The organism is Mycobacterium sp., from assembly GCF_036490025.1.
Classification (GTDB): Bacteria; Actinomycetota; Actinomycetes; order Mycobacteriales; family Mycobacteriaceae; genus Mycobacterium.
This window is the reverse complement of record NZ_DASXEP010000069.1, coordinates 1-54,163: the sequence shown is the minus strand read 5'-3', so window position 1 is coordinate 54,163 and position 54,163 is coordinate 1. Positions and strand designations below refer to the sequence as shown.

Below are 54,163 nucleotides of genomic sequence, written 5' to 3'. Positions count from 1 at the left end.
TGGCCACCGCCCGAGCGTTTTTCGCCCCGCTGGGGGCGTTTGCCCATGACGCGATGCAAGATTTACCTGATGAAGACCTCTCGGCGGCCGGCAGGGTTTTCACGGCGCTGATCGAGGCAATGCGCCGATATCAAGATGACCTCGCGTCATGGAAACCACCTGCGCGGCCGACCGGCTGAGGCATCGAAGTGGTGGGAGGTGCTGTGCCAACCGATTCGAACGGGATGACGACGCGCAAACGACGTCACATCGATGTGTGTCTTGACGATCGGGTGACGTACTCCGGTGTCACGACGGGGCTGGAACGCTACCGGCTGCCCTACAACGCGCTCACCCAGACCAGCCTCGCCCACGTCGATCTGTCCACCGACTTCCTCGGTGCGCGGTTGCGAGCTCCGGTATTGATCGGCGCGATGACCGGTGGCGCCGAGCTATCGGGGACGATCAACAGAAATCTGGCGGGAGCCGCGCAACGGCTGGGTATCGGAATGATGCTCGGCTCGCAGCGGATCATGCTCGACAGTGCATTGGGGGAGCAGGCGGCGTCCAGCTTCGCCGTGCGAGACGTTGCGCCGGATGTGTTGTTGTTCGGCAATATTGGGCTTGCGCAGCTTACCGCCGCTGCCGTCGAAGATATTTCGAATGCACTGAAGCGGGTTGGCGCTGATGCCCTTGCGGTGCATACCAATCCGCTGCAGGAAGCTGTCCAGCGAAACGGCGATAGTGACTTTTCGGGGTCGCTCGACAGGCTGCGTGAGGTGGCCGGTGCGCTCGAATACCCGATACTGCTCAAAGAAGTCGGCCACGGAATCGGCACCTCGGCGGTCACAGAACTGACGGGTCAGTCCGGCGAGCTGCCGGTGGCCGCGATCGACGTCGCAGGTGCCGGCGGCACCTCGTGGTCACGCGTGGAGCAACTCGTTCGTTATGGCGAGGTGCGCTACCCCGACCTGGCCGAGTGGGGCATCCCGACGGCGCGGGCCATCGTGGAAGTGCGCGAGGCGCTGCCCGCCGTCCCGCTGGTCGCCTCCGGCGGAATTCGCACCGGCATGGACGCGGCCAAAGCGTTGGCGTTGGGCGCCGACGTGGTGGCGATCGCGCGGCCATTGCTGGCAGCGGCGATCGATTCCACTGAGGCCGTGGTGGATTGGCTAAAGCGCTTCATCGACGAGCTGCGAATATGCCTGCATGGCGCCGGGGCTCCGGATTTACTGGCCCTGCGCCACGTCGGCGTCACGCCGATCCGGTAGTCACGGATGGCCTTGACGCTCGGCGTATCGCCGAAGGTTTGTCAGCTGACGCCGCTGGAGGCGGCTGCCCGGGCGGTCGACGGCTTTGGTTGGTGATTACCGAGTTCGGCTTCGAACGTCGACATCGCCGTGATCAATGCGCTGAACACCCGATGAGCGGCGAGTAAATCCCTATCGGGGACGCCGACGAGCTGGGCGCGCAGGTGTGTGCTGAGCGGCGTGAAGAACGCTTGTACCAGCTCCATGCCGCTTGCTTCATATCGCAAAAGTGCCTTACGCCGATCCGCGGGGTCCGACTCGCGCCGGAGATGGCCGGCATCGATCATGCGGTCGACGAGGTAGGTGATCGCGGCCGGTGAAACGTCCATCCGCTGCCGCAGCTGAGCCATGGTCAGCGGCGTTCCGGCGTTCTCGGCGACCATCACATGCAACAACGCATGGAAGTCGTTGCCGCTTACTTTGTTCTGGCGCGCGAAATGCCGACCTATTCGATCAGACTGTGCTGTCACCGCCCGCATATCGGCCGACATCAGCCGTTCCAGCTCTGGCCTGCTGGGAGGTGATCCGTTGTTTGCGCCCCGCTTAGTCACCCGATCGCATCCTTCTTAGCGAATTCTCAGCACAGCGTATAGGAAACTCACAGGATCAGGGACATAACGCCACCGATTGCCAAAATGTCTGCTGTCCGCGCACCGGCGTCGCTGCCCACCGCGTCGATTCGGGGTAATAGGCCGCGTTCGGTGGCCATCAGGACCGGTGTGTGCGGTCAGCCAGATTCTTGAGTGATCAAGTGGTGCAGTGTGATTAGCGCTCACAGATTCACTTTGAAAGCAAGTGTCGCCGCCAACGACTCGCTGTGCCAGCTGTGCAATGGGCATGTTGGAGTGTTGGGACAGCTGCCTGAGCAATTCAAATGCTTCCGCAGCGTCAATATCGAAGCGCTCCATCAGCCTGCCTTTGGCCTGACCGATGACGTCCCGCGAGACGAGCGCAACGCGGAACTGCTGATCACGCCGCATCATGTTCCAGATCAGCGCGGTGTGGGTAGCGAAAATCAGCCCCAGAGATTGACCGACCCGCCGTCGAACGCGTTGGTCGGCTCGGCGTAGAAATTGAGCGCCGCAGAGGTCCCGCCTCCCTTGCACATCCCGACCGCCAAAATCGATCGAATGCGCGTCTGCTTGAGGGCCTCGTCACGGTAGAGCGGCCACCTATCGTCGTCGACGAGATCATCGATTCGGACCCTGTCTTGGAGCGCGGTGGCAGCCAGGCACGGTCCCTGCTGACAGCGACTCTGGATTTCGTCGAGCATTACCGGGTAGCGATGAGTCACGGCCGCGGTCTCGCTGCGGCGGCGCTTCTGGGTAACTGTGATACCGGCGTATTGAGCGCCGGGAACCGATCTGGTGGCGCCTTCAATGAGCTCGCGCAGCATTGCCGGTGTGTCGAACGACGCGCGGTGCTGAAGGTCGAAGACCAGTTGGGTCGCCTTCAAAACTCCGATTCGCAGCCGTCCACTACGTGCTCTCTCCCCGGTGTACGGGTCAATTTTTCGTAGGATCGTGGCCCCAGTTCATCAGTGAGTACCGCCACGCGGTGTCTTGCACGTCACCGGAGGGCGTTGCGCGAGATGGCGTTTGGCATAGCCGACGACCTTGCGCATGTGCGCATAGTCGCCATCGGTCAGGTCGTTCTTCTGGGCCCCTAGAATGGCGATGATGCGCCGGCCGCTTTCGTGCCCGGTTGATTCCTTACCACCCGACTTCTGACCCACTTGCTTGGATTGGTCGGTCTTGAGCCACTTCTCGAGCTCACTGGCGGTCATGTTGACGGTGTCACTGAATTCTTGCCATGTGGTGTCGTGGTTGGAAGCCATCGTTTTGCTTACTTGTCGGGTCGCAGCGCGTCGGGCTTGTGCACGGCGTCCGCGCCGGTCTTGTCGCTGATCACTCGATACTGCGGATCCTCTTTGGATGCACACACCTTACGACCGGCGGCCTCCTCGTCGTCGGTGATCTTCTTCTCTACCGTTCCTTTGACGTTCTGGCCATGGCTCTCCACTCAACCTTGTCGCCCTGGTGAAACTTACGTTCTGCCATCGCATGACCTCCCGTGCAGATGCACCCGCTTGTTCGGGGGGTGCCCGCTACCCCTCGATCAATAACACGATAAACTTAACTATTCATTTTATGAATGAGCTCCGACATTTCCGTTCGGCTCGGTGTGACTCCGCAACCGGCATTTGGGGTATACCCACGCCCGTACGGTGCAGACGGCCGTCACGAATTTGAGCCATCGGAGGGGTGAGCAATGCGATGCGTCGTCTTCGGCGCCACCGGCTATCTCGGTGCGCGGCTGGTTCCAGAACTACTATCCGCAGGTCACGACGTTCGGCTAGTGGCGCGCACGCCCGCCAAACTCGACGAGGTGCCATGGCGCGGCGACGTCGAGGTGGTTGAGGGCGACGTCACCGACAGCGCCAAGGTGCGCCGGGGAGTCGACGGTCAGCAGGTTCTCTATTACCTGGTGCACTCGATGTTGGGCTCGAACTTCGTCGACGTCGATGCCCGTGGGGCGTCTGTGGTCGCGGATGCGGCCGCCCAAGCGGGGCTGTCGCGCATCGTCTACGTCGGCGGGATCATTCCCGATCAGCAGCAGCTTTCGGATCACCTGGCATCGCGCGCCGAAGTTGGCCGGTTGCTGCATGATTCGGGAGTCCCCACCGTGGAGTTGCGCGCGGCGGCAATCATTGGCGCGGGGTCGGCAAGCTTCGAAATGTTGAGATACCTCACCGAACGCCTGCCGCTGATGGTCACACCGCGCTGGTTGCGCACCCGGGTCCAACCCATTGCGGTGCGTGACGTGCTGTATTACCTGACGAGCGCGGCGAAATTGCCGCCCGACGTGAGTCGCCCGTTCGACATCGGCGGTCCGGACACCTTCACCTACACCGAGATGATCCGCAAATACGCGGCGATCGCCGGCCTGCAGCGGCGAGTCGCCGTCCCGGTGCCGGTGCTCACCCCGTATCTGTCGTCGCAGTGGGTGAACCTGATCACCCCGCTGCCACGCTCACTCGCGTCGTCGTTGATGGAATCGCTGGAAAACGATGTGGTTTGCACCGAACACGACATCGCTGCGCACATTAAGGATCCCGAGAACGGCTTGACTCATTACGAAGACGCCGTCGAGCTCGCGCTGGATCGGACACGCGAGCGCGAGTTGAAGACTCGCTGGTCGCGGGTGGAGTCCGCCAACGCGCCATCGCGGCCGCTGCCAACCGATCCAGACTGGGCCGGTGGATCGCTGCACGAGCAGGTGATCGAACGCCCCGTCGACGCCGATGCAGAAACGCTGTGGCGGGTATTCGAGTCAATCGGCACCAAGCATGGTTGGTCGGCCGCGCCGCCGATGTGGGCTTTGCGTGGTTGGCTCCGCAAGTTCACCAGTGCGGCCAAGATCGGGCGCAGTTCGGCTCAGCCCCATCCGATGCATGCCGGTGAGGCACTGGATTGGTGGCGCGTGGAGCAGATGGATCGCCCCCACGTGTTGCGACTGCGTGCGGACGTGCCGCTGCCCGGTCGGCTATGGCTGGAGCTGTCGGTGCACGAAAACGGTGACGGCGGCTCGCACTACCGTCAGCGTACGCTGTTTCAACCGTATGGCCTTGCCGGAGAGGCTTTTTGGGCGACCTCGACGCTCTTCCGCACCGCGGTCCTCGGTGGTATCGCCCGCGACGTCACCGCAAGTGCCGCAGAGCTCGCCGGCCGCGCAGTTTCCGGTTAGGCCGGAGCGGGAACCCCGCACGCGTGAATGTCTCAGACCTGTTGACTGTGCCGTTTCGTTGGGGATCAGCCTTCCGGCATCGCCGAGTGTTCCACCCCACCGGTGTGTTCGCCGAAGGCGCGATCGAACGAGTGGCGCCGGCCGACGCGGGCTTACCGGTGCCGCCGTCGGCCAGGGTCGTCGCACGACTGTCGAAAGCCCTGGGAACGCCCGGCGCACTTCCCGACATCGTCGGCTTGGCGCTGCGAATCGTGCCGCAGCAAGATTCAGAGAACCAGTGGGACGTCCTGTTGGCGTCTGCGGGATCGAGTCCGGTCGGCCGGGCCGTAGGCCTGCGACCAGTTACTTCCTGGACCGGCAAATCGCTGACAAGCCTTGCACCACTGCGCTATCGGGACGTCAACTGGTGGCTCCGGGCGCGCATCAGAACCCGCGTCGACGGCTCTGGCCTTTCCCTGGAGGGCGTCCACAGGCAGCTCGAAAGCGGAGTACTGGAAGTCGAATTGGACCAAGCTGGGACCACGTCGTCCTTTGAACCGTTGGCCCGCGTCACGTTGACCAAACTCCTCACCGCGCCGGCGGACCGCGAAGTGTCTTTCGATCCTGTGCTGCACACCGCTCGTGGAGTCACGCTCTACCCGGGATGGCTGGCCAGGCTGCGAGCCCATGCCTACGATCAGAGCCGCGAAGGCAGGAACGCGAGGTAAGCCATCTGGGCGTCTACGCTTGCACGCGAACATAATCCAGGAGACGGTGGCGGCGGAACGCATCAAGGTTTATCGGCGCGCAGCTGGTAGCGGCGTTCGGCGTAGGCCAGGTCGTCTTTCCACAGCCGGGACGCGGCGACGCGCATGGTCGCGGTGATCAGCGGGGCGGCGTGACGCGCCCGCTTGAATCCGGTCCGGTCGGAGTGGGCGATGGTCGCTTCGATCACCGCCGTGCGCGGCCGATTGTCCGGGCCCAAACCTAATGGTGTGGCGTGAGTTTCCACCACGCTGCCAGTTCCCTCGCCGTCGACGATGCGCATCACGATGGTGCGTGCCTCGGGACTGGTGAATTCTGCGACCGTCGGCACGCCCACACGGCCGATGCGGAATGTCACCGCGACCAGGAATCGATCCACCTCTTCCGTCGGAGTGGTGAGCACCTCGAGCCGGGTGAACGAATAGGGGTGATACCAGGCACCGTGCCACGGATCGAGGCGATTGGCAATGATGTCGGACGGCTCGCACGTGCCGACCATTCTCGCCACGGCGTCCAGTGTGACGCCCGCTGGTCTGACCGGAATCACCGGCTGATCGAGCGGCTCCTCGCCGCCGGTACCGTCCAGGCGGACCCAGGCAAGCACGCCGTCGTCGTGGCTGGGCAGCGGTCGCCACCCGAATTCGTCGGTGGTGGCGTCGAGGCAGAGGCCGTGCCATCGGCAGATCAGGGCACCTCGATGCACAGAGGCGGTTGCCAGGTCAGCCCCCAGATGAGGGCAGCTGCGCGGACCGACGTGCAGCCGGGATTGCTGGTCACGCCACGCGACCAGCCCGACGCCCGCCACCCGGGTGCCCAGCGGTCGACCGCTGCGCACATCGCGGCTCGCGGCGAACGTGTACCAATTGCCGGTCGGCCGGCGCCGCGACCGCTCCAGCGCGGCGTCGATGATGGCCGGGGAGGCCTCGCGGTAGGTCGGACGCTGGTCGGCCCAGCGCACCGGTGGGATTGCCTGCAGCGGCCAATCTTTGGGCCAGCGGCGCCGCACGTTGTCGCCGAGGTTCATCGTCGCGAAAGCCTTTCTCGGCCGCCGAGATAGCGCAGCAGCGCCGAACGGCCTTGGGTAGGAACCGTACACAGGGCGTGACCGGCAATTCCCCACCGGTTCAGTAAATGGTTGGCGGCTGTCCACCCGGTGGTGGCCGCACGCTCCATCAGCGCCACCGGCAAGTCGATGCGCACCCCGTCGCCGGCCAGCAGCAACCCCGGCAACGGTGTCACGACGCCGGGTCGATGCGCGTGGGTACCCGGAGCGAACAGCGGACAATCGCGGTGATGCAGCATTTGTTCGTAAACCACTCGCGCCCCGCGGGTTTCCGGGTACAGCTTGTGCAGCTGACTCAGCATGCCATCGCGTGGCCGCGCGGATTCCAATGCGTACGAATGCAATTCGATAACAGAACCACCGTTGCACCGTGCCCAGTCGGCTGCTTGGCGCTCGTACCGATCCAAAACGCTGATGTTGTCCAGCGGCTCGTGGCCCGACGTCCCCAGAAACGCAGCCCGATCAGCGGCGAGGGGGCGGTCAAGCCACAGGCGCTGCACGACGAACGGCGGGGCGGTACGCAGCTTGTTGATCCGCGCCCGCCAGATGTCGTCGCCAAGCCCCGCCGACGCGGCCACAATCCGCTGCAGGCCGGCCACATCGGTGGCCAGCACGACGGCATCGGCTTCCAACTGGTCGTTGGCATCGGTGTGGATGTGGAATGTCTGGGTATGCCCGATGCTCGTCACCGCGCTGCCGTGATGGAACCGCACCCCGAGGTCGGTCAGATATTGCTGCAGCGGTCGCCACAGCGCGGTGTCGTAGTTGGAGTTGGCGACGTCGAAGATCAGACCCTCGCTGGAGCCGAGGAAGTAGATGTGGAACATCGTGGCCAGTTCCGCGGCTGACAGATCGGTGGGACTGGCGAAGAAGCTGCGGGAGAACACCTCGAAGGCCAGATGACGCGCGGCTTCGGGGAAATTGATGCTCTTCAGGAAGGTCTCGGCGTCGATGTGGTCGATGCGGTGATAGATGTCGGGCAGTGACACCGCGGCAAGCGGCGCGGCGGCACGCGCGTCGATGCGGGCGAGGTCGATGAGTCGAAAAGTCGGGCTGCGCAAGGCAAATGCCAATGCGTTCCACGGCGGGTTGCGAGGCAAGCCACGGAAGGTGTCACGTCGTCCGGCGCCGTCGACCAGCGGGTAATCGTCGACTGGGGTGAGCATGGACAACGTGGCGTCAACGCGGCTCAACAGCGCCCGCAAGTTGTAGTACTGCCGGAAGAAGGCATGGAAGCCGCGGTTCATCGCGAGCTCGACGCCGTCGGATTGCTCGGTCCAGGCGCCGACCCGCCCGCCCAGGTAGTTCTCGCGTTCGATGACGTCGACACTGACGCCGCGTTCGGCCAGACCCGTCGCGGCGGCCAGGCCCGCGATTCCTGCGCCGACGACCACCGCGCGCGGTTGCGATGGCATCGCCTCGGCGCTGTGCAGGCCATGCGGTGCCGGGAATGTGCGGCGACGGCGATCGGTCGTCACGGTGCACTCCCGAGGAAGGTGTGCGCGATGTTGGTCTCCCAGCCCGGCATGGTTTCGCTGTGCACGCCGGTGAATCCCGCGTCGCGGAGCCGTTGGCGGAATTGCTGTGCGCCGTCGAACGTCAACACGCTGCGCCACAAATGCCGGTACAGGGTCGTGTCGCGGGTTTGCCGCCAGCCGGAGGGAATGATGATGCCCCAGCACACCGCGTGCCACACGAAGGTCGCGGGCCGGGAGTCCCGCACCGAGTAGTCGTGCACCGCCAGCGTGGCGCCCGGTGCCAGCAGTCTGCGCAGCGCCCGTAATTGGGTGTCGGGGTCGGACAGGTTGCGGATCAGATACGCGGCCAAAATCCCGTCGAAGGGGCCGACGACGCCGTTTTCGGCGAGTCGCTCCACGGGCGTGTGTACGAACCGGACCGACGGGGGCCACGACTTGTTCTTTGCTTCGTCGAGCATTCCCCGCGAGGCGTCGATCGCCACGATGTCGGCGTGCGGAGCAACACTCAGCAGAGCGGCCGTCGACGCGCCGGTGCCGCAGCCGGCGTCGAGCAACCGTAGTCCGCGGCCCTGGTCGGGCAGCCGCAACCGCTGTGCCGAAAGTCGAAGGTGCGCATGGTATCCGGGGCTGGTGCCGACGAGTCGATCGTAGGCGAATGCGCCGGCGTCGAAAGCAGCCGGCACGTCAGCGCGGGACAAACCGGTATTACGCACGCTCACGTTGTCGTTCCCATAGCAATAACACGGCGGTGACCATGGCGAAGCCGAAGAAGAAGTCCTCGATCGGAATGTCGAACGGAAAGCGGATTCCGCTGGTTTGCCGATTGTCGTACACCACGATCGGGGCTGTCAGCTTGGTCAACCAGCCGTCGACCAGGATCTGGAATCCGATCACGATCACCATGGACAGCCAATAAGCCGGACGCCGAAAAAGCCCGGTCCGCAACGTCAACTCGAGTGCACCGACGGCAAGCGCTGCGAGTAGAGCCGGGACGGTGTAGCCGACGCCGGTCATCGGCGGTTGAACCGCTCGAGTATGGCGTTCACCGCGTTATAGGTCAGCAGAGCGCACAACGGAATCACCAGGAAAAACAGCACCTCCTCGATCGGCATGTGAAACGGAACGTTGACGCCGGAGACGTACGCCCGGTTGTACGTCCACAGGTGTGCGCCGATCGCCACCTCGTCCCAAAGCACGAAAACTGCGGCGACAGGGAGCACGGCGCGCGCGGCCCGCCAGGCTTGACGGTAGACGCCGGGGCGAAAGATCTCCAGAGGCAAGGTAATCGCGAGGCAGGCTGCGAGAATGATCAGGTATTGCCAGTGATCCATTACGCCGCACCGGATCTGCGATCACCTGATGCGTACGGGTGCATCAGCCGGGCTCGCCAGGACCGCACCAGGGCGGCGCCGGCGACGCGCAGTCGTCGGCCGTTGCCTACAGTTGCGCGCTGGCTGAATACCGCAAAGTCGCCGTCTTCGATGCGGTCGAGGATCTCCGAGTACAGCGTCAGCGCAGTGGCCACGCACGGCTGCGACCGCGGCGCCAGCTTGGGCACACCGTCTGCGGCGTAGCGATAGATCTGCCGGGCGACGTCGTGCTGATCGGCCAGCGCGTTGCGTACCCGGCGATCGGTCCGTCGATTGTCGTGACACCACATCAGCAGGTCGCGATCGACGTCGTAGGCGGCCAATTCATCGGCCGGCAGGTAAACACGTTGGCGCATGAGGTCTTCGTCGATGTCGCGCAAGAAATTCGTCAGCTGGAACGCTCTGCCCAACGCCGCCGCGTGCGGAGCGGCGTCGTCTGCCGGCCCGATGGTGCCAAGGATCGGAAGCACTTGCAGGCCAATTGCTTCCGCTGATCCCTTCATGTATAGGTTCAGTGCGGCGCGGTCGGGATAGTCGGTGACCGTCAAGTCCATCCGCATCGACCTCAAGAAGTCGTCGAACAGCTCTTCGCGGATGTTGTAGCGCCACGCGGTGTGCCGCACCGCGGCAAGCACCGGGTTACTCTGGTGGTCGTCGGCGGAAAAGAATTGGTCGGACAGTTGCTGCAGCCGCGCCTCCCGGGTCGCGATGTCCAGGGCCGGATCGAAATCGTCGAGGATGTCGTCGGCATAACGGGCAAAGCCGTAGAGCGCGTGGATCGGCGGACGCTGATCGGGCGCAAGGAGCCTGGTGGCCAAGAAGAAGGTGCGGCCGTGGGCTGCATTGAGTGTGCGGCAGCGTCGGTAGGCGCCACGCAGGCCGGGATCGTCGATACCGGCAGCGGTCAGCTCGGTGCGGATCATGACAGGCCGGCTTTCGTCACGACGGTTCTCTTCGGCCTCTCCACGACGTCGGTAATGCGGTCGGCGGCGAGCCGCCCGGAGATCATCGCGGTGGGCACGCCGACGCCGGGCACGGTCGACGAACCCGCCAATACGGCATTGTCGATGCCGCGCAACATGTTAGCCGGACGGAACGGTCCGGTCTGCGTGAACGTGTGGGCGAGCGCGAACGGCGTTCCGGCGATCATCCCCCGGCGGGCCCAGTCTTCGGGGTTGACGACATGCAGCACCTCGGCGCCGTCGCGAAAGCCCGGAACCAACCGCACGCCAACGGTATCGATGAGCTGTTCGGTGTAGCTGTCACCGAGGCGCGACCAGTCGATGACACCGCGGGCGAGGTTCGGTGCCGGGGCCAGCACATAGAACAGTTCGTGGTCGCGCGGCGCCAGGCTCGGGTCGCTGGCCGTCGGCCTAGTGACGAGCAGGGACGGATCCCGCATCAACCGACCGTCGCGGATGATGTCGGTGAACGTCTTATCCCATTCCGCGCCGAAGACGATGTTGTGGTGAGCCAGTGCACGATTCGCCGACGGCGGCCGGCGGCGGCCGACGTGAACGACAACAGCCGACGGCGCCGCGCGCAGACGACCGAGGCGGCGCGGTTCGCGGCCCAGCAGGGCGTAGGTCGCAGGCAGTTCAGTGGTCAAGACCACGGCGTCGCAGGGGATGCGCTGTTCGGTGTCGGTGTGCACGGCCGCCACCCGGCTGCCGATGCACTCCAGGCCGGTGACCGTCGCGTCGTAGACGAACCGCACCCCGGCATCGGTGGCGGCGGCGGCCAGCGCGTCGGGCAAGGCCCGCATCCCGCCGCGCGGGAAGTACACCCCGGAGATGGTGTCCATGTAGGCGATCACCGCATAGACCGCCAGCGCCTGCTTCGGCGCAACCCCGGCGTACAGCGACTGAAAGGTGAAGACTCGCCGCAGCCGTGGGTCGGAGATGTGGCGGTTTACCATGGTGTCCCACTTGCGGAAGCCACCAAGCGCTGTCAATCGGGCTAGCTGTGGATTCACCAGCGACAGTGGAGAATCGAAGTTCTCGGCGATGAAACCATCGAACTCGGTGCGATACAGCCGGGTCAGCCAGTCGCGCAGCTTCCGATAGCCTTCCGCCTGCTTGGCGCCCGCGAATTCTTTGATCGTGTCCGCCATCAGATCGGCGTCGCTGTGCACATCGAGGCTGCTGCCGTCGGCGAACTGCGCACGATACGCTGGATCCAGCGTCATCAAATCCAGCCGCTCCGAACGGTTTTCACCGACAGCAGCAAAAACCTCATCAATGATGTCGGGCATCGTCAGTACCGTCGGCCCGGTATCGAGCTGATAACCGTCGACGTCAAGGCGTCCGGCACGTCCTCCGGGCCAGCTCTCACGTTCGACCACCGTGACCTCGCGACCGCGACCTGCCAGATGCAATGCCGCGCAAAGGCCCGCCAGACCGGCGCCGACCACGACCACCCGGCTGGTTGGCCCCGCTACGGTCCGCATCAGCGACAAACCTCTCTGTGCGACGTCGTCATTCGATTCGCTCCGTGCATACCGCGGCCATGTTCGCCAGCGCGCTCCGCACCGGCTCGCCAATCCGAAGGTCGTCGAGGTCGTCGAGCGCCGACGCGACCCGGTCGTTGATCATGTCTTCGATCCACTGCACGGCGCCCGTCGCGGCGATCAGCCGACGCCAACGTTCGACGTCGTCGTCGTCGAGGTCGCCGCTGTTCATCAGCTCGGTGAGCTGCCTGCGGGCTGGCGGATCGGCCAGCTGGTGTGCGGCGACGACCACACTGGTGGCTTTGCGCTCGATGAGATCCTGGCCGCTGGGCTTACCGGTCACCGTCTCGGCGCCGAATACGCCCAGCAGATCGTCGCGCAACTGGAACGCTTCGCCTACCGCCTCGCCGTAGCGGCCCAGACCGGAGACCGCGCGATCACTACAGTCGCTCATTGCTGCGCCGATCTCCAACGGCCGGCGCACCGTGTAGTTGCCCGATTTGCGCCGGGCCACCGCCAGGACGACGTCCATCGACGGCAGGTCTCGGACATCGCTTGCCAGATCGGCGAATTGGCCAAGCGCCAGCTCGGTGCGCATGGCGTCGTAGCGCGGCCAGGCCTGCTGCAGACGGCGATACTCGATGCCGCTTTCCCGGAGCATCTGTTCGGCCCAGATCAGACAGAGATCGCCGAGCAGGATCGCCGCCGATTCGCCGAATCGGTCCGCCGGCCCGGACAACCGTCGACTGCGATGCCACTGGCTGAATTGGATGTGTGCGCTGGGATGCCCGCGGCGCGACGATGCAGCGTCCATCACGTCGTCCTGCAAGAGAGCGAAAGCGTGCAGCAGCTCCAAACCGGAAGACGCAAACAGCGCCTTGTCGCTGTCCGGGGCGCCGGCCAGCCAACCCAGATACATGAACGTCGAACGCAGGCATTTACCACCGGCCACGAAGTTCACCAGGATGTCGCCGGCCACTTCCACGCCGGACTCATCCAGCTCAGCAGTGCATCGCCCGGTGACGAACTCGGTGACATGGGTCAAAACCTTGCGGCGTAACCCGATTCGCCAGGCCTCGAACTGCGCGGCATCCGACCGGGATTGACTCAGCCCAGCAGGGTGTGTGGATGGCGCCAACCACAAAGCACGCACCTCGCCCACTGAAGCCCTCCTCGACGGATCGGGTCGCGAAAAATCTGTAACGGCCCAGACTCACGCGCTATACCTCCCAGACGACGAAGACAAACACGTCGGCCCGGCCGTACCGGGGTAACTTCATAAGTTGAAAGTTTAATTTACTGAAATTCTTTCTGCTCGCCAGCGAAATATTCGCCTAGGGTGGGTCCATGACCGCAGCTCAGCGGGAACGACGCGTACTAGTGGGCACCTTGCGTGCGGTCGGTCCGGACGCGCCGACACTCTGCGAAGGTTGGAATACCCGCGACCTGGCTGCACACCTGGTCGTTCGTGAACGGCGCCTCGATGCGACGTTGGGTATCGCCGTGCCGTTTCTTGCCGACTACACCGCGAAGGTGCAGAACAAAATCGCGCAATCGACGGGCTGGGACGACCTGGTGGAGATGGTGGCGGCAGGGCCGCCGATCTATTCACCGTTCAAGCTGCTGGACCCGGTGGCCAACCTTGGCGAGATGTTCATTCATCACGAGGATGTGCGCCGGGCCGTCAACGGCTGGCAGCCCAGAGTGCTCGACGTGTCGATCGCCGCACCGCTGCGCCGTCAGCTAGGGCTGATGAGCCGCATGATGCTGAGCAAGCTGCCCGCGCAGGTGGTTCTGCAGACACCGGCTGGTGAGCAGATTGCCCGGGGGGGTCGTGGCGATGCCGTCACCGTGACCGGCGAACCGCAGGAGCTGTTGTTGTTCGCCGCGGGTCGCGATGCCGTGCGTGTCGAGTTCGACGGCGATGCTCAGCGGGTGGCGGCCGTTCGGTCGGCGCCCCGAGGTCTCTAACTGCGGCCGAGCAGATGCCGCAGCGTCTGTTCGAGGTCGGGGCGGCGGAACCGATGATTGTTTTCGTGCAACCGCGCCGGCAGCACCCGTTGACTGGCGCAGGCGAGTTCGCGCGCACCTTGCTTGCCGAGTAGCAGCCGCGGTCCGAGTGGCGGTACCGGCAACAACGCGGGGCGATGCAGCACCTGGGCCAGCGTTCGGGTGTAGTCGACGTTGCGTGCCGGTTCGGCGGCTACTGCGTTGACGGGTCCGGACAACTCGTTGTCCCAGAGCCCGCGATGGTAGACGTCAACCAGGTCGTCGATTCCGATCCAGGACAGCCACTGTCGGCCGTTGCCGAGTCGGCCGCCGAGCCCGGCGGAGAACAGCGGGCGAAACATCCGGAGTGTACCGCCGGCGGGGGATTGCACGATCCCGGTGCGCACCCGCACCACCCGTGCCCCGGTCTTCTCGACAGGGGCGGTCGCGTTCTCCCAGTCGGCCACCACGTCGGCCAGAAACCCGTCGCCGCGGTTGCTGTCTTCGGTCAGGGTCTCGTCGCCGCGGTCGTAGCCGTAGTAACCGATGGCCGAGGCGCTGATCAACACCTTGGGCCCGTCGGTCGATCGCGCGATCAGCTCGGCCAGGCGGCGCGTCGGCCCGATCCGGCTGTCACGGATCGCGGCGCGGTGTCCGTCGGTGAAGCGGCCCGCGATCGAAGCACCCGCGAGGTGGATCACCGCGTCCACGCCGGCCAACAGACCCGGGTCGGGGTCATCCGGATTCCATTGCCGTTCATCAGATTTGGCGGCCGAACGCCGCACCAGCCGGATCACCCGATGGCCGCCGGTGGACAGGAAAGCGGTCAATTGAGAGCCGACGAGTCCGGACGACCCGGTGATGGCGACCGTGATCGGCGTCAATCCGCGGGCGGCCGCATGCCGGTGTGCGGCGATGTCGTCAGCCAATTGGCGGTGCCGGTAGGCGAACATCGCCCGCAATGCCCTCGTCGGAATCGGCGTGTCGACGCGGTCGACAACCCGCGTCCGCTCGCCGTCGACCTCTTCGAAGTCGTGGGTGTGTCGCCACCGCACAGCCAGTCCGAGCGGCATGGACGCCAGCCCTTCGGTGCCGACCGAATCGACGAAGCGGCGCGGTGGATCGTAGCCGTCCGGTTGGTGGTCCGCCACCCAGCGCAGACCGCCCGGGAAGCCGAGTATGGCGCGCCCGTTTTCTAGCGAATCCGCTTCAGCCACGATGCGTCCTGGCTGCCACGGCGGCGAAAGCCGGGTGAATGCACCAGCTCGGGTGTGCCAGTCGAACACCTCGTAGACGGGTGCGTCGATCACGCTTGAATACACCAGCCCCATGAGGCCGACGGTACCTGGGTATCGGCGCGGCCTGGATATCTTGCCCGGCTCACCCTCGGGTCGGTCGACTACCGATCCGGCAGAGCGTGCTCAACGATCGGCAGCCGCGGCAGCGGCTGCCGTTCGCGCCGCTTGGCCGCCAGGTACACCTGCGCGGTCTCATCGGCCACGGTCTGCCAGTCGAAATCCGACGTCAGGCGCTGCCGCGCGGACTTTGCCCGGCGCTGTGCGCCCGCCGGTTCGTCGAGCACCGCGATAACCGCTTTGGCCAGTCGAGTCACATCGCGCGGCGGACACGACATCCCGGTCTCGCCGTCGATCACTGCCTCGCCCAGACCGCCGATGTTCGACGTCACCAACGGGGTGCCCGCGGCCGCGGCTTCCAGCGCCGCCAGCCCGAACGGTTCGTAGTGGCTGGGCAGCACGGCGGCGTCGGCGCGATGCAGTGCGGCCAACAGGTCGTCGTGATCGAGCCGCCCGACGAAGTGAGTTGCCTTGAGCACCCGATGTTTACGAGCCTGCGCGACAAGCCACTCCTGCTGGGTGCCCTCACCCGCGACGGTGAGGGTGGCGCCGGGATAGGCCCGCCGGATGCGAGGCAACGCGGCAATCGCCTCGTGCACGCCCTTCTCGTATTCCAGCCGGCCCACGTACAACAGCTCCGGTGGGCCGGTGCGGGATTTACGCTGGGCGAACGGCCACCGCGCCGCCTCGATCCCGTTGCGGATCACGGTGGTCTCGGCCAGCCCGGGCCCGAACAGCTCGGTGATCTCCTCGCTCATCGACGCCGAGCAGGCGATCAGCGAGTCGGATTCGCGCACCAGCCACGACTCAACCGAATGCACTTGTCTGCTCAGTGATCCGGCGACCCATCCGGAATGCCGGCCGGCCTCTGTCGCGTGGATCGTGGAAACCATTGGCACATCATAAAACTCGGCCAGCGCGATCGCCGGATGGGCGACCAGCCAATCGTGGGCGTGTACCACGTCGGGCCGCCATGGCTGGTCGCGGCGCCGGTCCTTCAGCGACAATCCCGTCCGGACCATCGCGTGACCCATCGCCAGTGTCCAGGCCATCATGTCGGTGCCGAAAGAGAATTCATGTGGGTCCTGCGCGGCGGCGACGACACGGACGTGTTCGCTGACTTCATCGGACGAAGGGTGGGTGCTCGGGTCGGTGCCCGTTGGCCGCCGCGACAGCACCACGACTTCGTGGCCGGCAGCGGCAAGCGCGGTCGACAGGTGATGGACATGCCGGCCGAGCCCGCCGATCACCACCGGCGGGTACTCCCACGACACCATCAGGATTTTCACCGCGGCAGCCTCCGTGCATCCAGCGCGCCGAACAGGCCGTCGGCCCGGTTCCAGCCGTCGGCCAGGCGCTGCGCGACTTCGCGGCGGCCCGACGCCAAGGTCCCGGCGATCTCGCGGGTGGCGTGGGCGTGCAGATGCGCGCGGTAGCGGGCGTAGTCGGCCGCGGAGTCCTTGCTCACCATGAACGGCCAATCACTGGACACGGTGAGCAGTGTCTCGCGCAGGATCTGATCGGCGATGTGGTCGCGCGGGATCGGCCCGTCCAGCGACGCGGTCTGGGCCAGCGCCTTGTCGACGGTGGACAGTGCGGTCTCGACGACCTCGGAGTTGAGCCGCACTAAATCGGCCACCTTGTCACCGGCCCACACCTGCCAGTCCTTGCCGGAACCCCAAGAGCTGGACGGCAATTCAACGGCATCGCCGACGAGGCCGGCGCTGACGGCGTCGCTCAACGTGCCGACGCGCACACCGGCCTCGGGCAATGCACGCAGCACTCGCTCCAACCAGACCGGGCCCTCGTACCACCAGTGGCCGAACAGTTCGGTGTCGAATGCGGCGACCACGTGCGCAGGCCGGTCGATGCGTTCGGATTCGGCCAGCAGTCGGCTGCGGACCACGTCGACGAAATCTGCGACGTGGCTGTCGATTGCGCGATCGGCACGGCCGGGATCGTAGGGCGCTTTGTTCTCCGACGGCACGTTACGGCCGGTGACCCGGGCCGGCTTCAACCCGGTGCGATGGTCGTAGGTGTGGAAGTCGCGGTAGGCGGCGTGACCGGGATAACCGGATTTCGGCGACCACACCCGGTAGCTGACCTGCAGGTCGCGGCCGAAAGCGACGACGTCGGAATCGCCGACCGGCCGGCCGAGCGCGGTGTCGCCATGCAGTGACGGACCGTCGACCATGAAGTGGCCGACTCCGGCGTCGGCATAGTCGTGTTCCATGCCCGGGGCGTAGGCGCATTCGGGTGCCCAGATCCCAATTGGCTTGTGCGCCAGCCGCTGCCGGGCATCAGCCAGACCTTCGCGCAGCGCGAACTCGCGCAACCGCGGGTTGAGCAGCGGCTGGAACGGATGCGCGAGTGGGCCGCCCAATAACTCGACCGTGCCCGCGTCGATCAGCGTGCGCAACAGCGGGCTGGCACCATGGCGCCAGTAGGTGGTGAAATCGCCGAGCGCCTCTTCGGTCTCAGCGAACTCGCGAATCCCGAACGCGCGTAATGCCTCCGGCGATGAAGCTAAAGCGGTGTCGGACGAGTCGCCGGGGCGCACGCTGGCAGCCTCGGCGGCGCGGAGTTGCCAGTTGGCCAGCCAGTGGTGCATACCGTCGAGGCAGTACGGGTCGTCGAGCTGTGCGGTGACCACCGGAGTGACGCCCAGGGTGATCAGCCGATGCCGGTCCTCGTCGGCCAGTCTGCGCAGCACCCGCAACAGCGGCAGGTAGGACGCCGACCAGGACTGGTAGAGCCATTCCTCGCCGACCGGCCAGCGGCCGTGGTGGGCCAGCCACGGTAGATGGGTGTGCAGCACCAACGTGAACATCCCAGGCACCGGGTCTCGCATGGTGGGCGCCGCTGTCATGTGCGCCACTCCTCGATCCCGGCTGCGCCGGCATCATCGTCGTCGGTGGGGCGCACCGCGATCGCAACCAGATCCAGGCTGTCATCGATGTGACGGGCCCGGTCCGTGGCAGCATCGATGATGTCGAAGTCCGCGGCGGTGACCGCGGCGACGTCGGCCAGCAACTGTTCGGGCCAGGGCGCATCGGCGACGGCACGTGCGATCTGGGCGTCGATGATCGAACCACCGTGCCGGGCATCCATCTCGGCCAGCCGCGGGCCGTGGAAGACCCCGCTCATCACGACCGACGCGAAACCGGCATCGCGCAAAAGCCCGGTCAGCTCGTCGGCATTCAGCTCGCGGGTGTGAAACGGATTGATCGGGGTGTCGCGTCCCGGCGAGAACGTGATCCGGTTGGGGGTGGATACCATCAGCACTCCGGAGGGCCGCAGCACCCTGGCGCACTCGCTGACGAACTGCGGCTGATCCCACAGGTGCTCGATCACTTGGAAGTTGACCACGACGTCGACCGAGTCGTGGGGCAGCGGCAACTCGGCGAGGTTTCCGTGGATGACGTCCACCCGCGGGTAGCAGGCGCGTACATGGGCGACGGTGGCCTCGTCGTAGTCCAGCGCCGTCACCCGACGGGCAACTGCGGCGATCAGATCGGCGCCATAGCCTTCTCCGCAGCCCGCCTCCAGCACGTCGAGATCCGCACAGCGCTGCGCCAACCGCCGGTAGACCACCTCGTGCCGGCGGAACCAGTAATTCTCCACGTCCAGGCCCGGAATGGTGCGTTCACCGGTCAACGGCAAGACCGGGTCGACGGGGGCGTGGGGAAGGTCAGGGATGAAAGCGCTCATTGCTTAGGGAGGCTAGCTCCTGGAGCCGGGTTCGCGAATGGTTCGCCGGGGTATTCACGCTCGCGGGGCAGATGCGCGGACAGAACCTGCAGGACGACCCGCTATGGTGTGAGAGCGAACCGCACAAAGTTACCGGTCAGTAACATGCGGGTGCGGGGCGCACAAGACGTGACCTAAGTCCTGCCGCTCACGGCTGCAGGACTCACTCGAGGAGGACGAGCCACTCTCATGACGAACATCGTGGTCCTGATCAAGCAGGTCCCGGACACCTGGTCAGAGCGCAAACTCAAAGAAGGCGATTGGACGCTGGACCGCGAGGCCGCCGACGCCGTACTGGACGAGATCAACGAGCGCGCTGTCGAAGAGGCGTTGCTGATCCGGGAGAAAGAGGCCGCCGACGGCACCGAGGGCTCGGTGACGGTGCTGACCGCGGGCCCGGAGCGGGCCACCGAGGCGATCCGCAAGGCACTGTCGATGGGTGCCGACAAGGCCGTCCACCTGCTCGACGACGGGCTGCACGGATCCGACGTCGTCCAGACCGGGTGGGCGCTGGCACGCGCGCTGGGCACCATCGAGGGCACCGAGCTGGTCATCGCCGGCAACGAGGCCACCGACGGCACCGGCGGCGCGGTGCCGGCCATCATCGCGGAGTACCTCGGCCTGCCGCAGTTGACCCATCTGCGCAAGCTTTCGCTGAACGGCGACAAGATCACCGGCGAGCGGGAAACCGACGACGGCGTGTTCACCATCGAGGCGTCGCTGCCCGCCGTGGTGAGCGTCAACGAGAAGATCAACGAGCCGCGGTTCCCCTCCTTCAAAGGCATCATGGCCGCCAAGAAGAAGGAAGTCACCAAGCTGACCCTGGCCGAGATCGGTGTCGAGGCCGATGAGGTCGGGCTGGACAACGCCGGCTCGAAGGTCCTGGCATCCACCCCCAAGCCGCCGAAGACCGCCGGTGAGAAGGTCACCGACGAGGGCGAGGGCGGCAGCCAGATTGCCCAGTACCTGGTTTCCCAGAAGATCATCTAAGACGTAGTCCCCAACTGAAAGACATCGAATAACTCATGGCTGAAGTATTGGTGCTCGTCGAGCACGCTGATGGCGCTCTGAAGAAGGTAACCTCCGAATTGATCACCGCGGCACGTGTTTTGGGTGATCCCGCCGCCGTCGTGGTGGGCAAGCCCGGAACGGCGGACCCGCTGGTCGATGGCTTGAAGTCGGCCGGTGCCGGCAAGATCTACGTCGCCGAATCCGACGCGGCGGAAAACTATCTCATCACCCCATCCGTTGACGTGCTTGCCGCCCTGGCCGAATCTGCCAGTCCGGCAGCCGTTCTGCTGGCCTCCGGCGCCGACGGCAAGGAGATCGCCGGCCGGCTCGCTGCCAGGATCGGTTCGGGTCTGCTGGTCGACGTGGTAGGTGTAGAGGCCGGACCCAAGGCCATTCACTCCATCTTCGGTGGCGCGTTCACCGTCGAGGCGCAGACCAACGGCGACACCCCGGTGATCACCGTGCGCGCGGGCGCGGTCGACGCCGAACCGGCTGACGGCGCGGGTGAAAAGGTCACCGTGGAGGTGCCCGAGCCCGCCGAGAACGCCGCCAAGGTGACCTCGCGCCAGCCCGCAGTCGCCGGCGACCGCCCCGAACTCACCGAAGCCACCATCGTGGTCTCCGGTGGACGTGGTGTCGGCAGCGCCGACAACTTCCACGTGGTCGAGGAATTGGCCGACTCGCTGGGTGCGGCGGTCGGCGCGTCCCGCGCCGCGGTGGACTCGGGTTACTACCCCGGCCAGTTTCAGGTGGGCCAGACCGGTAAGACCGTCTCGCCGCAGCTCTACATCGCGCTGGGCATCTCCGGGGCGATCCAGCACCGCGCCGGCATGCAGACCTCGAAGACGATCATCGCCGTCAACAAGGATGAAGAGGCGCCGATCTTCGAGATCGCCGACTACGGTGTGGTCGGCGACCTGTTCAAGGTTGCGCCGCAGCTCACCGAGGCGGTCAAGACCCGCAAGGGCTGATCCGGTTTGTTACTTCGTTCCAGGAAAGGGCCCGATGATGAAGGCAATGGCGCCAGCCGCAATGGCGGTCGCCGCGCTGCTGTTCAGTGGATGTTCGGCGTCGCAGATCATCAACACCGGTGGTGACACCAAGTGCAAGGACTTCACCACGCAGGACGAGAAGAAGCAGAACGAAGAGGTCAGCAAGATGCTCAAGGACAAGAGCGGCGCTGACCCCTCCAATCTCGAGATCTCCGCGACGCGGTTATCGGCGGCGACCTACTGCCAAACGCTCGGCAAGCCGGACACCAAGATCTCCGAGGCGCCGCACGGCTGATCGGAAATCGGTTGCGCTGGCGGACTACTCACCGTCGGCTTGCAGGACCACCATTGTCCGCGCCGCCACCCGAACAGCGCTGGCAGCCGGGATCGGTTGTTGATCTTCGGAATTGGCCGACTCGCCGGCAGTGTCGACGGCGGGTAGCCATGATCGACCGAACTCTGCCGGCGGCATGGTGAACTCGATCGGCTCGTGGTGGGCGTTGAAGCACAGGACAAACGAATCGTCGGTGATCCGCTGCCCACGGGCGTCCAGGCCAGGGATGCCCAAGCCGTTCAGATAGACCGCTACTGATTTGCCGAAGCCGGAATCCCAGTCTTCGTCACTCATTTCGGAGCCGTCGGGCCGAAACCAAGAGATGTCCGGCTGTGCTTCGGCGCCGCGCCGGCGCACCGGCACTCCCTCGAAGAATCGGCGACGCCGGAACACCGGATGCGCTGCGCGCAGAGCGGACACCGACCGGGTGAATTCCAACAGCTCGGTATCCGTTGACTCCCAATGCATCCAGGTGATCTCGTTGTCCAGGCAGAATCCGTTATTGTTGCCGTTTTGAGTGCGCCCGATCTCGTCGCCGTGTGAGATCATCGGAACCCCTTGGGACAGCAGCGTCGTCGCGAGGAAGTTGCGCTGCTGGCGAGCGCGCAGCGCATTGACCTCGGGGTCGTCGGTTGGGCCTTCCGCACCGCAGTTCCAGGATCGATTGTTGCTCTCGCCGTCGTTGTTGCCCTCTTGGTTGGCCTCGTTGTGTTTTTCGTTGTACGACACCAGGTCGCGCAACGTGAAACCATCGTGCGCCGTGACGAAATTGATGGATGCCACCGGGCGCCGGGCGGTGTGCTCGTAGAGGTCGGCCGAGCCGGTCAGCCGGGAGGCGAACTCGCCCAACGTCGCTGGTTCGCCTCGCCAATAATCGCGCACGGTGTCGCGGAACTTGCCGTTCCACTCCGTCCACTGCGGCGGAAAATTACCGACCTGGTAGCCGCCGGGGCCCACATCCCACGGTTCGGCGATCAGCTTGACCTGGCTGACCGTCGGATCCTGTTGCACCAGTTCGAAAAATGCCGACAGTCGGTCCACGTCGTAGAACTCGCGGGCCAGTGTTGCGGCCAGGTCGAAGCGGAAGCCGTCAACGTGCATTTCGGTCACCCAGTACCGCAACGAATCCATGATCAGCTGCAGTGTGTGCGGGTGACCGACATTGAGACTGTTGCCGGTTCCGGTGTAGTCCATGTAATACTGCTGATCATCGTCGACCAGCCGGTAATAGGCGGCGTTGTCAATCCCGCGCATCGACAATGTCGGGCCCAGGTGGTTGCCCTCGGCGGTGTGGTTGTACACCACGTCGAGGATCACTTCGATGCCCTCCTCATGCAGGGCCCGGACCATCGTCTTGAACTCTTGCACCTGACCGCCGGGCGTAGCGCTGGAGGCGTACTTGAAGTCGGGTGCCAGGAAGCCGATTGTGTTGTAGCCCCAGTAGTTTGACAGCCCCTTGTCGACGAGCGTGGAATCGTTGGCGAAGTGGTGCACCGGCATCAGCTCGATCGCGGTGACGTTCAGACTCTTCAGGTGCTCGATGATCACCGGGTGTGCGATGCCGGCGTACGTGCCGCGCAGCCGTTCGGGGATATCGGGATGCAGTTGGGTCAGCCCCTTGACGTGAGCCTCGTAGATCACGGTGTCGGCATACTCATGGTCCGGCGGGCGGTCGTTGCCCCAGTCGAAGTACGGGTTGATTACCACCGATTTCGGCATGCGCGGCGCGGAGTCGTCGTCGTTGCGGCTGTCGGGGTCGCCGAAGTTGTAACTGAACAGCGCCTGATGCCACTCGAAGTTGCCGTCGATCGCCTTCGCGTACGGGTCCAGCAGCAGCTTGGCCGGGTTACATCGCTGCCCCGCGGACGGATCGTATGGCCCGTGTACCCGGTAGCCGTAGCGCTGACCCGGTTCGACAGCCGGCAGAAAGCCGTGCCAGACGAAGCCGTCCACGTCGTTCAACGCCACCCTGGACTCAACGTCGTCGCCGTCGAAGAGACACAGCTCCACCTTTTCGGCCACCTCGCTGAACACCGCAAAGTTAGTGCCCGAGCCGTCGTAGGTGGCGCCCAGCGGGTAGGCCTTGCCCGGCCACTGCTCGATGGATGCCGGCGGCGATGCGACCGAATCGACAACTTCCGACACAGCGCCCTCTTTCGCCAAAGGGCCGCGTGGATACGGCCCGACGCTGGGGATACCCGCCCGGCGGCCGGTCACACATTCTGTGAACCGAGGCACAATGCGGCGGTCAGTCGCCGTTGGCGCGCTACGCCGGGTCGGCTAAACGACAGCGGATGAGCCGGTGTCCACGGCGATTGACCGAACCTCGATCCCCTCGAGCGTCTTCGCGGTCCGCCACCTGTGCAGGATGTCGGCGTATTCGGTTGGGCTGCCGAAGAAGAAGCTGTCCTGGTTCAGCCGTGCGCTCGGCTGGCCTTCGCGGTTGTAGTAGCCGGGAGTGCACGATTCTCGCCGCCCGGCGATGACACTGGAGCGTTGCACGACGGTGTCCACCCAGGCGGCTTCGGCATCCTCGGTGGCCTCCACCTCCGTGGCGCCGTGCTGCAGCGCCCACGCGATCAGCCAAGCGATGTGACGGGACTGGGTGTCGATCAGGTACGGGAAGTTCACGGTGAAGCCGGACTGCGCGATGCTTTCGATGAAGCAGTTCGGAAAGCCGTTGATGTGCAAGCCGTGCAGCGTGCGAACGCCGTCGGCCCACTTGTCGGTGAGCGCCAGCCCGTCGCGGCCGATGATTTCGAAGCCGGTGCGCTGCGAGTAGCTGGTGCCGACTTCAAATCCGGTGGCGAAAATCAAACAGTCCAACGGATATCCGACACCGTCCACGACGACGCCGCCAGCGGTGATCTGCTGGACGCCGAGGCCGTGGGTGTCGACCAGGGTGACGTTGTCACGGTTGAACGCCTGCAGGTATTCGTCGTGGAAGCAGGGCCGCTTGCAGTAGTACCCGTACCACGGCTTGAGCGCCTCGGCGGTGGAGGTATCGGCCACGATGGCTTCGACGCGCGCCCGGATCTCTTCCATCTTGGCGAAGTCGGCCATTTCGGCGGCGTTCGGGCCGCCTTCGTTGACGATCGGCATTTTCTTGGTGAGGCTGGTCCAGGCATCGTCGACCAGATCCTCGTCCGATGTGCCTCCGGCAGTGAGGATTTGGAAGTTCTCCATGCGGCGTCGTTGCCAACCGGGTTCCAGCGACGCGGCCCAGTCGGGTTCGGTCAGCCGGTTGGCTCGCACGTCCACCGTGGACGGGGTGCGTTGAAAGACGAACAGTTGATGCACCGCTTCGGCGAGTCGCGGCACGCACTGGATGGCCGTTGCGCCGGTTCCGATGATCCCGACCCGCTGATCGGACAGCCCGCCCAGGTCGGCTCCGGTGTATTCGTAATCCCAGCGACTGGTGTGAAAGGCATGACCGCCGAAGTGGGTAATGTCGGTGATCCCAGGCAGTTTCGGTTTCTGTAGGTATCCATTGGCCATCGCCACGAACCGGGCCCGAATCTGGTCACCGCGGTCGGTGGAGATTACCCACCGTGAATTGTCTGGCTCCCAACGGATTTCCCGCACCTCGGTCTGCAGACACGCGTCACGGTACAAGTCGTAGTGCTCGGCGATGCGCCGGCAGTGAGCCCAGATCTCGGCGCCCTTGGCGTACTTCTCGGTCGGGATGTAGCCGAGCTCTTCGAGCAACGGCATGTAGACGTAGGATTCGACGTCGCAGGCGATTCCGGGGTAGCGATTCCAGTACCAGGTGCCCCCGACGTCAGCGGCCTTGTCGATCAACCGCACATTGTCGACACCGAGTTGCTTGCACCGCGCCCCGATCAGTAGCCCGCCGAAACCGGCGCCGATCACGGCGACGTCGACGGAATCCATGATGGGTTCGCGGCTGAAATCGGGGTCGGCCCATGGATCATCGCCGAACTTGCTGAATGCGCCGGTTATTTCCACATACTGCGAAATGCCGTCCGAGCGCAGACGCCGTCGGCGTTCCTCGGCGTACTTGGTGCGCAGCGCATCGGGATCGACGGTATCCGCGCTGCGCCTAGACGTCACGGCTGAATACTGGACCAATTTTGTGAGCCAGGCAACGTCGAAATGCAGACCTTCGTCACCTAACGTGCACGGACACGTTACGGCCGCGATGCCAATTAGCTGATCAACAGCGCCACAGTGGCGCATATGGGTACTGATTCGGTCCTCATCGCCGCCGACAAGCCGGCCCCGGGGACGCGTTCGTCGGCCGAGCCACGCTATTCCCTGTTGCTGTCCACCGACTCCGCTCACATCGAAGGAGCCCAACGGCTGCGTTACGAGGTGTTCAGTAGCGAGCCGGGCTTCGCGCTGACCGGACACGACGCAGGCCTCGACGTCGACCGTTTCGACGAACACTGTGACCACTTGCTGGTGCGCGAGGACAACTCCGGTGAGCTGGTGGGCTGTTACCGGATGCTTTCGCCGACCGGCGCTGTTGCGGCCGGCGGACTTTACACCGCAACGGAATTCGACATTCAAGCGCTGGACTCGCTGCGACCGTCGTTGGTGGAGATGGGCCGTGCGGTGGTTCGTCACGATCACCGCAGCGGCGCTGTCGTACTCCTGATGTGGGCCGGCATCCTGGCCTACCTCGACCATCGCAACTACGACTATGTCACCGGCTGCGTATCGGTACCGGTAGCCGGAGACGACGGACCACCGGGCAGTCAGATTCGCGGGGTGCGCGATTTCGTGCTGCGACGCCATGCCGCCTCAGCCGATTACCGGGTGCATCCGCACCGGCCGGTGATCATCGACGGACGTCCGCTGGACGAGATCGCGCCGCCCGCGCGGCCGGTGATACCGCCGCTGATGCGCGGCTACCTGCGGCTGGGTGCGCGGATATGCGGTGAGCCGGCCTACGACGCCGGCTTCGGCGTCGGAGATTTCCCCGCACTGCTGGACAAACGTCAGGCCGACACCCGCTACCTGCGCCGGCTCCGGTCGATATCGGCGGCCAGCCAAGCAGCGGACCGGGTGGCTTGATGAGCGGCCCGGCGTCGCGGGACCACGCCTGGTTGCCGCGCGCGACCTGCAATGCGGAATGCCTGCGGGCCGGCGGCTATGAAGCGACCCGGCGGCTGATCGTGGCGTTGCGGGTCGCGCGCCGGATCAGCTTGTTGCTGCTGTTGGCACCCGCGTTGCCGCTGCTGGCGGGGGTGCTACCGGGATGGTCAAAGTCCAGACAGATTTACTGCCGACTGTTGTTGGGGTGCCTCGGAGTCAAGACCACGGTCGCCGGCGGGCCGATCCGCAATCTGCCCGGCGTGCTGGTGGTCAGCGACCACATGTCCTGGCTGGACATCCTGACGATCGGCGCCGCGCTGCCGTCGAGCCGGTGGCGGGCATCGCCGCTGTCGTTTGTTGCCCGGGCCGACGTGGCGGGCAATTCAGCGGTGCGGATGATGGCGCGCATCGTGAATGTCATCCCGATCGAGCGGGCCAGCCTGCGCCGGCTGCCCGAGGTGGTGGCCACCGTGGCCGCCCGGCTCGATGCGGGTCACACCGTGGTGGCATTCCCCGAGGGCACCACCTGGTGCGGCCTGCCCGGCGATGATTCGGGCCGCTCTGGGCGGGCCCACCAGGGCTCGGGGCCGTTCTATCCGGCGATGTTCCAGGCCGCCGTCGACACCGGCCGACCGGTCCAGCCGCTGCGGCTGCGCTACCAGCATCGCAACGGCCAGGCCTCGACCGTCCCGGCCTTTATCGGCGACGACACGTTGCTGCGCTCGATCGGTCGGCTGATGGTCGCCCGTCGCACGGTGGCACGGATCTACGTCGAATCACTGCAGCTGCCGGGGGTGGATCGGCGAGAGCTGGCCCGGCGCTGCCAGGCAGCGATACGCAGCGCACCGGCGCCACAGCCGGGGCACGGGCAGCGGTCGTCTGTGCTGGCGTCCTGACCACCAGCGGGGCCTCGGTATCCTGGGCAGGTCATGGTCTACCTGGATCACGCCGCGACCTCCCCGATGCACCCCGCTGCCGTCGAGGCGATGACGGCCGTCCTGAGCACCGTGGGCAACGCCTCCTCGCTGCATACCACCGGTCGGGTCGCCCGGCGTCGCATGGAGGAATCCCGTGAGCTGATCGCGGCCAAGCTGGGAGCCCGCCCGTCCGAGGTGCTGTTCACCGCCGGTGGCACCGAAAGCGACAACCTGGCCGTCAAAGGCATTTACTGGGCGCGCCGCGATGCCGAGCCGCGCCACTGCCGCATCATCACCACCGAGGTGGAGCACCACGCGGTGCTGGACGCGGTGAACTGGCTCGCCGAACACGAAGGCGCCGAGGTGACGTGGCTGCCCACCGCCCCGGACGGATCGGTGTCCGCTGCGGCACTGCGTGACGCGCTGCAAAACCACGACGACGTCGCGCTGGTCTCGGTGATGTGGGCCAACAACGAGGTCGGCACGATCATGCCGATCGCCGAGCTGGCAGCCATCGCAGCCGAATTCGATGTACCCATGCACAGCGACGCGGTTCAGGCGGTGGGGCAGTTGCCCGTCGCTTTCGGTGCCGGCCAGTTGTCCGCGATGAGTGTTGCCGCGCACAAGTTCGGCGGCCCGCCCGGCGCGGGCGCACTGCTGCTTCGCCGCGATGTCGGCTGCATGCCATTGTCGCACGGCGGCGGACAGGAGCGTGACATTCGTTCCGGCACACCGGATGTGGCTGGCGCCGTTGGCATGGCGACCGCGATACAGCTCGCGGTGGATGGGCTCGAGGTCAACAGCGCGCGGTTACGACTGCTGCGTGACCGTGTCATCGACGGTGTGTTGACCGGTGTGGAGGACGCCCGTCTCAACGGCGCCGGCGGGTCACGACGGCTGCCGGGCAATACGCACTTCACCTTCGACGGCTGCGAGGGCGATGCGCTGCTGATGTTGTTGGACGCCAACGGAATCGAGTGCTCGACCGGATCGGCGTGCACCGCCGGAGTCGCGCAGCCGTCGCACGTATTGGTCGCGATGGGTGCCGACGCCGTCAGCGCCCGCGGGTCGCTTCGACTGTCATTGGGGCACACCAGTGTCGAGTCGGACATCGACGCGGCGCTGCAGGTACTGCCCGGCGCCGTGGCCCGCGCCCGTCAGGCCGCGCTTGCCGCCGCGGGGGTTTCGCGATGAGGGTGCTCGCTGCGATGAGCGGTGGTGTCGACTCCTCGGTGGCCGCCGCGCGCATGGTCGACGCCGGTCACGACGTGGTCGGCGTGCACCTGGCGTTGTCGCAGGCCCCGGGCACATTGCGGACCGGCTCGCGGGGCTGTTGCTCCAAAGAAGACGCCGGTGATGCCCGACGAGTCGCTGATGTGCTCGGAATCCCGTTCTACGTCTGGGATTTCGCGGACAAGTTCAAAGAGGACGTGATCGACGACTTCGTGTCGTCCTACGCCCGCGGCGAAACCCCGAATCCGTGTGTGCGGTGCAACGAGCGAATCAAGTTCTCCGCATTGGCGGCTCGCGCGCTGGCGCTGGGGTTTGACGCGGTCGCCACCGGCCACTACGCGCGGCTATCCGGCGGGCAGTTACGCCGTGCTGTCGACGCCGACAAAGACCAGTCCTACGTGCTCGCGGTGCTGACCGCGAGCCAACTGCGCCATGCCGCCTTCCCGATCGGGGACACCGCCAAGCCGGAGATTCGCGCGGAGGCGGCCCGCCGGGGACTGGCGGTCGCGGAGAAGCCGGACAGCCACGACATCTGCTTCATCCCGTCCGGCGATACCCAAGCCTTTCTGGGTGAACGCATCGGGGTGCGGCGCGGTGCGGTGGTCGACCAGGGCGGCGCCGTCCTGGCAAGCCATGACGGCGTGCACAGTTTCACCATCGGCCAGCGCAAGGGGCTGGGCATCGCCGGCCCGGGTCCGGACGGCCAACCGCGCTACGTCACCGCGATCGACGCCGACAGCGGCACCGTCCAGGTCGGCTCGGCGGCTGACCTCGAGGTATGGCAGCTCACTGGCCACCAGCCGGTTTTCACCGCGGGCATCGCACCGGCGGGACCCGTCGAATGCGCCGTGCAGGTGCGCGCGCACGGCGAGGCGGTCGACGCGGTAGCGGAGTTGGCCGACGACGAGCTGCGGGTGCGGCTGCGCACGCCGTTGCGCGGTGTGGCGCCGGGGCAGACGCTGGTGCTGTACCGCCGCGACCCGGGCGGCGACGAAGTGCTCGGTAGCGCCACCATCACCGGATCGTCGTAACCCGGCGCGCTAGCCGGGCACGTTGGCGGCGATGTTGGTAATCACGATCGTGGACACCGAGTCCGGGAATCCGCAGAAGGTGACCTCCATCAGCACGACGGACTTGAGCAGGTAATCGCGCCCGCAGTCGCCGGGCCGAGTCTGCAGTGAGCGTTCGTCGGACTTCCAGGTGCCGACGAATCCCGCGCCGACCGAGCTGTCTGCGCAGTGCCGGACGGTCGCCACCAGAGCGCCGAACGCCCGACGGGCCGTGTCGGCGTCGCGGTAGGCGGCCGCACCCTCCGAGATCAACCCGCCGCGAGGCGGGTCCTGGAAGGTGGTTTTGTGGAACATTTCGATGTCGGGTCCGAAGGTTGCGGTGTCGGCGTAGACAAACCGGCATTCCGGCGGCGCGCTCTGGGCGAAGGCATCGATGTCCACCGGAGCGTCGCCGTCCATTGACGGAATGATGGTGAGGTGTTCGCCGCCGCCGGTTATCGCCTGCATTCGGGGCTGATCGAGCAGGACCCGGTCCACGTCGACACCGGAAAGATTGGGTCCTGCACCGAATTCGGGCAAGGCGGCACCGCTCACGATGCGGGTGCATGCCGTGGCCAGCAGAGCCACACCGCACAGCATCAGCCGTCGCGCCGCTACCGCTAGCCCTGACATCATTTTCCCAGGTGATTGAAGCCGCTACCTTCATGCCAGGGTAGTCGCGCCGCCGGAGCGACAGGAATACGTCGCCGTCCGCCGCTCTTAGTCTTAGGGTCGCGCTGCGGCGATTTCGCTGAGTCCGAGTTTGATTCGCAACCAGCTGCCCATTTCTTTGATGGCGTCGTCGACTTCGGGTACCCGCCCGGCGGCGACGATGAATGAGTGCTGTCCTGCGGGGACCGCCCGCAAAAGAACGTCGTTGCCTGCCGCTTGAGCCCGGTGCGCGAGTTGGGTGGCTTCACCGGCGAGTATCTCGTCTGCGCCGTAGTAGATCGCGGTTGGTGGTAGTCCGGTGAGATCAGCCGCGAGGAGAGTGACGCGTGCGTCGTTCCATTCCACGCCGGTCTCGTCGAGCCAAAGGGATCGGAAGAACTCCAATAATGGACGTGAGAGGAGCTTGTCGGCGCCGGCATTACTGTCGATGGTGGGATTGGCAAGTGTCATGTCAACCCACGGAGAGATGGAGAGGATCGCGCCGGGCAGTGGGTCACCTGAATCACGCAGTCGCAGAGCGAGACTGAGAGCGAAGTTGGCACCGATCGAGTGCCCGGCACTGGCGATGTTCTCCGGCCGGTAGCCCTGCTCGAGCAGCCACCTGTAAGCGTTGTCTACATCTTCGATCTGCGCAGGGAATTTATGCTCGGGGGACTGACGGTAATTCAGCACCAGCGACGGCACACCGGCTGCCTTTGCAATATGGGCGGCGGCCTTGCGATCGGAATGCATCGATGCGACGACGGTGCCGCCCATGTGGTTGTGCAGTATGACGGCTCGGTCGTCGGTGCCGGCGGGAATGCACCAGAGCGCCTCGACGCCGCCGACAGTCTGCTCGGCGTAGCTGACGCCTTCGGGCTCCTTGGTTGCGAGGTGAATCGTCTCGATGATGTCGCGGACAGTTGGTAAGTCGAGACGCGGATCAGAGGATCGCGAGCTCAGTGTCGCGAGGAAGTCGGCGAATCCGATCGCTTCGTTGCTTGCCATGTGGTTTGCCTTTCTGTGCTTCATATTTCGTGGATGTGGGATTAGAACTTCGGTCGGCACCGGTCGGAGAACCGGTGCTCTGCTTTGATGAACTGCGAAGCGCGCTCTCCGATTACCACGCACGGGGCCATGGTGTTGCCGCTGGTGATCCGCGGCATGATAGAGGCGTCGGCCACGCGCAGGTTGTCGATGCCATAAACCCTGAGGTGTCCGTCGACCACCGACATGTGGTCGCGGCCCATCTTCGCCGTCCCCGATTCGTGCCAGTACGTGGTCACGGCACTGCGCAAATAAGTCTCAAGCTCTGCACCGGTTAGATCGCCGGGCATGACTTCGCGCTCGACGAACGGACGAAGCTCGGCCGAGTTACCGATTTCACGGAGAAACTCGACGCAAGCGATCGCTGCGTTCAGATCATCCGGGTGCGACAGCGCGTTGGCTTCTATCCGAATAGGGTCGGACGGGTCCGGGCCTGACAACCGTAACCGGCCGTGGCTTTTTGGATGGGTAGGTGAGCCGAACAGGACCCAACTGTTTTCTGGCAGGCCGAATTTGGCAGCATTCTCGGGAGTTGCCTTTGGGAATGGCCCCAAACAGGCAAACAGATCGGGACCCTCGACGCCGGCTGCCCCAGAGTCCCAAAACAGTGTCGAACCCACCTGGGTGCTACCCACCACGTTTTCCGGAAACTGCCACACGCAGTCGAATCCAAAGTGGTCCTGAAAGTTGCGGCCCACACCCGGTAGATGCTGCCGGGTCGTAATTCCGACACGGCGCAACTCGGCTTGATCACCGATGCCGGACTGCATCAGCACTTTGGGCGTGTGAATAGCGCCCAGTGAGAGGACGACTTCAGCGTCAGCAGTGACCCGGTGAACCACGCCGCCGTGGACGACCTCGACCCCGGTGGCTCGGGTGCCGTCGAAAAGCACCCGGGTCACCAACGCCTGCGGCACGACGGTCAGGTTCGGCTTGTCTAGATGCGGGGTTATGTACGTACCGAACAGCGACAGGCGCTTACCGTCACGCCAGCGTAAATCAGTAATGGCGGCGCCGCGGTTCTCCTCCATCATGTGGCCGTTGGGACTCTGGTAGGTCGGAATCCCCGCCGCTCTGGCCGCATCGACAGTCGCCACCGCCAAAGGGTGGACGTTGGGTGCGGGCTGCACGAATATCGGTCCGCCGGTGCCTCGATAGTTCGCCTCGCCGCTGCCGCGCCAATCCTCGATCGAGCGGTACAGGTCCAGCACCGGCTGGTATCCCCACATTGGCTCACCGGATTCGGTGGCGAAGTGGTCCCAATCGCTTTGATGTCCGCGCGCCCAGATCATCAGGTTGATGCTTGATCCGCCGCCCAGAACTTTGCCCATCGAGAACGGGATCGAGCGGCCGTTCAACAACGGGTCGGGCTCAGAGCGGAAATTCCAATCGAGTTCGCCGCCAAGATTCAACGGCCATTGGCTGGCCTCGCTGACACTGGTTAGGTCATCGGTGCCGCCGGCCTCCAGCAGCAGCACCCGAACGTCGGGATTTTCGGCGAGCCGACGGGCGATCACCGACCCCGACGATCCCGCCCCACAAACGACGACGTCATAGCGCTGGTCCAACCCGCCGGCCAAGTTCGCGAACGGCTGCGCCCCCACCGTTGTCAATTGATGATCCTCTCACCCCAGCCGTAGAATCACGTTCGTTATGTAACGTACGCTATCCTATAATGGACTGTGGGTCAAGGAGGGCTGTTGAGGTATCCACCGGATCAGAAGGCGCGAGCGCGCGACGCGTTGCTGCGCGCTGGTGCGCGTTCGCTGAAAACAAGTGGTTTCAACGGCATCGGTGTGGACGGACTTGCGGCAGCCGCGGGTGTGACGTCTGGCGCGTTCTACTCGAACTTTGCGAGCAAAGAAGCCATGCTCGAGGCCGTCATCGACGCCGCGTTGGGCGAGCCGTTCCTGACGGATACGGATTCGACCACCCCCGCACAGGGACGCGCGCGCCTGATCAAGTTTGTCCAGGACTACATCAGCGCCGATCACAGCCTGGACCCGGCCGAGGGCTGCGTAATGCCCGCTTTGAGCGCCGACGTCGCGCGCGCGCGACCGCAGGTGAAAGACGCTTACCAGCACAAGATGACCGCACTCGTGGACCGGATCGCGGGCCTACTCGACGGCGACGAGCCTGATCGGCAACGACGAGCGTGGAGCATCGTCGCTCTAATGGTGGGATCGATCCTGATCTCGCGCGGCATCCCCGAACACAGTGCATCCAGGATCGCGCCGCTCGGATCCGCACTCAGCACCACAGCCGCGCTGATCGGCCCTGACACCGACGACCGCCCGCCGGGGTAACCGTTTGACGAGCTCGACCCAAGCAGCGGTAAGTTTCGGATTCGGCGTTTGTTGCACAGATTCGTGTGCGACCTAGAAGTAGAAGACCCTGGCCGGCCGAATAATGTGCGGTCGAATACGGTTGTCCGGTGAGTGTTTTCGCAACCGCTACCGGCACCGGGTCATGGCCCGGTACTGCCGCGCGACCGGCAGCCGAGATTGTCGTCGGCGAGCTGAGCGCCGCGATGGCCCACCTTGTCGAGTTGCCTGCCCGCGGAGTGGGCGCCGACATCATCGGCCGTGCTGGTGCGCTGCTGATCGACGTGGCCATTGACACGGTGCCTCGTGGCTATCGCGTGGTGGCCCGTGCCGGCGCGGTGACGCGGCGGGCGGCCAGCCTGCTCCACGAGGACGTCGATGCGCTGGAAGAGGCTTGGGAGACCGCGGGTTTGCGGAGGAGCGGGCGGCCCGTCAAAGTTCAAGCGCCGGGGCCGATCACGCTGGCGGCCCAGTTGGAACTGTCTAACGGGCATCGGGCGATCACCGACATCGGCGCACTCAACGACATTGCCGCCTCACTGGCCGAAGGGGTTGCCGCGCATCGGGCCTCGGTAGCTCGCCGGCTCGATACTCCGGTGGTGGTGCAATTCGATGAGCCTTCACTGCCCGCGGCCGTCGCCGGCCGGCTGACCGGAGTGACCTCGCTGAGCCCGGTGGCGGCCCTGGAGGAGAGCCTGGCCACCACCCTGCTCGACACCTGTGTGGCCGCCGCCGGCGCGGAGGCGTCGGTGCATTGTTGTGACGCGGCGATCCCGTGGAAAGTGTTGCAGCACAGCAGTATTAGTGCGGTATCGGTGGACGCCGGGATGCTGGAAGTCGCCGACCTGGATGGCATCGCCGAGTTCGTCGCATCGGGGCGGGTCGTCATGCTGGGCGTCGTGTCGTCGAGTGCGCCGGTGCGCCGGCCGGCGGTGGAGGAGGTCGCCGCCGACGTCGTGGCCATCACCGACCGGCTCGGCTTCGGGCGCTCGGCGCTGCGCGACCGCATCGGCATCACTCCGGCGTGTGGATTAGCCGCCGCGACACCGGAATGGGCCCGCGACGCCATCGGCTTGGCCCGGCGGGCGGCCGAGGCCTTCGCCGAAGATCCCGACGCAATCTGACGACTCGACCGGTTGCGCGCCTACGTCGAGGATTGAACTTCTGGTTGTCCGGCAACGTGTTTCAAATGCGGCGAAAGTTGAGCACGACGCCGTTCACACAGTTGCTATACCCTGGGCCTCCCGCATTGATCGACGGGTCTCTGGGGACGGAAGAAGGCATGCACATGAATGGCAAGACTCGGCAGCGGGCAGTCCTGACGTCATGGCTGGCAGTGATCGGATTGGCCGCGGTGGCTTTCCTCGTCCGTGGCCCGGTGATGCCGGCCGCGCGCGGGACGGCGGCGAGCGCGATTCCGGCACCCACGCTCGACGAGCCGGCGACAGGGCGCCCAAAGGCCGAAACCGCAGTCCTGGCCGGTGGCTGCTTCTGGGGCGTGCAGGGCCTCTTTCAGCACGTCAAGGGGGTGTCATCCGCTCAATCGGGATACGCCGGCGGAGATGCAGCGACGGCTAATTACGACGCCGTCAGCACCGAGACCACCGGGCACGCCGAATCGGTGCGCATCACCTATGACCCGACCCAGGTGAGCTACGGCAGGCTGTTGCAGGTCTTTTTCGCCGTCGTGCAAGATCCGACCGAACTCGACCGTCAGGGACCCGACGTGGGCCCTTCATACCGTTCGGTGATCTTTGTGCAGGACGACACCCAGCAAAAGATTGCGAACGCCTACATCGCCCAGCTGAATTCAGCGGGCTCATTCCCCGCGCCGATCGTCACCGCCGTGTCGGCGCAAACTCAGTTTTTCCCGGCCGAGGCCTACCACCAGGACTACCTCAGCCTGCATCCGAACGACTCGTACATCGTCGCCAATGATCTGCCCAAGCTGGGCGCGCTCAAGTCGGACTTCCCAGACCTCTATCGCAACTAGCCGCACAGGGCTGTCGGCGTCCTCCGATAGCCTGCCAAGGTGAGCTCAGCAGAGGCTGATCCGATTCCGCCTGAGGTCCGGCGTTCTTGGCGTGAATTGGCCGACGAAGTGCGCGAGCACCAGTTCCGCTACTACGTGCGTGACGCGCCGATCATCTCGGACGCGGATTTTGACGCACTGCTGCGCCGTCTTGCCGCGCTCGAAGACGAGCATCCCGAGTTGCGCACGCCCGACTCACCGACCCAACTGGTCGGCGGCGCCGGCTTCGCCACCGATTTCACCTCCGCCGACCATCTGGAGCGAATGCTGTCGCTGGACAACGTGTTCAGCGCCGAAGAATTCGACCTGTGGGCGGCGCGGGTGCGAGCCGAAGTCGGTGCGGACGTTCCCTATCTGTGCGAGCTCAAGATCGACGGCGTCGCACTGGCTTTGGTGTACCGCAACGGCCGGCTGGTCCGGGCGGCCACCCGCGGCGACGGACGCACCGGCGAAGACGTCACGCTCAATGCGCGCACCATCGACGACGTGCCCGAGCGGCTGACGCCCAGCGACGACCATCCGGTGCCCGACGTCCTCGAGGTGCGCGGAGAGGTGTTCTTCCGGCTCGCCGATTTCGAGGCGCTCAACGCCGCGCTCGTCGAAGACGGCAAGACGCCATTCGCCAACCCGCGTAACAGCGCGGCGGGGTCGCTGCGCCAGAAGGACCCGGCCGTGACCGCCCGCCGCAAGCTCCGGATGATCTGCCACGGTCTGGGCCACGTGGAGGGGTACCGGCCGCCGACCCTGCACGATGCGTATCTGGCGCTGGCGGCCTGGGGACTGCCCGTCTCCGACCACACCACCCGGGTGGAGAACGCCACCGATGCCCTCGAGCGCGTCGCTTACTGGGGCGAGCACCGCCACGATGTGGACCACGAAATCGACGGCGTGGTGGTCAAAGTCGACGACGTGGCGTTGCAGCGCAGGCTCGGTTCGACGTCGCGCGCGCCACGATGGGCGATCGCCTACAAGTATCCGCCGCAGGAAGTCCAGACCCAACTGCTCGACATCCGCGTCAACGTGGGCCGGACCGGACGGGTGACGCCGTTCGCGTTCATGACGCCGGTCACCGTCTCCGGGTCGACGGTCGGGCTGGCCACCTTGCACAACGCCGCCGAAGTCAAGCGCAAAGGCGTGCTGATCGGCGACACGGTGGTGATCCGCAAGGCCGGCGATGTGATCCCCGAAGTGCTGGGCCCCGTCGTCGACCTGCGGGACGGCTCCGAACGCGAATTCGTCATGCCGACAACATGTCCGGAGTGCGGGACGACATTGGCTCCGACCAAGGAGGGCGACGCCGACATCCGGTGTCCCAATTCACAGTCGTGCCCGGCGCAGTTGCGTGAGCGGGTGTTTCACGTCGCCGGCCGTGGCGCCTTCGACATCGAGGGCCTCGGCTACGAGGCCGCGATCGCACTCTTGAAAGCGAACGTGATCAACGATGAGGGTGACCTGTTCGCGCTCACCGAAGACGACCTGTTGCGTACGGATCTGTTCACCACCAAGAGTGGCGCCTTGTCCGCCAACGGGAAGCGGCTGCTGGCCAACTTGGATACCGCCAAGAAGCAGCCGCTCTGGCGGGTGTTGGTGGCATTGTCGATTCGGCATGTCGGGCCCACCGCCGCACGCGCGCTGGCTATCGAGTTCGGCAGTTTGGATGCGATCACCTCGGCCTCGACCGAGCAGCTGGCCGCGGTCGAAGGCGTCGGCCCGACGATCGCCGACGCGGTGACCGAGTGGTTCGCCGTCGACTGGCATCGGGAGATCGTCGACAAGTGGCGATCGGCCGGGGTGCGAATGGCCGACGAGCGCGACGCCAGCGTGCCTCGCACGCTGGAGGGCCTGACGATCGTGGTCACCGGTTCACTGGCCGGCTTCTCCCGCGACGACGCCAAAGAGGCCATCCTGACGCGCGGCGGCAAAGCCGCCGGTTCGGTGTCGAAGAAGACCGACTACGTCGTCGCCGGGGATGCCCCCGGATCGAAATACGACAAGGCGGTCGAGCTCGGCGTGCCCATCCTCGACGAGGACGGCTTCCGCAGCCTGCTAGCGGAGGGCAATCCGGCAGTTCGGCTGAAGAATGACGATTAAGGGGGTACTACAGGGGTAACTGGGCGCCGGGGAGAGCGAATGACTGATCTCGAAGTCCACCAGGACGGATATCCGACATATCGCCGGAAGACGCGCTTCGACTGGTCGAACACCCCGCTGCACTGGGTTCCGGACGACCCGTTCAGCACACATCTGTTGAATGTGTTTCATTTGCTGCTGCCGGTGAGCGAGCATTGGTTCATCCAGGTTCTCACCGAGGCGAAACCGCTGGTCGACGACGCGGAGGTGGAAGCGGGGATAAAGCCCTTTATTCAGCAGGAGGCCTGGCATGCCTGGGCGCACCAGATGGTCCTTCGGCATCTGGCAGAGCAGGGCATCGATACCACGCCATACACCGACAAGCTGCAGACATGGCTGTCCAAGCTGGGTAGACAGCACCCCGGATGGCCGCGGGTACTGCGGCGAATGTCGCTCTACCGCCGCCTCGCGGTTGTCGCTGCATTGGAACCCTTCAACGCCGCGTTGGGTGAATGGTTCATCCAGAACCGGGGTCTCGATTACGCCGGAGCCGACCAGACCATGCTTGACCTGCTGCGCTGGCACGGAGCCGAGGAGATCGAGCACCGCTCGGTGGTGTTCGACGTGTACCAGAACGTGTGCGGTAACTACCCCCTGAGGGCGTTGACGATGCTCTCGACCGCGCCGACTTTCGCGTTCTGGTGGATAGCGGGCCTTCGGTTCTTGATGGCGAACGACCCGACCATCAATACCAAGCCGCGCTTGCGAGATTGGTTGCGAGCTGCCCGACAGTATCGGGTGCCGGGACCGTGGCTGGTCGCGGTGACGGTGCCGAGCCGCTACGTTCGGCCGGGCTACCACCCCAGCGTGGAGGTGTCCACGCAGCTTGGGATGGAGTACTTGGAACAGTCACCTGCGGCTCGCGCCGCCCGCCAACGGGCTCAGGCCCAGCTCACTGGACCCGAGGAATAACCTCGCCGACCGCTCGAGCTTGTCCGCGTTACGGCAGCAGCGGTAGCCGCCACAGCGGGGTTTGCGGCTCCAGCAGCCACATCCGGATGGCGGTGAACCGGAACAGCCGCAGCGTGCCGGTGATCAGCACCGCGGCCAGCGGCAGGTTCGCCAGCGCCGCGGTGAGCTCCGACACCGGGATGTCTGTGGGTCCGGCCGTCATCAGGTCGAACCACGCGTCGCAGATCAACAAGACACCGGTCGCGAACGCGGTCAGGAGCATCACCTGTCGACGCAACAGTCCGAAAATGACCGTCGCTGCCATCAAAGCGAGCAGCAGCAAGTCGAAGCCGACCCAGGTCACCGTCCAGTCGTGCACCAGGTAGACGTCGGGCAGCGCGAACGAGAGATAGACGATCCAGGGAATCAGCACCACTGTCCCGCCGATCATGATTCCCAGCCAGCTCCACCGGATCCGGCGCGCCGCAGCGACCGGCAGCAGATCCGACAGCGGTCGCTCGAGCCGTCGGATCAGTTGGCGCCGCTCGTCGGGGGACATCGCAGCGATCTGGGTATCGGATAACACGCTCACACCTGATGAATACCCGGTCTGTCGGGGCGTTCAGTGCAACAGGGTGCCGACGATCCCGGCCAGGTAGCCCAGCCGCGCGATCTCCGAGGGCCGAAAGACCGGCCCACCTGGTCTGCCGAGCAGTATCGCCGTCTCCGGTTTCCCCAACGGAGCCGCGATCAAGGTGGTGTCCAGCTCGCACCACACCTGCGGCACCCAGTCGTCGGTTGCGTCCAGGGCGGTGGCGTGCTCAATGGGCATCCACGGCACGTCGTTCAGCACGGTTTCCGGCGCGCCGCGGCTGCCGGCGGCGGGCCGAAACCCGTCGTCGGATTTCCGCAGCACCATGCACCAGCCCACCCGCAATACCTGCGGCGTCTCATCGACGAGGACCTTCAGCTTCGCCGCGGTTCTGCCTGCGGCGGCGACATGGTCGATAAGCGCCAGCTCGCGGTGTGCGTCCAGCAGCCCGGTGTGCGGCCGCAGGCTGTCCACCCGTACACCCTGCAACGCTTCGGCCGCCGTGATCAGCGTGTCGGGCATGCCCCCTGGAGGCAGTTCGACCACGAGATCGTCGATGGCGTAATCGGGTCCGCGCTCCACGACGTCCAGCGACAAGATGTCAGCGCCCACCGATCCCAGGGCCACGGCAAGCGAGCCGAGGCTGCCGGGCCGGTCGGCCAGCTGCACTCGCAGCAGATACGAGGACACGCGCACACTGTTGCACAGCGGCGCGCCCTCGGCATTTCGGCGGTTCCCGCCTGCACGCCCCCTGGCTTGCCTGGCTACGCTTTTCAGTCGTGTCCCAGATCTCCCGCGACGAGGTGGCCCATCTAGCCCGGTTGGCCCGGTTGGCGTTGACCAACGACGAGCTGGACAACTACGCCGGCCAACTCGACGCCATCCTGACCCACGTCGGTCAGATCCAAGCGGTCGATGTCACCGGCGTCGAGGCGACCGACAACCCGCTCAAGGCTGTCAACGTCACCCGCCCAGACCAGACCGCGCCCTGCCTGACCCAGCAGGAGGCGCTCGCCGAAGCACCCGAAGCCCTCGACGGTCGCTTCGCTGTCCCGCAGATCCTCGGGGAACCGGAATGACGGACATCATCAGGCAGGACGCGGCGACGCTGGCCGCGAAGATCGCCGCCGGCGAGCTGTCGTCGACCGAAGTCACCCAGGCTCACCTGGACCAGATCGCGGCAACCGATCAGCGGTACGGCGCATTCCTGCATGTGGCGGCCGACGCTGCGCTGTCAGCCGCGGCCGCTGTCGACAAGTCGCTCGCCGCCGGGAAGCAGCCGGCATCGCCGCTGGCCGGAGTCCCGTTGGCGCTCAAAGACGTGTTCACCAGCGTCGACATGCCCACCACCTGCGGTTCGAAGATCCTCGAGGGCTGGCGTTCGCCCTACGACGCCACCGTGACCGCGCGGCTGCGTGCGGCCGGTATCCCAATCCTCGGCAAGACCAACATGGACGAGTTCGCGATGGGTTCCTCGACGGAGAACTCCGCGTACGGCCCGACCCGCAACCCGTGGAACACCGATCGGGTGCCGGGCGGTTCGGGCGGCGGCAGTGCCGCAGCGCTCGCAGCGTTCCAGGCGCCGCTGGCCATCGGGACCGACACCGGTGGCTCGATCCGCCAGCCGGCCGCGCTGACCGCCACCGTCGGGGTCAAACCCACCTACGGCACGGTGTCCCGCTACGGGCTGGTGGCCTGCGCGTCCTCGCTGGACCAAGGCGGGCCCTGCGCGCGCACCGTGCTGGACACCGCGCTGCTGCATCAGGTGATCGCCGGACACGACGCACGCGATTCCACCTCGATCGACGCCGATGTCCCCGATATCGTCTGCGCCGCGAAGGCCGGAGCGGCAGGCGATTTGACCGGCGTGCGCGTCGGCGTGGTCCGGCAGCTGCGCGGCGAGGGGTATCAGCCCGGGGTGTTGGCGTCGTTCAATCGTGCCGTCGAGCAGTTGACCGCCATCGGCGCTGACGTGTCCGAAGTCGACTGTCCCCATTTCGATCACGCGCTGGCCGCCTACTACCTGATTCTGCCGTCGGAGGTATCGAGCAACCTGGCTCGATTCGATGCGATGCGCTACGGGATGCGGGTCGGCGACGACGGCACACACAGCGCCGAAGAGGTCATGGCGCTGACCCGGGCCGCTGGGTTCGGTCCGGAAGTCAAGCGGCGCATCATGATTGGCACTTACGCGCTCTCCGCCGGCTACTACGACGCCTACTACAACCAGGCGCAGAAGGTACGCACGCTGATCGCGGGCGACCTCGATGCGGCGTATCAATCCGTCGATGTCCTGATATCGCCCACCACGCCGACGACGGCGTTCCCGTTGGGCGAGAAGGTCGACGACCCGCTGGCGATGTATCTGTTCGACCTGTGCACGCTGCCGCTGAACCTGGCCGGACACTGCGGTATGTCGGTGCCGTCGGGATTGTCCGAAGACGACAACCTGCCGGTCGGGTTGCAGATCATGGCGCCCGCGTTGGCCGACGATCGGATCTATCGGGTGGGGGCCGCCTACGAGGCGGCCCGAGGTCCACTGCCCTCGGCACTCTAAGCCGTTCTGAGTCGTCGAGATCGACGGCAACGCGGAAAAAGTCGAGTGGAGGTCGCGCTAAGGTCGATCTCGACGCCCACGAGCGGGCAAGATGAAGGCATGCGGATCGGAATTCTCACCGGCGGCGGCGATTGTCCTGGGCTCAACGCCGTCATCCGGGCGGTGGTGCGCACCTGCGACTCGCGGTACGGGTCATCGGTGGTCGGATTCCGGGACGGCTGGCGCGGGTTGCTGGAGAACCGGCGCGTGCAACTGGCCAACGACGACCGCAACGACCGGCTGCTCGCCAAGGGCGGAACGATGCTGGGCACTGCGCGCGTCCATCCCGACAAGCTGCGGGCCGGGCTGGACCAGATCATGCAGACGCTGGACGACAACGGCATCGACGTGCTCATCCCGATCGGCGGTGAGGGCACATTGACCGCTGCGCACTGGCTGTCCGAGGAGAATGTGCCGGTGGTCGGTGTGCCGAAGACCATTGACAACGACATCGATTGCACCGACGTGACTTTCGGCCATGACACCGCGTTGACGGTGGCGACCGAAGCCATCGACCGGTTGCACAGCACGGCCGAGTCGCATCAGCGCGTGATGCTGGTGGAGGTGATGGGTCGGCACGCCGGCTGGATCGCGCTCAACTCCGGGCTGGCTTCGGGCGCGCACATGACGCTGATTCCCGAGCAACCCTTCGATATCGATGAGGTGTGCCGCTTGGTCAAGCGGCGCTTCCAGCGCGGCGACTCCCATTTCATCTGCGTGGTCGCCGAGGGAGCCAAACCGGCCGAAGGTTCGATGAAGCTGGCCGAAGGTGGGATGGACGAGTTCGGTCACGAGCGATTCACCGGCGTGGCGGCCCAGTTGGCGGTCGAAGTCGAAAAACGCATCAACAAAGACGTGCGGGTGACCGTGCTCGGCCACGTTCAGCGCGGCGGTACGCCGACCGCCTACGACCGCGTGCTGGCAACCCGATTCGGCGTCAACGCCGCCGACGCCGCGCATGCCGGCGAATACGGGCAGATGGTGTCGCTTCGCGGCCAGGACATCGGCCGAGTGCCGTTGGCCGACGCGGTGCGCCAGCTGAAGCTGGTCCCGCAGAGTCGCTACGACGACGCCGCCGCCTTCTTCGGCTAGTCGATGGCAGGGCCGCCTCGCCGGCCAATTAGGATCGACTGCATGACTTCTGCTGCGAGCGCTGCCCGTGCGCCCGGCGCGGAGCTGCTCGACTACGACGATGTGCTCGCGCGTTACGACCCGGTGCTCGGCTTGGAAGTGCACGTCGAGCTGTCCACCGCCACCAAGATGTTCTGCGGCTGCGCCAACGAGTTCGGCGCCGAGCCCAACTCCCGGGTGTGCCCGGTGTGCCTCGGCCTTCCGGGATCGCTGCCGGTGCTCAACGAGGCGGCCGTGCAGTCGGCGATACGGATCGGGCTGGCGCTCAACTGTGACATCGCGCCGTGGGGACGGTTCGCGCGGAAGAACTACTTCTATCCGGACCAGCCGAAGAATTACCAGATCTCCCAGTACGACGAGCCGATCGCCGTCCATGGCTACCTCGATGTCCCGCTCGATGACGGCACCACCTTTCGCGTGGAGATCGAGCGCGCCCACATGGAGGAGGACACCGGCAAGCTGACCCACTTGGGCAGCGACACCGGCCGGATCGCCGGGGCGACCACCTCGCTGGCCGACTACAACCGAGCCGGCGTCCCGCTGATCGAGATCGTCACCAAGCCCGTCGACGGCACCGCCGAGCGGGCACCGGAGATCGCCCGCGCCTACGTCACCGCGCTGCGCGACCTGCTGCGCTCGCTCGACGTCTCCGACGTGCGGATGGACCAGGGCTCCATGCGCTGCGACGCCAACCTCTCGCTGAAGCCCAAGGGCGCCAGCGAATTCGGCATCCGCACCGAGACCAAGAACGTCAACTCGCTGAAATCCGTCGAGGTCGCGGTCCGCTACGAGATGCGGCGTCAGGCCGCTGTTTTGGAGTCGGGTGGCCGAGTCATCCAGGAGACCAGGCACTTTCACGAGGACGGCTACACCAGCTCGGGACGCACCAAGGAAACCGCGGAGGACTACCGTTACTTTCCCGAGCCCGACTTGGAGCCGGTCGCCCCCAGCCGTGACCTCGTCGAGCAGCTGCGGGAAACGATCCCCGAACTACCATGGTTGCGCCGCAAGCGAATTCAGCAAGACTGGGGCATTTCCGACGAGGTGATGCGGGATCTGGTCAACGCCGGTGCCGTCGATTTGGTCACCGCGACAGTCGAGCAGGGCGCCTCCAGCGATCAAGCACGGGCCTGGTGGGGCAACTTCCTGGTGCAGAAGGCAAACGAGGCCGGCGTCGAACTCGACCAATTACCAATCAGCCCAGCCCAAGTCGCAGCGGTGGTGTCGCTGGTGGACAACGGCACGCTGACCACCAAGCTGGCCCGCCAAGTCGTCGAGGGTGTGCTGGCCGGAGAAGGTGAGCCCGAACAGGTGATGACCTCGCGCGGACTCGCCGTCGTGCGCGACAATTCGCTGATCCAGGCCGCGGTCGACGAAGCTCTGGCCGCCAATCCTGATGTGGCCGAGAAGATCCGCGGCGGCAAAGTGCAGGCAGCCGGTGCGATCGTCGGCGCCGTGATGAAGGCGACGAAGGGACAGGCAGACGCGGCGCGGGTGCGCGAGCTGGTGCTTGAGGCGTGCAGCTAGAACAAGCTGCTCAAGGTTTGGTCCATCCGGTGGGTAGGAGGCGGCGATGACCAGCATTGGCGATCAGCTTCGCGAGCAGATGGTGGACACCGTGCTCGGCCGAATCCGGCTGCAAGTCGGGGGGTCCGGCTCGCCGATCGTCTTCTGGCCCAGTCTGTTGATGACCGGTGACATGTGGCACGGGGTGGCCGGCGATCTCGTCGCGCGCCGGCAGGTGGTGCTGGTCGACCCGCCCGGGCAGGGCGGCAGCCAGCCGCTGACGGCGATGTTCAGCTTCGACGACTGCGCGCGCTGCGTGGTCGACATCCTTGATGGGCTCGGCATCGACCGGGCTCACTTCGTCGGCAATTCCTGGGGCGGCATGATCGGCGCGACCTTCGCTGCATCCCATCCCGAGCGGATCGGGGGAGCGGTGCTGATGAATTGCACGGCCGGCCGGGCCAGTGTCCGCCAGAAGGTGCAATTCGCGATGCTGCTTCGGCTGGCGAAGTGGTCCGGAGGGATCGGACCGCTGCTGAATCGGCCTGTGCTGAAGGCGTTCCTGGGGCCGACCACCTTTCGGCAGCGTCCGGACGTGGTGGCGCATGTTCGTACAGCGGTGAAAGCCGTTGATGTCACGTCTGTCTCGTGGGCGGTGAAGAGCGTGGTTCCGCGCCGGCCGGACCAGCGGGCGCTGCTGGGCACCATTCGGACACCCGTGCTCGCCGTCGGCGGTGCGGAGGATGTGACGTTCCCACCGCGGGAAGCGATCGCGATGGCCGATGCCATTCCCAACTCGTCGGTCCGGGTGCTCGACGGGGTGGCTCACCTGGCCGGCTTGGAGAATCCACCTCTGGTGAGCGCTCTGGTGGAGGAGTTTTTGTTCGAGGACGACGAAAGTAGCTCTGGCACCACATAGTCGCGCGTGCGCCCGAATCGCCGCAGCGGTTGCGTCATGATGACGATGTGAGCGATGAACCTTTCGACCGGCTGGTCGCGATGCTGGACTACACGATGTTTGTGGTGACGACGCAGGCCGACGGCGAAATGTCGGGTTGCCTGGTCGGTTTCGCCACTCAAACCAGCATGCATCCACCACGATTCCTGACCGGGATCTCCAGGACCAATCACACCTGCCGGGTGGCGGCCCGATCCGAATACCTGGCGGTGCACGTCGTGGAGCGCCGCCACATCGGGCTGGCCCGCCTGTTCGGCGGCCAAACCGGTGACCAGGTCAACAAATTCGAGCACTGTGCGTGGCACACCGGGCCGCAGGGCATGCCGATCCTTGACGACGCGGTGGCCTGGTTCGTCGGCAAAACGCTGAAACGGGTCGACGTCGGCGACCACATCGGTTACCTGTTGGAACCCGGCACCGCAGCTGCCGGCGAGCCGTCGGACGATCTGGTCAGCTTTCCCGACGTCGCTGATCTGACACCAGGCCACCAGGCCTGAGGCCGCTGCCGGTCAGGTCTTGTCCTCGTTGGCTCGCGGGAAGCCGCCGCCCTGCGGGAATAGCGGGAACACCACGTCGTCGAGCCGCATGGCGTCGCCGCTGGTTTTGTTGACGGTCGCGCCCCACACGTTGCCGTCCGGCGACATCCGCAGGGCCCAGGCATGCCCGTGGGTGTCCTGGCGAACGACGTCGGGTGGACCGGTGACCGCACCGGTGCCCTGCGCAAGGTGGACGGCCACCGTCTGCTTGGTGTTGACCAGGTTGACCAGAACGGTGCCGTCCAGCGCCGCGCAGCCGGCCACACCTGGTCGATCCGGCCACGTCCACACCGTGGAAACCTTGGAGTCCTTGGTGATTCGCTGCAGCCGATCGGCGGTGGGAGTGCGGTCGGTGACGTAGAGCGAGCCGTCGACGGGGTCGGTGCACAGGCCGCCGCCGGCACCGAGGCCGCTGAGCGCGGTGGTCGGCGGTGCCGGGTGAAGCGTGGTGGGCTGCTCGAGCCGGAGCACCTTTCCGGCAAGCGATGCCGGGTCGCTGGCCATCGCCGGGTTGCCCGCGTCGCCGGTCAGCACGACCAGCGTGGTGGGACTGGTGAAGAGCAGCGCGCCGGTGTTTCCGTTGCCGCCCTTGGGAATTCCAGTCAAGATGTCTTTGGGGATGTCGTCGTCGGCGACTCGGATGACCCGATTGTCGGTCGGGGTGCTGATGTAGGCGTACATCAGCCGGTCCTGTTTGTAGGTCGGCGAGAGCACGATGTCCATCAGTCCGCCGTCGCCGGCCGGGTCGACCGGGATGACCGTCTTCACCTTGGGCTCCGCGCTCACCGACACCTCTTTGACCGCGCCGGTCGTCCGCTCGGCGACCAGTGCCGACTTGCTGTCGGGTTGCATGAGCAGCCCGCTGGTGCTCTCCAGGCAGCCCTGCATCACCCCCGGCGCGGGGCATTCCTTCGGGAATGGTTTGTCGGGCAGCGGCGGTGGCGGCGGCGGCGTGGAACTCGGCGGGGCGTGCCGTTCGGGGTTGGTGGTGAACGGTTGCGACTGAACGTTGTTGAACTGGGCGCAACCAGCCAAAACGAGCATCGTCGAGCAGAGCACGGCCAGACCGCGCCGCTCCGACCTCCACAACCGCATAGCTGCCAGATTACGGATATGTCGGCTCGGCCGCCCGCGACGGCCCCGCAAACAACATCCCACCCGCGACGACGCGCAAATCGGAACAGCGAAAGCGCCGCTCAAATCCCCGATTCGCAGGAATTTGCCCTTACCCTGAGTCGCGTGAGCAGTCAACCGCATGACGCAAATTGGCAGCGACCGGACTCATCCGCGGTGCCAACTCCGGCGCGACCGGCTTCGGCAAGTTTGGTCGACCCCGAAGACGACCTGCCGTCAGACACGTATGCAGGCGATTTCGAGACGACCCTCATCCCGCACTACGACTCCGCTGACTCCGGCAGCGTCCGCTCGTCTAGCACCGGGTTCGGGCTGATCGGTGGGCAGGAGCCGCTGCCGTATCAACCCCAACCCACCGGCAGGCACTCGATATTCACGCCTGACGGGGTAGACGGGCACGAGCACTTCGACGACGAGCGCATCCGAGCCGCCGGCCGTCGCGGCACTCAGCACATGGGTTTGTTGATTTTGCGAGTGGGACTTGGTGCCGTGTTCGTCGCGCATGGCCTGCAAAAGCTGTTCGGCTGGTGGGGCGGACGGGGTCTGACGGGCTTCAAGGATGCGCTGTCCGACATCGGCTACCAGCACGCCGACATCCTCACCTACTGCGCCGCGGGCGGCGAGATCGCCGCCGGAGTGCTACTGGTGCTTGGGCTGTTCACCCCGCTGGCCGCGGCGGGCGCGCTGGCTTACCTGACCAACAGCCTGCTGGCCGGGATGTCCGCCCAGCACGGTCCCAAGTCGTTCCCGTACTTCCTGCCGAATGGTCACGAATACGAAATCACGCTGGTCGTGATGGCCGCCGCCGTCATCCTGGTCGGGCCCGGCCGCTATGGCTTCGACGCAGGTCGGGGCTGGGCCCGGCGACCATTCATCGGCTCATTTGCCGCTTTGGTGGTCGGCATCGGCGCCGGTGTTGGGCTGTGGGTGCTGCTCAACGGCGCCAACCCGGTGAGCTAATCCGCGTACGGGTTGGGCACTCGGCCCGCGCTGGCCGCGGTCAGTAGCGGCAGCGTTGCAAAGGTGACCGCAGGTAACCGCAGGTCGCGACCGCTTTTCAGCTGCGCGCGCGCCCAGGAGCCCCGGCGGAACCTCAGCCCGTCGATTTCATCCCAGCGCACCGACTGACTGCCGAGCAGTGTGCGCGTCGTGACCCCGTTGTCGTCGGCCTGCGTGCGAAGCCGAATAACCAACGCCGACAACAGCACCGGGATGATCAGCAGTGGAGCCGTCGGCGGCCAGGTCAGCACCGGCACGAGCAGCCCAAGGGCGAAGAAACCCACCGCGAAGTGCGCCATCGGCGAAATTTTGATCACCACCGGCGGGGCGGCTGCGGCTTCCTCCGCTGAATCGGTGGCCATGCATGCATCATGGCATCGACGCCCGACCCGGGTCGCACCCGAGAGTCCGGCCGCCACCGGGATTTGACCTTTGACCAGTACGGAGGCTACCGTCGTTGGGCGATGAACACTTTTGGAGAGCTCGTAGTAATCCGCCTGCGCGTTGGTGCCTGACTGATCAAGCCAGACCAACGCGCAACCCTCGTGCAGCTGCTGAGCTGACGGGGGTTTTTTGTTGCCCACCAACTCTCCAGAACAAGCGCAGAACCAAGCAGTGACAAGAGGGACAGAGGACACAGTGAGCGCACCCACCAGGCCGCACTCCGAGCCGCAGGCACCGGCTTCGAAGCCTGCGTCGCAGGATGTGGCACGTATCGCGTCCGATGCGGCCAAGCCCGCCGCTAAGCCGCCGACTGTCCGGCCGAAACATGTTGCACCTGAGCAACTCACCGGTGCGCAGTCGGTAATCAGGTCGCTGGAGGAGCTCGACGTCGAGGTCATCTTCGGGATCCCCGGTGGTGCCGTGCTCCCTGTGTACGACCCGCTGTTCGACTCGAAGAAGCTGCGGCATGTCCTGGTTCGCCACGAGCAGGGCGCCGGTCACGCGGCCAGCGGCTACGCACACGCCACCGGGAAGGTCGGCGTCTGCATGGCCACCTCGGGTCCCGGCGCCACCAACCTGGTGACGCCGTTGGCCGACGCCCAGATGGATTCGGTCCCCGTGGTCGCTGTCACCGGGCAGGTCGGACGCGCACTGATCGGGACGGACGCGTTCCAGGAGGCCGATATCTCCGGCATCACCATGCCGATCACCAAGCACAACTTCCTGGTGCGCGACGGCGACGAGATCCCGCGGGTGATGGCCGAGGCATTCCACATCGCATCCAGCGGTCGGCCGGGCGCAGTACTCGTCGACATCCCCAAAGACGTGCTGCAAGCCCAGTGCACGTTCAGTTGGCCACCACGCATGGATCTGCCTGGCTACAAGCCGAACACTAAGCCGCATAACCGTCAGATCCATGAAGCCGCCAAGCTGATCGCCGCGGCGCACAAACCCGTGCTCTACGTCGGCGGCGGCGTCATCCGCGGCGAGGCCACCGAGCGGCTGCGCGAGCTTGCCGAGCTGACCGGCATCCCGGTGGTGACCACGCTGATGGCCCGCGGCGCGTTCCCGGACAGCCACCGCCAGCATCTGGGCATGCCGGGTATGCACGGCACGGTGGCCGCGGTGGCGGGGCTGCAGCGCAGCGACCTGCTGATCGCGCTGGGCACCCGCTTCGATGACCGCGTCACCGGTAAGCTCGACTCGTTCGCGCCCGAGGCCAAGGTCATCCACGCCGACATCGACCCCGCCGAGATCGGCAAGAACCGGCACGCCGACGTGCCGATCGTCGGCGACGTCAAAGCCGTCATCACCGAGCTGATCGCGGCGCTGCGTCACCGCAGGGATGCTGGCACCGCGGAAACCACTGATATCGCCGACTGGTGGACCTACCTCGACGGGGTGAAGGACACCTACCCGTTGAGCTACGGGCCGCAAAGCGACGGCAGCTTGAGCCCCGAGTACGTCATCGAGAAGCTGGGTGAGATCGCCGGCCCCGACGCGGTTTACGTCGCGGGTGTCGGCCAGCATCAGATGTGGGCCGCGCAGTTCATCTCCTATGAGAAGCCGCGCACCTGGCTCAATTCCGGCGGTCTGGGCACCATGGGCTTCGCCGTGCCGGCGGCCATGGGCGCCAAGCTGGCCCGTCCGGAGGCCGAGGTTTGGGCGATCGACGGTGACGGCTGCTTCCAGATGACCAACCAGGAGCTGGCCACCTGTGCGATCGAAGGCGCGCCGATCAAGGTCGCAGTGATCAACAACGGCAACCTGGGCATGGTGCGACAGTGGCAGAGCCTGTTCTACGGGGAGCGGTACTCGCAGACCGACCTGGCCACCCACTCGCACCGGATCCCGGACTTCGTCAAGCTGGCCGAGGCGCTGGGTTGTGTCGGGTTACGTTGCGAGCGTGAGGAAGACGTCGTCGACGTGATCAACCAGGCGCGAGAGATCAACGACCGACCGGTGGTGATCGACTTCGTCGTCGGCGCCGACGCGCAGGTGTGGCCGATGGTGGCTGCCGGGACCTCCAACGACGAGATCCAGGCTGCCCGTGGCATCCGTCCGCTGTTCGACGACGAGACCGAAGGGCACGCCTGATGCGCGCCGACGACGATGCAGAGCAGCGTAGCGATGAGGAGGAGCGGCGCATATGACCGGATCATCGTCGACCACGCACACCTTGTCGGTGCTGGTCGAAGACAAACCCGGTGTGCTGGCCCGCGTGGCGGCACTGTTCTCGCGGCGCGGGTTCAACATCGAGTCGCTGGCTGTCGGGGCCACCGAGCAGAAGGACATGTCGCGGATGACCATCGTGGTGTCCGCCGAGAGCACCCCGCTCGAGCAGATCACCAAGCAGCTCAACAAACTCATCAACGTCATCAAGATCATCGAGCAGGACGGCGACAACTCGGTGTCTCGTGAATTGGCGCTGATCAAGGTGCGCGCGGACGCCGGAACCCGCAGCCAGGTGATCGAAGCAGTGAACCTGTTCCGCGGCAAAGTGATTGACGTGTCGCCGGAATCATTGACCATCGAGGCCACCGGTGATCGCGGCAAGCTCGAGGCGTTGCTGAAGGTGCTCGAGCCGTTCGGCATCCGCGAAATCGTGCAATCGGGAGTCGTTTCGCTGTCCCGAGGACCACGCGGTATCGGCACTGCCAAATAATTAATCCAGTTCGAATCTCAAATCAGAAACCCCAGACGGCTAGAAAAAAAGAAGGAGACATTCAGGTGGCTTTGGAGATGTTCTACGACGATGATGCCGACCTGTCGATCATTCAGGGTCGCAAGGTTGGCGTGATCGGATACGGAAGCCAGGGCCACGCGCACTCATTGAGCCTGCGCGACTCCGGCGTTCAGGTTCGGGTTGGCCTGAAGGAAGGCTCGAAGTCGCGGGCCAAAGTCGAGGACCAGGGCCTGACCGTCGACACCCCGGCCGAGGTCGCCAAGTGGGCCGACGTCATCATGCTGCTGGCACCCGACACTGCGCAGGCCGACATCTTCAAGAACGACATCGAACCCAACCTCGAGGATGGGGATGCGTTGTTCTTCGGGCACGGGCTCAACATTCACTTCGACCTGATCAAGCCGCCGGGCAATGTCACCATCGCGATGGTGGCGCCGAAAGGCCCGGGGCACTTGGTGCGCCGCCAGTTCGTCGACGGCAAGGGCGTCCCGGCTCTGATCGCTGTCGACCAGGACCCCGCCGGCAATGGCGAGGCGCTGGCGTTGTCCTACGCCAAGGCCATCGGCGGCACCCGCGCGGGCGTCATCAAGACCACCTTCAAGGACGAGACCGAAACGGATCTCTTCGGCGAGCAGGCCGTGTTATGCGGTGGCACAGAGGAATTGGTCAAGACCGGCTTTGACGTGATGGTCGAGGCGGGCTACCCGCCGGAGATGGCCTACTTCGAGGTGCTGCACGAGCTCAAGCTGATCGTCGATCTGATGTACGAGGGCGGTATCGCGCGGATGAACTACTCGGTCTCTGACACCGCGGAGTTCGGCGGCTACCTGTCGGGTCCGCGGGTGATCGACGCCGAGACCAAAGAGCGCATGCGCGCCATCCTGCGCGACATCCAGGACGGCACCTTTACCAAGAAACTCGTCGCCAACGTCGAGGGCGGCAACAAGGAACTCGAGGGTCTGCGCAAGGAGAACGCCGAACACCCCATCGAAGTCACCGGCAAGAAGCTGCGCGACCTGATGAGCTGGGTAGACCGGCCGATCACCGAGACCGCCTAGCCCTTACTTCGTCCAGATCGGCGTTAGCGCGGCAACTTTCGGCGTGTCGTCGCGCTAACGCCGATTTCGCGCCTCGCCGAATTAGTCGGGTGGCTCGACCCACACGCCGAGCACCGGCTGTCGCACCCCGCCGTTGCTGAATTCGCTGCACCACGGCCGATGCCCCGCTCGTCGGGCCAGACCAGCTGTAGGGCGCGCAGGTCAGGGCCGTAGAAAGAAAAGGCGAACTTCAGGTGCGCATCCGCGTGTTGCACCTGGACGAAATCGAGCAGTAGCTCACCACCGATCAGCATCCGCTCCCCGGGTACCGGCCTTCCACCGTCGACGAGATACTCGGCGACGGTGTTGAGCACCAGGTTTGCCCGCTCCGGTGGCATGCCCGTCACCAGCAGCTCCGGCAGTCCGCGCTCGTGCAAACCGATCGTGTAGGCGAACGGCGTCCGGTCGCTTTCCACGAATTGCACGACCCAGCCGTTCTCTTGCACCTTCTCGTAGATGAGATCCAGCCACTCCTGCATGGTGGAGTCCGGGTGATCGCATTTCCAGCACATGGGTATTTCTCCTGTCGTCGCGCTTGTCGACAGGATTCACCCGGGTACCGACACTCGTAGGCTCCGCAAACCGGCACAACAGCGACCACGGCTCATGGCCGTGACCCGCTACGCCCGGCTTCGCCGCGCTTGCGATCACCGCTTAGGCTTGCCCGCGTGAGCCTGCCTGTCGTTCTTATCGCTGACAAACTTGCCGAATCGACTGTCGAAGCCCTGGGTGACCAGGTTGAGGTGCGCTGGGTGGACGGCCCAGACCGGGAGAAGCTGCTGGCCGCAGTGCCCGAAGCCGACGCGCTCCTGGTCCGCTCGGCCACCACCGTCGACGCCGAGGTGCTGGACGCGGCGCCGAAACTGAAGATCGTCGCCCGTGCCGGCGTCGGCCTGGACAACGTCGACGTCCAAACCGCCACCGAACGAGGTGTGCTGGTGGTCAACGCCCCGACGTCGAACATCCACAGCGCCGCCGAGCACGCGCTGGCCCTGCTGCTGTCCGCGTCGCGGCAGATCCCGGCGGCCGACGCCACGTTGCGTGAACACACCTGGAAGCGGTCGAAGTTCTCGGGCACCGAAATCTTCGGCAAGACAGTCGGCATCGTGGGGCTCGGCCGCATCGGCCAGTTGGTCGCTGCCCGGATCGAGGCCTTCGGCACCCACGTCATCGCCTATGACCCGTATGTCTCGCCGGCCCGCGCCGCGCAGCTGGGCATCGAACTGCTGCCCCTGGAGGAACTGCTGGCCCGGGCCGACTTCATCTCGGTGCACCTGCCGAAGACATCCGAGACTGCCGGTCTGATCGACAAGGACGCGTTGGCCAAGACCAAGCCGGGCGTCATCATCGTCAACGCCGCCCGCGGCGGCCTGGTGGACGAGGCGGCGTTGGCCGAAGCGGTCATCAGCGGCCATGTGCGCGCCGCCGGTCTGGACGTGTACTCGAGTGAACCATGCACCGACAGCCCGCTTTTCGAGTTGCCGCAAGTGGTGGTGACGCCGCATCTGGGGGCATCGACCGAAGAGGCGCAGGATCGGGCCGGCACCGACGTGGCCGAGAGCGTGCGGCTGGCGCTGG

At 65.6% G+C, this 54,163-nt stretch carries 53 protein-coding genes and 1 pseudogene; 27 read left to right on the top strand and 27 right to left on the bottom strand.

All coding sequences use genetic code 11. The features are described from left to right. Positions 1-224: 224 nt before the first annotated feature. On the top strand, positions 225-1,250 hold the full coding sequence (gene fni, locus VGG53_RS07705) for a type 2 isopentenyl-diphosphate Delta-isomerase (RefSeq protein WP_331517459.1): 1,026 nt from the start codon (positions 225-227) through the stop codon (positions 1,248-1,250). Positions 1,251-1,291: 41 nt separating this feature from the next. On the opposite strand, the gene VGG53_RS07700 is transcribed toward fni, so the two are convergent. The 5 genes and pseudogenes from VGG53_RS07700 to VGG53_RS07680 all read right to left on the bottom strand — a co-directional run bounded on the left by VGG53_RS07700 (position 1,292) and on the right by VGG53_RS07680 (position 3,349). After that, positions 1,292-1,840, bottom strand: a complete 549-nt coding sequence (locus VGG53_RS07700) for a MarR family winged helix-turn-helix transcriptional regulator (RefSeq protein ID WP_414688907.1) — start codon at positions 1,838-1,840, stop codon at positions 1,292-1,294. 15 nt (positions 1,841-1,855) lie between these two features. Continuing rightward, a complete protein-coding gene (locus VGG53_RS07695) occupies positions 1,856-2,197 on the bottom strand; it encodes an ANTAR domain-containing protein (RefSeq protein WP_331517457.1) in 342 nt (113 codons plus the stop codon). Positions 2,198-2,304: 107 nt separating this feature from the next. Continuing rightward, entirely contained in the window at positions 2,305-2,685 is a 381-nt protein-coding gene (locus VGG53_RS07690) for a hypothetical protein (RefSeq protein ID WP_331517448.1), read from the bottom strand. 141 nt (positions 2,686-2,826) lie between these two features. Beyond that, positions 2,827-3,126: a DUF3140 domain-containing protein gene (locus tag VGG53_RS07685; protein ID WP_331517447.1), complete on the bottom strand. Its 300-nt coding sequence runs from the start codon at positions 3,124-3,126 to the stop codon at positions 2,827-2,829. An 8-nt stretch (positions 3,127-3,134) separates the two neighbouring features. Then, a pseudogene (locus tag VGG53_RS07680) lies at positions 3,135-3,349 on the bottom strand (DUF2945 domain-containing protein). Positions 3,350-3,560: 211 nt separating this feature from the next. On the opposite strand from VGG53_RS07680, the gene VGG53_RS07675 reads away from it, so the two are divergent. Both VGG53_RS07675 and VGG53_RS07670 read left to right on the top strand, forming a co-directional pair. Beyond that, entirely contained in the window at positions 3,561-5,036 is a 1,476-nt protein-coding gene (locus VGG53_RS07675) for a DUF2867 domain-containing protein (protein WP_331517446.1), read from the top strand. 23 nt (positions 5,037-5,059) lie between these two features. Beyond that, entirely contained in the window at positions 5,060-5,743 is a 684-nt protein-coding gene (locus VGG53_RS07670) for a phosphodiesterase (RefSeq protein WP_331517445.1), read from the top strand. Positions 5,744-5,805: 62 nt separating this feature from the next. Here the strand turns inward: VGG53_RS07670 and VGG53_RS07665 are convergent, their stop codons facing one another. Genes VGG53_RS07665 through VGG53_RS07630 form a run of 8 tightly spaced genes read right to left on the bottom strand, consistent with a single transcriptional unit; the run spans position 5,806 to position 13,293 of the window. Next, positions 5,806-6,804 (bottom strand): DUF5914 domain-containing protein, encoded by a 999-nt coding sequence (locus VGG53_RS07665; RefSeq protein ID WP_331517444.1) that lies wholly within the window; start codon positions 6,802-6,804, stop codon positions 5,806-5,808. Next, complete coding sequence (locus VGG53_RS07660; RefSeq protein ID WP_331517456.1) at positions 6,801-8,258, bottom strand: FAD-dependent oxidoreductase; 1,458 nt, start codon at positions 8,256-8,258, stop codon at positions 6,801-6,803. Before VGG53_RS07660 ends, VGG53_RS07665 begins: the two co-directional genes overlap by 4 nt. A 59-nt stretch (positions 8,259-8,317) precedes the next feature. Beyond that, a complete protein-coding gene (locus tag VGG53_RS07655; protein WP_331517443.1) occupies positions 8,318-9,040 on the bottom strand; it encodes a class I SAM-dependent methyltransferase in 723 nt (240 codons plus the stop codon). Beyond that, positions 9,027-9,335 carry a lycopene cyclase domain-containing protein gene (locus tag VGG53_RS07650; RefSeq protein ID WP_331517442.1) on the bottom strand — a complete coding sequence of 103 codons (309 nt, stop codon included), beginning with the start codon at positions 9,333-9,335 and terminating at the stop codon, positions 9,027-9,029. The genes VGG53_RS07655 and VGG53_RS07650 overlap by 14 nt, the downstream gene beginning before the upstream one ends. Beyond that, entirely contained in the window at positions 9,332-9,652 is a 321-nt protein-coding gene (locus tag VGG53_RS07645) for a lycopene cyclase domain-containing protein (protein ID WP_331517441.1), read from the bottom strand. The genes VGG53_RS07650 and VGG53_RS07645 overlap by 4 nt, the downstream gene beginning before the upstream one ends. Further along, the gene (locus VGG53_RS07640; RefSeq protein ID WP_331517440.1) at positions 9,652-10,614 is read right to left on the bottom strand and encodes a phytoene/squalene synthase family protein; all 963 of its coding nucleotides are present in this window, start codon (positions 10,612-10,614) and stop codon (positions 9,652-9,654) included. Before VGG53_RS07640 ends, VGG53_RS07645 begins: the two co-directional genes overlap by 1 nt. After that, a complete protein-coding gene (gene crtI, locus VGG53_RS07635; RefSeq protein ID WP_331517439.1) occupies positions 10,611-12,140 on the bottom strand; it encodes a phytoene desaturase family protein in 1,530 nt (509 codons plus the stop codon). Before crtI ends, VGG53_RS07640 begins: the two co-directional genes overlap by 4 nt. Before the next feature lie 28 nt (positions 12,141-12,168). Continuing rightward, the gene (locus tag VGG53_RS07630; protein ID WP_414688908.1) at positions 12,169-13,293 is read right to left on the bottom strand and encodes a polyprenyl synthetase family protein; all 1,125 of its coding nucleotides are present in this window, start codon (positions 13,291-13,293) and stop codon (positions 12,169-12,171) included. A gap of 194 nt (positions 13,294-13,487) precedes the next feature. Between VGG53_RS07630 and VGG53_RS07625 the strand changes: the two genes are divergently transcribed. Continuing rightward, the gene (locus tag VGG53_RS07625) at positions 13,488-14,111 is read left to right on the top strand and encodes a TIGR03085 family metal-binding protein (RefSeq protein WP_331517438.1); all 624 of its coding nucleotides are present in this window, start codon (positions 13,488-13,490) and stop codon (positions 14,109-14,111) included. Here the strand turns inward: VGG53_RS07625 and VGG53_RS07620 are convergent. The 4 genes from VGG53_RS07620 to VGG53_RS07605 form a co-directional block, all read right to left on the bottom strand. Beyond that, positions 14,108-15,460 carry a TIGR01777 family oxidoreductase gene (locus VGG53_RS07620; protein WP_331517437.1) on the bottom strand — a complete coding sequence of 451 codons (1,353 nt, stop codon included), beginning with the start codon at positions 15,458-15,460 and terminating at the stop codon, positions 14,108-14,110. The two genes, VGG53_RS07625 and VGG53_RS07620, sit on opposite strands and share 4 nt — an antisense overlap. A gap of 68 nt (positions 15,461-15,528) precedes the next feature. Further along, complete coding sequence (locus VGG53_RS07615; RefSeq protein ID WP_331517436.1) at positions 15,529-16,773, bottom strand: glycosyltransferase family 4 protein; 1,245 nt, start codon at positions 16,771-16,773, stop codon at positions 15,529-15,531. After that, positions 16,770-18,353 carry a 1,4-alpha-glucan branching protein domain-containing protein gene (locus VGG53_RS07610; protein ID WP_414688906.1) on the bottom strand — a complete coding sequence of 528 codons (1,584 nt, stop codon included), beginning with the start codon at positions 18,351-18,353 and terminating at the stop codon, positions 16,770-16,772. The genes VGG53_RS07615 and VGG53_RS07610 overlap by 4 nt, the downstream gene beginning before the upstream one ends. Further along, on the bottom strand, positions 18,350-19,195 hold the full coding sequence (locus VGG53_RS07605) for a class I SAM-dependent methyltransferase (protein ID WP_331517435.1): 846 nt from the start codon (positions 19,193-19,195) through the stop codon (positions 18,350-18,352). Before VGG53_RS07605 ends, VGG53_RS07610 begins: the two co-directional genes overlap by 4 nt. A 228-nt stretch (positions 19,196-19,423) precedes the next feature. Between VGG53_RS07605 and VGG53_RS07600 the strand changes: the two genes are divergently transcribed. Genes VGG53_RS07600 through VGG53_RS07590 form a run of 3 tightly spaced genes read left to right on the top strand, consistent with a single transcriptional unit; the run spans position 19,424 to position 21,532 of the window. Beyond that, positions 19,424-20,224, top strand: a complete 801-nt coding sequence (locus VGG53_RS07600; protein ID WP_331517434.1) for an electron transfer flavoprotein subunit beta/FixA family protein — start codon at positions 19,424-19,426, stop codon at positions 20,222-20,224. A 35-nt stretch (positions 20,225-20,259) separates the two neighbouring features. Further along, a complete protein-coding gene (locus tag VGG53_RS07595) occupies positions 20,260-21,216 on the top strand; it encodes an electron transfer flavoprotein subunit alpha/FixB family protein (protein ID WP_331517432.1) in 957 nt (318 codons plus the stop codon). Positions 21,217-21,250: 34 nt separating this feature from the next. Further along, entirely contained in the window at positions 21,251-21,532 is a 282-nt protein-coding gene (locus VGG53_RS07590) for a hypothetical protein (protein ID WP_331517431.1), read from the top strand. Positions 21,533-21,556: 24 nt separating this feature from the next. On the opposite strand, the gene glgX is transcribed toward VGG53_RS07590, so the two are convergent. Further along, a complete protein-coding gene (glgX, locus tag VGG53_RS07585) occupies positions 21,557-23,716 on the bottom strand; it encodes a glycogen debranching protein GlgX (protein WP_331517430.1) in 2,160 nt (719 codons plus the stop codon). Between the two features lie 135 nt (positions 23,717-23,851). Next, positions 23,852-25,645, bottom strand: a complete 1,794-nt coding sequence (locus VGG53_RS07580; protein ID WP_331517428.1) for an NAD(P)/FAD-dependent oxidoreductase — start codon at positions 25,643-25,645, stop codon at positions 23,852-23,854. A gap of 126 nt (positions 25,646-25,771) precedes the next feature. Between VGG53_RS07580 and VGG53_RS07575 the strand changes: the two genes are divergently transcribed. Genes VGG53_RS07575 through mnmA form a run of 4 tightly spaced genes read left to right on the top strand, consistent with a single transcriptional unit; the run spans position 25,772 to position 29,813 of the window. Then, the gene (locus VGG53_RS07575) at positions 25,772-26,611 is read left to right on the top strand and encodes a GNAT family N-acetyltransferase (RefSeq protein ID WP_331517427.1); all 840 of its coding nucleotides are present in this window, start codon (positions 25,772-25,774) and stop codon (positions 26,609-26,611) included. Next, positions 26,611-27,528: a lysophospholipid acyltransferase family protein gene (locus VGG53_RS07570; RefSeq protein ID WP_331517426.1), complete on the top strand. Its 918-nt coding sequence runs from the start codon at positions 26,611-26,613 to the stop codon at positions 27,526-27,528. Before VGG53_RS07575 ends, VGG53_RS07570 begins: the two co-directional genes overlap by 1 nt. Positions 27,529-27,561: 33 nt before the next feature. Further along, positions 27,562-28,743 carry a cysteine desulfurase family protein gene (locus VGG53_RS07565; protein WP_331517425.1) on the top strand — a complete coding sequence of 394 codons (1,182 nt, stop codon included), beginning with the start codon at positions 27,562-27,564 and terminating at the stop codon, positions 28,741-28,743. Next, the gene (gene mnmA / locus VGG53_RS07560; RefSeq protein WP_331517424.1) at positions 28,740-29,813 is read left to right on the top strand and encodes a tRNA 2-thiouridine(34) synthase MnmA; all 1,074 of its coding nucleotides are present in this window, start codon (positions 28,740-28,742) and stop codon (positions 29,811-29,813) included. Before VGG53_RS07565 ends, mnmA begins: the two co-directional genes overlap by 4 nt. A gap of 9 nt (positions 29,814-29,822) precedes the next feature. On the opposite strand, the gene VGG53_RS07555 is transcribed toward mnmA, so the two are convergent. The 3 genes from VGG53_RS07555 to VGG53_RS07545 form a co-directional block, all read right to left on the bottom strand. Further along, on the bottom strand, positions 29,823-30,464 hold the full coding sequence (locus VGG53_RS07555) for a sensor domain-containing protein (protein ID WP_331517453.1): 642 nt from the start codon (positions 30,462-30,464) through the stop codon (positions 29,823-29,825). Between the two features lie 93 nt (positions 30,465-30,557). After that, positions 30,558-31,490, bottom strand: coding sequence for an alpha/beta hydrolase (locus VGG53_RS07550; protein WP_331517422.1), 933 nt, complete (start codon positions 31,488-31,490; stop codon positions 30,558-30,560). A gap of 41 nt (positions 31,491-31,531) precedes the next feature. Further along, positions 31,532-33,133: a GMC family oxidoreductase gene (locus VGG53_RS07545; RefSeq protein ID WP_331517452.1), complete on the bottom strand. Its 1,602-nt coding sequence runs from the start codon at positions 33,131-33,133 to the stop codon at positions 31,532-31,534. A 96-nt stretch (positions 33,134-33,229) separates the two neighbouring features. On the opposite strand from VGG53_RS07545, the gene VGG53_RS07540 reads away from it, so the two are divergent. From VGG53_RS07540 to VGG53_RS07520, 5 genes are all read left to right on the top strand, one after another. Beyond that, positions 33,230-33,835, top strand: coding sequence for a TetR/AcrR family transcriptional regulator (locus VGG53_RS07540; protein ID WP_331517420.1), 606 nt, complete (start codon positions 33,230-33,232; stop codon positions 33,833-33,835). A gap of 128 nt (positions 33,836-33,963) precedes the next feature. Beyond that, on the top strand, positions 33,964-34,977 hold the full coding sequence (locus VGG53_RS07535) for a methionine synthase (protein WP_331517418.1): 1,014 nt from the start codon (positions 33,964-33,966) through the stop codon (positions 34,975-34,977). 164 nt (positions 34,978-35,141) lie between these two features. Continuing rightward, complete coding sequence (gene msrA / locus VGG53_RS07530) at positions 35,142-35,846, top strand: peptide-methionine (S)-S-oxide reductase MsrA (protein WP_331517417.1); 705 nt, start codon at positions 35,142-35,144, stop codon at positions 35,844-35,846. Between the two features lie 39 nt (positions 35,847-35,885). Further along, positions 35,886-37,976: an NAD-dependent DNA ligase LigA gene (gene ligA, locus VGG53_RS07525; protein WP_331517415.1), complete on the top strand. Its 2,091-nt coding sequence runs from the start codon at positions 35,886-35,888 to the stop codon at positions 37,974-37,976. A gap of 39 nt (positions 37,977-38,015) precedes the next feature. After that, positions 38,016-38,927, top strand: coding sequence for a metal-dependent hydrolase (locus VGG53_RS07520; protein ID WP_331517414.1), 912 nt, complete (start codon positions 38,016-38,018; stop codon positions 38,925-38,927). Between the two features lie 28 nt (positions 38,928-38,955). Here the strand turns inward: VGG53_RS07520 and VGG53_RS07515 are convergent, their stop codons facing one another. Both VGG53_RS07515 and VGG53_RS07510 read right to left on the bottom strand, forming a co-directional pair. Next, the gene (locus VGG53_RS07515; protein WP_331517451.1) at positions 38,956-39,465 is read right to left on the bottom strand and encodes a hypothetical protein; all 510 of its coding nucleotides are present in this window, start codon (positions 39,463-39,465) and stop codon (positions 38,956-38,958) included. A gap of 63 nt (positions 39,466-39,528) precedes the next feature. Continuing rightward, positions 39,529-40,188 (bottom strand): amino acid-binding protein, encoded by a 660-nt coding sequence (locus VGG53_RS07510; RefSeq protein ID WP_331517412.1) that lies wholly within the window; start codon positions 40,186-40,188, stop codon positions 39,529-39,531. 89 nt (positions 40,189-40,277) lie between these two features. Between VGG53_RS07510 and gatC the strand changes: the two genes are divergently transcribed. The 6 genes from gatC (at position 40,278) to VGG53_RS07480 (ending at position 46,186) form a co-directional block, all read left to right on the top strand. Continuing rightward, positions 40,278-40,577, top strand: a complete 300-nt coding sequence (gene gatC, locus VGG53_RS07505; protein WP_331517411.1) for an Asp-tRNA(Asn)/Glu-tRNA(Gln) amidotransferase subunit GatC — start codon at positions 40,278-40,280, stop codon at positions 40,575-40,577. Then, positions 40,574-42,055: an Asp-tRNA(Asn)/Glu-tRNA(Gln) amidotransferase subunit GatA gene (gene gatA, locus VGG53_RS07500; RefSeq protein ID WP_331517410.1), complete on the top strand. Its 1,482-nt coding sequence runs from the start codon at positions 40,574-40,576 to the stop codon at positions 42,053-42,055. Before gatC ends, gatA begins: the two co-directional genes overlap by 4 nt. Positions 42,056-42,154: 99 nt before the next feature. Continuing rightward, the gene (locus VGG53_RS07495) at positions 42,155-43,186 is read left to right on the top strand and encodes an ATP-dependent 6-phosphofructokinase (RefSeq protein ID WP_331517409.1); all 1,032 of its coding nucleotides are present in this window, start codon (positions 42,155-42,157) and stop codon (positions 43,184-43,186) included. Positions 43,187-43,228: 42 nt separating this feature from the next. Further along, positions 43,229-44,752, top strand: a complete 1,524-nt coding sequence (gatB, locus tag VGG53_RS07490) for an Asp-tRNA(Asn)/Glu-tRNA(Gln) amidotransferase subunit GatB (RefSeq protein ID WP_331517406.1) — start codon at positions 43,229-43,231, stop codon at positions 44,750-44,752. A 46-nt stretch (positions 44,753-44,798) separates the two neighbouring features. Next, entirely contained in the window at positions 44,799-45,650 is an 852-nt protein-coding gene (locus VGG53_RS07485) for an alpha/beta hydrolase (protein WP_331517405.1), read from the top strand. Positions 45,651-45,697: 47 nt separating this feature from the next. After that, positions 45,698-46,186 (top strand): flavin reductase family protein, encoded by a 489-nt coding sequence (locus VGG53_RS07480; protein ID WP_331517404.1) that lies wholly within the window; start codon positions 45,698-45,700, stop codon positions 46,184-46,186. A 12-nt stretch (positions 46,187-46,198) separates the two neighbouring features. On the opposite strand, the gene VGG53_RS07475 is transcribed toward VGG53_RS07480, so the two are convergent. After that, positions 46,199-47,320, bottom strand: a complete 1,122-nt coding sequence (locus VGG53_RS07475; RefSeq protein WP_331517403.1) for a PQQ-dependent sugar dehydrogenase — start codon at positions 47,318-47,320, stop codon at positions 46,199-46,201. Positions 47,321-47,464: 144 nt separating this feature from the next. Here VGG53_RS07475 and VGG53_RS07470 point away from each other — a divergent pair, with 144 nt between their 5' ends. After that, positions 47,465-48,319, top strand: a complete 855-nt coding sequence (locus VGG53_RS07470) for a DoxX family protein (RefSeq protein ID WP_331517402.1) — start codon at positions 47,465-47,467, stop codon at positions 48,317-48,319. On the opposite strand, the gene VGG53_RS07465 is transcribed toward VGG53_RS07470, so the two are convergent. After that, entirely contained in the window at positions 48,316-48,720 is a 405-nt protein-coding gene (locus tag VGG53_RS07465; protein ID WP_331517401.1) for a PH domain-containing protein, read from the bottom strand. The two genes, VGG53_RS07470 and VGG53_RS07465, sit on opposite strands and share 4 nt — an antisense overlap. Positions 48,721-48,997: 277 nt before the next feature. On the opposite strand from VGG53_RS07465, the gene VGG53_RS07460 reads away from it, so the two are divergent. From VGG53_RS07460 to ilvC, 3 genes are all read left to right on the top strand, one after another. Then, positions 48,998-50,899: an acetolactate synthase large subunit gene (locus tag VGG53_RS07460; protein WP_414688905.1), complete on the top strand. Its 1,902-nt coding sequence runs from the start codon at positions 48,998-49,000 to the stop codon at positions 50,897-50,899. 52 nt (positions 50,900-50,951) lie between these two features. Further along, positions 50,952-51,467 (top strand): acetolactate synthase small subunit, encoded by a 516-nt coding sequence (ilvN, locus tag VGG53_RS07455; protein WP_331517400.1) that lies wholly within the window; start codon positions 50,952-50,954, stop codon positions 51,465-51,467. A gap of 77 nt (positions 51,468-51,544) precedes the next feature. After that, positions 51,545-52,546 (top strand): ketol-acid reductoisomerase, encoded by a 1,002-nt coding sequence (gene ilvC, locus VGG53_RS07450; protein ID WP_331517449.1) that lies wholly within the window; start codon positions 51,545-51,547, stop codon positions 52,544-52,546. Between the two features lie 23 nt (positions 52,547-52,569). Here ilvC and VGG53_RS07445 read toward each other — a convergent pair whose 3' ends face one another. After that, the gene (locus VGG53_RS07445; RefSeq protein ID WP_331517399.1) at positions 52,570-53,097 is read right to left on the bottom strand and encodes a DUF4262 domain-containing protein; all 528 of its coding nucleotides are present in this window, start codon (positions 53,095-53,097) and stop codon (positions 52,570-52,572) included. Positions 53,098-53,253: 156 nt separating this feature from the next. Here VGG53_RS07445 and serA point away from each other — a divergent pair. Then, on the top strand, positions 53,254-54,163 hold a 910-nt coding region (gene serA, locus VGG53_RS07440; protein WP_331517398.1), incomplete at its 3' end, for a phosphoglycerate dehydrogenase.

Bases quoted from the DNA above. Each gene is read 5' to 3' on its own strand.
- fni (WP_331517459.1), top strand. From the start codon at position 225: ATGACGACGCGCAAACGACGTCACATCGATGTGTGTCTTGACGATCGG.
- VGG53_RS07695 (WP_331517457.1), bottom strand. From the start codon at position 2,197: ATGGAGCGCTTCGATATTGACGCTGCGGAAGCATTTGAATTGCTCAGG.
- VGG53_RS07690 (WP_331517448.1), bottom strand. From the start codon at position 2,685: ATGCTGCGCGAGCTCATTGAAGGCGCCACCAGATCGGTTCCCGGCGCT.
- VGG53_RS07685 (WP_331517447.1), bottom strand. From the start codon at position 3,126: ATGGCTTCCAACCACGACACCACATGGCAAGAATTCAGTGACACCGTC.
- VGG53_RS07675 (WP_331517446.1), top strand. From the start codon at position 3,561: ATGCGATGCGTCGTCTTCGGCGCCACCGGCTATCTCGGTGCGCGGCTG.
- VGG53_RS07665 (WP_331517444.1), bottom strand. From the start codon at position 6,804: ATGAACCTCGGCGACAACGTGCGGCGCCGCTGGCCCAAAGATTGGCCG.
- VGG53_RS07660 (WP_331517456.1), bottom strand. From the start codon at position 8,258: ATGCCATCGCAACCGCGCGCGGTGGTCGTCGGCGCAGGAATCGCGGGC.
- VGG53_RS07650 (WP_331517442.1), bottom strand. From the start codon at position 9,335: ATGACCGGCGTCGGCTACACCGTCCCGGCTCTACTCGCAGCGCTTGCC.
- VGG53_RS07645 (WP_331517441.1), bottom strand. From the start codon at position 9,652: ATGGATCACTGGCAATACCTGATCATTCTCGCAGCCTGCCTCGCGATT.
- VGG53_RS07640 (WP_331517440.1), bottom strand. From the start codon at position 10,614: ATGATCCGCACCGAGCTGACCGCTGCCGGTATCGACGATCCCGGCCTG.
- crtI (WP_331517439.1), bottom strand. From the start codon at position 12,140: ATGCGGACCGTAGCGGGGCCAACCAGCCGGGTGGTCGTGGTCGGCGCC.
- VGG53_RS07625 (WP_331517438.1), top strand. From the start codon at position 13,488: ATGACCGCAGCTCAGCGGGAACGACGCGTACTAGTGGGCACCTTGCGT.
- VGG53_RS07620 (WP_331517437.1), bottom strand. From the start codon at position 15,460: ATGGGGCTGGTGTATTCAAGCGTGATCGACGCACCCGTCTACGAGGTG.
- VGG53_RS07610 (WP_414688906.1), bottom strand. From the start codon at position 18,353: ATGACAGCGGCGCCCACCATGCGAGACCCGGTGCCTGGGATGTTCACG.
- VGG53_RS07605 (WP_331517435.1), bottom strand. From the start codon at position 19,195: ATGAGCGCTTTCATCCCTGACCTTCCCCACGCCCCCGTCGACCCGGTC.
- VGG53_RS07600 (WP_331517434.1), top strand. From the start codon at position 19,424: ATGACGAACATCGTGGTCCTGATCAAGCAGGTCCCGGACACCTGGTCA.
- VGG53_RS07595 (WP_331517432.1), top strand. From the start codon at position 20,260: ATGGCTGAAGTATTGGTGCTCGTCGAGCACGCTGATGGCGCTCTGAAG.
- VGG53_RS07590 (WP_331517431.1), top strand. From the start codon at position 21,251: ATGATGAAGGCAATGGCGCCAGCCGCAATGGCGGTCGCCGCGCTGCTG.
- VGG53_RS07575 (WP_331517427.1), top strand. From the start codon at position 25,772: ATGGGTACTGATTCGGTCCTCATCGCCGCCGACAAGCCGGCCCCGGGG.
- VGG53_RS07570 (WP_331517426.1), top strand. From the start codon at position 26,611: ATGAGCGGCCCGGCGTCGCGGGACCACGCCTGGTTGCCGCGCGCGACC.
- VGG53_RS07565 (WP_331517425.1), top strand. From the start codon at position 27,562: ATGGTCTACCTGGATCACGCCGCGACCTCCCCGATGCACCCCGCTGCC.
- mnmA (WP_331517424.1), top strand. From the start codon at position 28,740: ATGAGGGTGCTCGCTGCGATGAGCGGTGGTGTCGACTCCTCGGTGGCC.
- VGG53_RS07555 (WP_331517453.1), bottom strand. From the start codon at position 30,464: ATGTCAGGGCTAGCGGTAGCGGCGCGACGGCTGATGCTGTGCGGTGTG.
- VGG53_RS07550 (WP_331517422.1), bottom strand. From the start codon at position 31,490: ATGGCAAGCAACGAAGCGATCGGATTCGCCGACTTCCTCGCGACACTG.
- msrA (WP_331517417.1), top strand. From the start codon at position 35,142: ATGAATGGCAAGACTCGGCAGCGGGCAGTCCTGACGTCATGGCTGGCA.
- VGG53_RS07520 (WP_331517414.1), top strand. From the start codon at position 38,016: ATGACTGATCTCGAAGTCCACCAGGACGGATATCCGACATATCGCCGG.
- VGG53_RS07515 (WP_331517451.1), bottom strand. From the start codon at position 39,465: ATGTCCCCCGACGAGCGGCGCCAACTGATCCGACGGCTCGAGCGACCG.
- gatA (WP_331517410.1), top strand. From the start codon at position 40,574: ATGACGGACATCATCAGGCAGGACGCGGCGACGCTGGCCGCGAAGATC.
- VGG53_RS07495 (WP_331517409.1), top strand. From the start codon at position 42,155: ATGCGGATCGGAATTCTCACCGGCGGCGGCGATTGTCCTGGGCTCAAC.
- gatB (WP_331517406.1), top strand. From the start codon at position 43,229: ATGACTTCTGCTGCGAGCGCTGCCCGTGCGCCCGGCGCGGAGCTGCTC.
- VGG53_RS07485 (WP_331517405.1), top strand. From the start codon at position 44,799: ATGACCAGCATTGGCGATCAGCTTCGCGAGCAGATGGTGGACACCGTG.
- VGG53_RS07475 (WP_331517403.1), bottom strand. From the start codon at position 47,320: ATGCGGTTGTGGAGGTCGGAGCGGCGCGGTCTGGCCGTGCTCTGCTCG.
- VGG53_RS07465 (WP_331517401.1), bottom strand. From the start codon at position 48,720: ATGGCCACCGATTCAGCGGAGGAAGCCGCAGCCGCCCCGCCGGTGGTG.
- ilvN (WP_331517400.1), top strand. From the start codon at position 50,952: ATGACCGGATCATCGTCGACCACGCACACCTTGTCGGTGCTGGTCGAA.
- ilvC (WP_331517449.1), top strand. From the start codon at position 51,545: ATGTTCTACGACGATGATGCCGACCTGTCGATCATTCAGGGTCGCAAG.
- VGG53_RS07445 (WP_331517399.1), bottom strand. From the start codon at position 53,097: ATGTGCTGGAAATGCGATCACCCGGACTCCACCATGCAGGAGTGGCTG.